This is a genomic window from Bradyrhizobium sp. HKCCYLS3070, from assembly GCF_051167575.1.
Lineage (GTDB): Bacteria > Pseudomonadota > Alphaproteobacteria > Rhizobiales > Xanthobacteraceae > Bradyrhizobium.
The window spans coordinates 1-57,671 of record NZ_JBNPTI010000022.1 but is presented as its reverse complement, the minus strand read 5'-3'; the positions used below and the strand labels follow the sequence as shown (position 1 = coordinate 57,671).

Sequence of the window (57,671 nt, the reverse complement as noted above, 5' to 3'; positions counted from 1 at the left end):
GTCACCTTCGAGAACGTGCAGGCCGGGCTGCGCACCGACTATCTGTTCCGCCTCGCCAACGACCGCGGCGGCCTCGTGCTCGGCACCGGCGATCTCTCCGAGCTGGCGCTGGGCTGGTGCACCTATGGCGTCGGCGATCAGATGGCGCACTACAACGTCAATGCCGGCGTGCCGAAGACCCTGATCCAGCATCTCATCCGCTGGGTCATCGCCTCGCATCAGTTCTCGGCCGATGTCGACCGCACGCTCGAGGCAGTGCTGTCGGCCGAGATTTCGCCGGAGCTGGTCCCGGTGAAGGAGGGCGAGACGCCGCAGAGCACCCAGGCCACGATCGGCCCCTATGAGCTGCAGGACTTCAATTTGTTCTACACGCTGCGCTACGGCATGCGCCCGTCGAAGATCGCCTTCATGGCGCATCACGCCTGGAAGAATGTCGGCGACGGCGCCTGGCCGCCGCATTTCCCTGCCGACAAGCGCCACGCCTATACACTTCCCGAGATCAGGAAGTGGCTGGAGGTGTTCCTCAAGCGCTTCTTCGCTTTCAGCCAGTTCAAGCGTTCGGCGATGCCGAACGGCCCGAAGGTGGTGGCCGGCGGCGCCCTGTCGCCGCGCGGCGACTGGCGCGCCCCGTCCGACGGCAACGCCACCGCGTGGCTGGAGGACCTGGAGCGCAACGTGCCGAAGTGACGACCATCTTGCTCCGCCGCCGCGCTTGCCATATCCGAGACGTGCGCGTCCGCCTTTGCGGCGTCGTCATCGACATCGTTGAACGGAGCAGATCATGAGCGTGACCGCCGCCGGCATTTCCTCGATGGCGACGAGGCAGATCCTCGCTGAGCTCGCCGCCGCCTATGAGGAGGCGACCGGCGAGGTGATCACGATCGAATCCGTCGGCGGCGTCGATGCCGCCAAGCGCATCCGCGCCGGCGAAGCGTTCGACTTCGCCGTGCTCGCCTCCGATGCGCTGCAGAAGCTTGAAAGCGACGGCCATCTCGTTCCCGGCAGCATCATCGAAATCGCGGAATCGCCGATGGCGATGGCGGTGCGCGCCGGCAGCCCCAAGCCCGATCCGCTCGACGAGGCCGCCGTGCGCAGGGCGATGGAGAACGCCAGGGCGATCGGCATCTCCACCGGCCCGAGCGGCACGTATGTGCAGAAGCTCGCCCGCGACTGGGGCCTGGAGAGCGAGGGCACTTCGCGCCTGGTCCAGGCCAAGCCCGGCATTCCCGTCGCTAGGCTGCTCGCCGACGGCGAGGTCGAGGTCGGCTTCCAGCAGCTCAGCGAAATGCTCGGCGCGCCCGGCATCGACATCGTCGGCCTGCTGCCGGACGCGCTGCAGCCGGGCACGGTGTTCGCTGCCGCCTTGTGCAAGGCCGGCGCGCACGCCGAGGCCGCGCGCGCCTTCATCGAATATCTGGTCTCGGAGGAGACCGCCGAAACCAAGCGCCAGCACGGCATGACGCCGGTGTGAGGCGCCGGCCCCACAGCCCGCGAAAAAATCCGATCGCCGCGTGTCGTCTCGGCCTTGTCCCGATCGTCTTCCAACCGAACAATCGGGAAGGAGACGGCGGATGAGCACATCGTACTATCGCTGGGTGATCGTGGCGGCCGGGGGCGTGCTCGGCTGCGTCGCCGTCGGCGGCCTGTTCTCGCTGCCCGTGTTCCTCAAGCCGATGGCCGCCGAGACCGGGTGGTCGGTCGCGGGGATCTCCACCGCGATGACGATCGGCTTCCTGGCGATGGCCGTCACCAGCATGGGCTGGGGCACGCTGTCCGACCGCATCGGCCCGCGTCCCGTGCTGCTGATCGGATCGATCCTGCTCGCCGTCAGCCTGCTGCTGGCAAGCCTGACATCCTCGCTGTTGGCGTTCCAACTGCTGTTCGGCCTGATCGCAGGCATCGCGACGGCGGCGATCTTCCCGCCGGTCATGGCGACCGTCACCGGCTGGTTCGACACCCATCGCAGCCTCGCGGTGTCGCTGGTCTCGGCCGGCATGGGCGTGGCGCCGATGACGATGTCGCCGCTCGCGGCCTGGCTCGTCTCCAGCTACGACTGGCGGACCGCGATGCAGTGCATCGCCGCGATCGTGGCCGCCATCATGATTCCCACGTCGCTGCTCGTGGGCCGTCCGCCATCGTCCGCGCCCGGCGACGCCGTCGCGTCGGGTCCCGCCGCCGGGCCGGCCGAGATGACGCGATCGGCGGCGCTGCGCTCGCCGCAGTTCCTGATCCTGCTCGCCACCAACTTCTTCTGCTGCGCCACGCATTCCGGCCCCATCATCCACACCGTGAGCTACGCCGTCACCTGCGGCATCCCGCTGATGGCGGCGGTGACGATCTACAGCATCGAGGGGCTCGCCGGGCTCGGCGGCCGCATCGCCTTCGGCCTGCTCGGCGACCGCTTCGGCGCCAAGCGCGTGCTCGTTCTCGGCCTGCTCGCGCAGGCGTTCGGCGCGCTCTCCTATGTGGTCGTGCGCGACCTCGCCGCGTTCTATGCGGTCGCGGCCACCTTCGGCTTCCTCTATGCCGGCACCATGCCGCTCTACGCCGCGATCGCGCGTGACAATTTTCCGCAAGGCATCATGGGCACGGTGATCGGCGGCACGGCGATGGCCGGCAGCCTCGGCATGGCGACCAGCCCCCTGGCCGGCGGCCTGATCTACGACAGCTTTGCGAGCTACACTTGGCTCTATGTCGGCTCGTGGGTGATGGGCCTCGGCGCTGTCATGATGATGATGACCTTCCGGCCGTTTCCCAAGCCGGTGTCGCAGCCTGGCGCCGTGCCCATGCAAGCGCCGGCCTGACGCTGCTGCATCGCACCTTCACGCGCGCCGTCGGAATCGAACAACAACGCTTGATCCCCCGGCAGGAACTGTGATGTCGCAGCCGGGTTGGGCGGCGTGGAGTTCAACCGGATGGAGATCGGATCCATGAAGAAGACCCAGCTTGCCATTGCCACCCTCGTCGCCGCCACCCTCGCCGCCGTCCCGCTCGCCGCGCAAGCGAAGCACCACAAGAAGCACAACGCCGCGACGTCGACCACCTCGTCGCAGACCACCGGCAGCAACATGAAGTCCGGCCGCGATTCCACCTCGTCGAGCCAGGGCAATGTCGGCCCGGGCACGAACCAGGCGGGAAGCATGGGGAAGTAACAAGCCGGGCACTTTCGTTCAGCGACGGGAAAGCAGCGCTGGCCTTCCCGTCGCCGCTGGACAGCATTCTTTTCCAGACGGCGTGTTGCAGACCTTGCTGCCATCGTTGGCGCTTGATGCTAAACGAACGTTCAGTGACGTCAGTGATCGCCGTGTTGCGAATTCGTGCGGTGGAGGTGCATCGTCGATGTTGGCGAGGGGGCGAGATTATTATCTCGGGCTGAGACGCCGCTATGAGCCGGACGTCGCCAAGCTTGTCATCGTCGCGGAATCGCCGCCGGCCTCAGGAAAATACTTCTATGACTCGGCCGGCTCGATCAGCGAGCCGTTGTTCACGGCCCTCATGCGCCAGATGGGAGCCACCCCTGCGACGAAAGAAGAGGGGCTGCGACAATTTCAGCGCAAGGGATGGGTGCTGGTCGATGCGACCTACCAGCAAGTGGACAAGCTGCCGAAAGACGCGAGTCAGGATAGGAATGCGTTGATCGAAGACGATTACCCGCTGCTCGTCGCGGACCTATCCAGCCTTGTGTCGGATCGCGGCGTTCCCCTGATCTTGATCAAGGCAAACGTCTGCCGGATTCTGGAGCCTCGACTGACAAAGGACGGCTTCAACGTGATCAACGCCGGCCGCCCGGTCTATTTTCCGAGCACGGGACAGCAGAAAAGGTTCGAGCAGCAGTTCGCCGACGTCCTGAGGTCGGCTGACTGAGGTTTGACGGTCAAGGGCGAGGCACTGGTCGGCGATGTGCCGTCAGTCTCGGTCAGCATCCCCCATCTTGCGTGGGTCCAGCAGGTGACGGCAACGTGCGATGCACGCTGCCGATCATTTCGACGCCTCCTTGATCTTGTGCTCCAGATGCCCGGTGCCGTGATCCCTACGCAGCTGGCTCAGCGAGGTCTCGTTGAGCTGAAGCAGCACGTCGCTGAGTTTGGTCGAATCCGGATAACCGGCCGCGAACGACTTTCCGTAGATCTTGCGCAACGTGCCGACCAGCGTGTTGCCATGCTTCCTGCTGATCTCGCCATCCTTGTCGCGGTGGCGGCCGTCGAGGCCCGGTTCCTTCATGCGTCTCTCCCCTGATGCGGCTGGTGCCGTAATGCGACTTGCGCGCTTAGGAAGGGGAGCCTGCGCTCAATCGATGAGATTGGCAATGCTGCGGCGTGATACGCGGGGTTCACGCGCGGTGCACCAAGAGAATCTGCGAATGAGTTGCTTGTCATACCGGGCTCCGTCCTTCCTGCGCGGCCGCAACCGCCTCGACTCGGCGAAGGCTCGGGCATGCACGTCGTTCAATCATGTTGGTCGAAGTGAATGGCCGGGACGGAGCCAGGCTATGACGGTGGAAAGATATCTGGGCGGAAACCCGGGTTCTTGGATGCGATCGCCGGGCCGCTCGACGCTGGCCAAAAATCCCTCGTTCTTTTTATCGGAAATCATGCTTTACTCCGTTCATCCCGCCTCATGCAGAGGGCGTACGCGTCGTCACGATACGTGGAGGTGGGCTGCGATGGACGTGGATGCTGCGCCAGACGAGCGCTTGCGTCGCGGACGGCGAAGTCGTGTGGTCCCGGCCTCCCGATGCTGAGGTCAAGCCTGCTGTTGATGCGCAAGCGTCACGCGGGCGATGGGGGCAAGAAAGCCCGGTCCCCAAGGAGAGCACGAAGGACACCGTTAAAACTGATCGCGCAGGGAGGGCCGGGTCGTCCGGCTGGACCTGTGGTACCTGCCGCCTGCATTTTTTTTCGCAGGCGGGCCACGGGCCTCAGTCGAGGTCCGGTTCTCCCTGCGCCTCTCGTGTTTCGAGACGCGCGCGACCAACGCATTCCTCGGACTCATCGAGCCGCGAGACCGCGCGCGCACGCCTGAACCGACCGCAAGTGGCTGTTTGACATCTGAGTGACGTGACGATGCCTGTCGGCGCCCGTGACAACGCCGAGCAGCGTCGGGCCGAACCCATGGATAGGAGACGCGGTCAGTCGCAGTGCGTCTCAAGAGGCGTGACGCGGTCAGAAACCGGGTCACGCATCGGTCTCGTACCCCGCGGGGACAGCGACGAACCCAGCGCCTTCCAATCGCTTCTCATCGGAAACCACGGAGCGTTCGTGTTCATCTGTGAACGATGACAACGAGATGGTCTACGCCGCCGGCATATGCAGCAGGATTGGCCCCAGTGATGGAGAGCTCCACTCGGCAAACGACGATTGCAGAAGGATATCGAAACAGTATCACGTTGAGGTTGTATTGAGAAGGCTTGGGTGTACAATCTTCGTGATGCCAGATTTCCGATGGGAACGACGGGCTTCCCAATAGTTCTGCTGGCTGAGAGGGTTGTGCCGGCATGCCTCTCATCGTCTATCCGCATTGCGACATGCACGTCGCGCTGAAGAAGCCCGCGACCAAGGTGCTGCCGTTCCGCGTGTTCGACCAGGATCTGCCGAACGGCTCGACGACCTACACGCTGACCGACGTCACCGCGGACTGCAATTTTCGAATCCTGGCGCCGTACAACCCGGTCGGGTCCCGGCTGACCAGCTTCGTGACGATCGATCCTGCGGCGCGCACCATCACCGGCGACGACGTCGGCACCAACCTCGTGGTGATCGAATACGGCCCCGGCTACATCGTCGCGCGTATCCAGGTGCACGACGATGTGCTCGGCTGGTGGTTCGGCAACTCCTCGATCACCACGGCGCTGCATCCGACGGTCGCCCACAGCCAGCCGACGCTGTGCGCGCTGTTCAGCGACGATCCGACCGGGACCGATCTCGTCGGCGACATCACCGGGCACGGCTTCGTCACGCTCAGCTCGGCAAGTCCCGGTACCTTCGTGGTGGCAAATACGAACAATGAGGGACGGTTGAGGGGCGTGAGCGAGGGGGCGGCCCAGCTCGACGGCAGCTTCCTCGGTGTCAACCAGAGCCTGCCGGTGAAGGTGGTCGACTACGCCAAGATCCGCGACAACATCTCAACGGTGCGCGCCGGCGACCTCGCCAATGCCGCCGAGATGCACAACATCCTGTTCCTCGCCGAAGGCTTTCGCGCGTCCGAGAAGGACAAGTTCGACAAGATCGTGCAGGAAGCGGCGGACGGTCTGTTCTCGCAGAAGCGCCACGAGCCCTACGGCACGCTCGCGGGCAGTTTCAACGTATTCAAGGCGTTCCAGGCGTCGGAAGAGCAGGCGGTGACCTGCGGCTGGCGCGTCAACGACGAGGAGACCTCGGAGCTTAGCAGGGGCGGACCGATTCCGTGGAATTACAGCGTTTCGGACGACAAGAGCATCTACGAGGTCGACGAGCTCGTGGCCCGCGTCGGCCTGCCGCTCCGCAACGAGACTGCGACGCCGGCGCAATTGAAGGCGCGCTGGGCGGGTCAGTCGCTGCCCAACTACGATGCGGCGAAGGTCAACGACACCCTGATCGAAGCGTGGAGGAAGCAGAAATCGCTCGGCATCCTGGAGGCACGTGACACTTTCTACGGCCTGATGCTCGGCTCCCGCTGGGGCGACCGGTCGGCGAAGTCCGGGGCCGCTTTGACGATGCCGGCGGCGGATGCGGCGGGCGATGCCAACCTCGCGCCACTGATCGCCCGCGCCTATCAGTTCTTCAAGCCGGCCAGCGTCACCCGGCACCTTGCCCCGGATCCGCGCCGGCATCCGCCGGAGCTCGCTCGGAACGGCCGCGCGAACGTTGCGGCGCCGATCATGGCCTACCTGTCCGGACTGCGGCTCGGGTCGTCGCCGCATACCGCGCTCGGCGCCGAGTGGATACCGGACGGCACCTTCAAGCGCAGCCGCGGCCTGATCGCCATGATCACCAACGAGGACATGATCGGCGGCACCAATTTCAACCAGTCGACCGTGACCGCCAATTCGTTGCAGAGCCTGAAGACGCTCGACTTCGAATATCCGGCGACCAACACGGCGACGAAGAAGGTGATGCGGCGCAAGCCTGCCAGCGACATCGACGCCGACCTCACCGATATCATCGACACGGTCGCGCACGAATTCGGCCATTCCTTCAATCTCGGCGACGAATACGAGACGAGCGCCGAAGACAATGCGACCGCTTCGAGCGAGCAGGACAACATCGTCGCGCTCGCCGACATCTTTCAGGATCCGAGCTACGCCGCCAATCACTCCCGTCTGGTCGATCCGTCCAAGGTGAAATGGTTCGAACTTCTCAGGGTCCAGCTTTCGGCCAGGCTGACCCAGGCTTCGACCCAGCAGGGTGGCTCGATCGAGGTCAGGATCGACCCGCGCCAGATCCCGCGCTGGGTGCAGGCGAAGGCGGCCGGCCGCCAGGCGTTTCTCCGCCGCATCCAGATCACGGCGATCGGCCGGCAACTGCCGCTCACGTTCACCGATTCCGATTATCTCGTCAGACTCGACATCGGCGACATCGACCAGAACCTCGGCTCGATCCGGCTCGGCGGGCTGGAATTGCCGCCGGCGCCGTTTCCCGTGTTTCCGAAAGGCTCGCTGCTGTTCGTGCCGCGCCGCGACGATGCGGACGCGCTGGTCTATGTGGTGGAAAAGAAGGTGCGCGACTTCATCGCAGGCAACCATCTGCCGCTCAACAAGGATCCCGACTTCGCTCATGTGAACGACGAGGGCGACGACCCGAAGGACATCCCGAATTTCAAGCCGCCATGCAAGGCGCAGCGGCTGGTCGGCCTGTACGAAGGCGCATACAACTTCACCGGGCTGGTCTATCGTCCGGCTGGCGACTGCAAGATGCGGAACAACAGCGGCACCTTTTGCCATGTCTGCAAATGGCTGATCACCAACCGCGTCGATCCCGCGCTGCACGACGTCGTCGACCGCGAATTCTATCCGGAGGCCAAGAAAAATGGCTGAACCGGGTGCCCTCGAAACGATCGTCGCCGAGATCGGCAAGCTGCTGCTGCCGCTGCGGGCGGCGGTGGAGTCGCCGGCCGCGTTCCAGGGCCTGCTGCTCAAGCTGGGCTGGGATTCCGACGTGATTCCGAAGCCGATCGCCGATCTCGCGGTCGACTTGCAGCTGCTGTTCGATCGGCTCCAGGCGCTGGTCGGCGGCGGGCTGTCGCTCGACGGCGAAGTGGCGTCCGACGGCGAGGCGACGGTCGTGTCCGGCTCGCTCGAAGACGCCTTCAAGACCATCGAGGCGATCGCCGGCGTCGTGCAGGCGATCGACGACCTCGTCTCGGCGCCCGGCGGTGCATTTTCGGCGACGCTGAACGCCGATAATTTCAAGGGCGAGTTTCCGGGGCAGCTCGTCGGCTATCTCTTCATCACCTATCTGCGCAACCATCATCCGGGCATCGGTTTCGCGCTGCAGGCGCTCGGCGTCATCCGCACCCGCTATACCGCGCCCGCCGGTAACCGCCCGGACTACATCGACTACAGGTTCAGCTTCCCGGACCTGCCGAAGATCGTCTCCGACCCGGTGACACTGTTCGAGAACGCCTTCGGCTGGGGCACCGACAGCTTCGACTTCTCCAGCTTCGCGCGGCAGATCGACAGCCTCGCGGCCGGGCTCGGGCTCGACGTCCGGATGGTGGAGGTGCCGGATCGGGTCGCGCGCGCGCTCGAAGGCGGCCCTCCGATCGGGCGTGCCGCCGTGCGCAAGCGGCTCCGCTTGGTGTTCTTCGAGCGGGCGCGCGACGCGGGACGGCTATCGGCCGAGCTCGGACTGTTCCCGCTGCCAAAGTCCGGGAGCAAGAAGCCGGGCTTCGCGCTGCTGCCGTCGTTCAGCGGGCTGCTGTCGGTGCGGATGCAGCTCGGGCCGACGATCGCGGTGACGATCTCGAGCGACCTCGATCTCACCGGCGGTGTCGGCCTGATGGTGCGGCCGGGCAGCGGCATCGACATGGTGATCGGCTTCGCAGGCAGCGGCGCGCCGACGTCGGCCAAGGGCACCGCGCGCGTCGAAGTGGAATACTCCGCCATCTCCGGCAGCCCGACCATCGTTCTTGGCACCGGCGAGGGCACGCGGCTCGAATACCAATCGGTGAGCGGTGCCGGCGGTTTCACACTGGTGGCGGGCAAGGACGTCGAGGTGTTCGCCGAGGCGGACCTCAAGGGCCTCGCTTTCGTCCTCGACGCGTCCGGCTCGGACGGCTTCATCTCGACCATCCTGTCGGGCATCTCGACGCGGTTCGAGTTCGATCTCGGCCTCGGCGTCGCCTATCCGCGCGGCGTGTATTTCCGCGGCACCTCGCATCTCGAGATCCAGATCCCAGCGCATATCGACCTCGGTCCGATCCAGGTGCAGGGACTCACGCTCGCGGTGACACCGTCGGCTGACGGCCTCCCGATCGATATCGGCGCGACGCTGAAGGCGGCGCTCGGTCCGCTGGTCGCGGTGGTGGAAAACATCGGGCTGCGGACCGATCTCGCTTTTCCGGGGAGCGGCGGCAACCTCGGCCCGATCGATCTATCCTTCGGCTTCAAGCCACCGAACGGCGTCGGGCTGTCGATCGATGCCGGGGCGGTGAAGGGCGGCGGCTATCTCTTCATCGATCCGGACCGCGGCGAATATGCCGGCGCGCTGGAACTGAAGATCCTCGACTTCCTCTCGGTGACGGCAATCGGCGTCATCACCACCAAGATGCCGGACGGGTCAAAGGGCTTTTCCTTCATCGCTATCATCGCGGTCGAGTTCAATCCCGGATTGCAGCTCGGTTTCGGCTTCACCCTGCTGGGAGTCGGCGGACTGGTCGGGCTCAACCGCTCGATGGACCTCGACGCGCTAGTCAACGGCGTGCGCGCCGGCTCGCTGGACTCGGTGCTGTTCCCGCACGACGTCGTCGCCAACGCGCACCGGATCATCTCCGATCTCCGCACCTTCTTCCCGCCAGAGCAGGGGACCTTCCTCATCGGCCCGATGGCGAAGTTGGGCTGGGGCACGCCGACGCTGATCAGCCTGTCGCTCGGGATCATCATCGAGATTCCCGGCAACATAGCCATCATCGGCAAGTTGACGGTGGCGATCCCGGACGAGCGGCTGCCGCTCATCATCATCCAGGTCGCCTTCATGGGCGCGATCGAGTTCGACAAGAAGCGCGGCTGGTTCTTCGCCATCCTGTACGAATCCCGCGTGATCTTCATGCCGCTCGACGGCGGCATGGGCGTGCTCGCGTCGTTCGGCGGCGACGCCACTTTCATCGTCTCCGTCGGCGGCTTCCACCCGGCCTACAATCCACCGGCGCTGCCGTTCCCGCCGATCCCCCGGATCGCGATCAACATTCTCAACACGCCAGTGGCCCGCATCCGGGTCGACGCCTATTTCGCGGTGACGTCGAACACCGTGCAGTTCGGCGCACATGCGGAGCTGTATTTCGGCGTCTCGATCGCCAACATCGAGGGCCATCTCGCCTTCGACGCGCTGTTCCAGTTCTCGCCGTTCTATTTCATCATCACGATCTCTGCCTCGCTGTCGGTGAAGCTGTTCGGCGCGGGGCTGTTCAGTATCCGCTTCCGCGGCTCGCTCGAAGGCACATCGCCCTGGCACGTCGAGGGCACCGGGAGCATCTCGCTGCTGTTCTGGGACGTCGACGTCGACTTCTCCCACACCTGGGGCGACAAGGAGGACACCAGCCTGCCGCCGGTCTCCGTGCTGCCCCTGCTGGTGGCGGAATACTCGAAGGCGGAGAATTGGACTGCCGCGCTGCAGAACAGCAGCAGGCTGTTGGTGACGCTCAAGACCGTGGACGCGGGCTCCGATCTTGTCCTGCATCCGGTCGGTTCGCTCAAGATCACCCAGCGTGCGATCCCGCTCGGCATCACCCTCGACAAGATCGGCGCGCAGCGCCCGGACGACGCCAATTACTTCTCGGTCGCGACCGCGACGTCGGGCATCGAGAAGCGCGCCACCATCCGGGAGTCGTTCGCGATCGCCCAGTTCAAGGACCTCAAGGACGGCGAGAAGCTCAGCGCTTCCGACTACGAGGCCGAGGAGGCGGGGCTGGAGCTGTCGGTCACTGGCAACCAGGCAAAGACCAGCTATGTCACCAAGCGCATCGCCCGCTACGAAGAGATCATCGTCGACAACAATTTCAAGCGGGCACGCCGGCGCTTCGTCACGCTCATCTCCGGGCTGTTCACGCACTTCCTGGCCAACAACGCCGTGGCGCGGTCCGAGATCTCGGCGAAGTCGCGCGATCTGAAGCACGTATTCGACGACAAGATCGCGGTCGATCAGGCGTCCTATGTGGTGGTGAGCCTGGCCGACAATTCGCCGATCGCCGGCGCGCCTGCGTCGTTCCAATCGCGCGCCAGCGCCGGCGAATTCATGGCGGCGGAGACGCGGCGCAATCCGAACTTCGCAAGCGAGGTCCATATCGTGCGCCCGCACGAGATGAAGCGCGCAGCGTAGCGGAGGCACGATGATGGCGGGCGATCCGGCGAGGCGGCGGGGAGGAGCGGGATGAGCGACACGATCGGCACCTATTCCTTCCTGCCCTGGCTGCGGCTCGGCGTGGCGAACAGCATCACGGCGTCCGACAACGACCACTCGGTGGCGCTGCGCGCGACGATCAAGGTCGACTTGTCGCTGGCCGGGCGACCGGTCCAGGGCGACACGGATCTGACGGCGACGATTTCGCGCGATGTCGCGCTCTATGGTCCCGGGGACATCGTCGGCATCGATCCGATGGCGGTGGTGAAGGTGGAGCCGCGCGACTGGATCACCAATTTCGAGCCGAACTACCTGCCCTTCGTTGAGTTCTACGACGAGGATTTTCCGTGGCGCTACACGCCAGCGGCGCCGGACGAGTCGCGCCACCGGCTGCGCCCGTGGCTCGCACTCCTGGTGCTCGAGGTGGAGGAGTTCAAGGAAGTCGCGGTGTCGTCGGCGCGGCCGCTGCCGGCGATCGAGGTGACGGGCGATCCGGTCTCGGTATTTCCGCCCGCCGACCAGCTTTGGGCCTGGGCGCACGTCCACGTCAACCGCGACCTGATCCAGCAGGACGGCGTGGTGGAATCGACCAATGCGGACCAGGCGAGGGCGCGACTGGAGAGCCTGCTGGCCAGCAATCCGGACTACGCCTATTCGCGCGTCCTGTCGCCACGTCAGTTGAAGCCGAATACGTCCTACCATGCGTTCGTGGTGCCGACCTTCGAGAGCGGCCGTCTCGCCGGCCTCGGAATCGCGCCGGCGGCGAATCCCGCACTCTTCGCCACCCTGTCGGCCTGGGTGGACTATACCGACCGGCCGTTCCCGACGCTGCATCCGGTGTACAAGCGGTGGTACTTCAAGACTGGGACGGTGGGCGATTTCGAGTACCTCGTCCGCCTGTTGAAGCCGCGTCCGCCGGACTCGCGGCTCGGCCGCCGCGACATGGACACGCAGACGCCCGGCTCCGGGATGCCCCCCATCGCGGTCGCCGGGCTCCACGGGGTGCTGCGGCTCGGCGGCGCGCTCAAGGTACCGGACGAGGCGCTGACCGGCGCGCAGGAGGCGGAAGCTTCGGCCTACGAGGGCTGGGACGAACCCTACGCGCACGAATTCGAGAAGGCGCTGGCGGGCTTCGTCAACCTGACCGACGACTATGCCCGCGAAGGCGCGCCCGACCCGGTGATCACGCCGCCGCTGTACGGCCGCTGGCACGCGCTCACCGAACGGCTGCTTGAGGAGGCGGACGGCAGCGACGCGCCGCAGCCGCGCAACTGGGTGCACGAGCTCAATCTGGACCCGCGGTTTCGCGTTCCCGCCGCGTTCGGCACGGCGGTCGTGCAGAAGAATCAGGAGGCCTATATGGACGCCGCCTGGGACCAGGTCGGCGACATCCTTGCGGCGAACCGGCGGATCAGGCTGGCGCAATTCGCCAAGGCCGCGGCCGCGATCTGGCATGCGCGCCATCTCGGGCCGCTGAAGGATCTCAGTGCGGAACGCGGGCTGACAATGATGGCGCCGGTGCAGCGCCGGGTGATCGCCGACGGCTTCACGCTGCGCCATCGGCTCAAGGAAAGCACGGTGCCCCGCGCGGCGCTGTCCGCGCCGTTCCGGCGCGCGGTCCGGCCGCGCGACCAGCTCGCGGCGACGCTCGGCTTCGACTCGCCGAAAGGCGCCGAAGAGCTGCTGGAGAAGATCAATCGCGGCGAGGTCAGCGCGGCGCCGCCGCGGGTCACCCCGGAAGCCTTGCCGGTGGTGGAGGATGTCGCCGCGCAGCTTCAGCCGAAGTCGCTGCCCGCGGAGCTGACCAACTGGCTCACCAAGCACCGCTGGGCGAAGTGGGTCCTACTGGTCGTTCTGCTGCTGCTCGCCGTGCTGCTGCTGGCCGTCGCCGTCCCGCTCGCGATCGTGGTCGCGGCAGCGGCGCTGGCGCTGTTCCGATGGCTGGTGCGGCTGGAGAAGCAGGCCGGCATCGCGACCGGCGTGTTGCCGCAAGGGGCTTCGCCCGAGATCATCGACGCGCTGCCGGGCTTTCCGTCGTTCACCATCCGCGATCCCGATCCCGCCGCGCCTGAGCCTGTCGGCGGCGCTTCGTCCGCCGACAGCCCGGAGGCGGCGCGCTTCAAACTGGCCCTCAAGGATCTCAACCGGCTGCTCACGGTCAGCGCCGATCTCGGCAAGCCGCCGTTGCGCAAGCCGATCGACATCGCCGCGCTCGGAGCGTCGACCTTCGCTGCGATTGATCCCGACAAGACGGTGCCCGCCTTCACCTTCTCCTCGATCACCATTCCGCCGCGAGTGCTGGCCATCAACGGGATCGCGACGCTGCTGCAGCCGGAAGTGTTCAAGCCTGTGATGGCATATCCGGAAATCGACCTGCCGATGTACAAGCCGCTTCTCGGCCTGTCCGACGAGCACTTCCTGCCGAACATCGACAAGATTCCGCAGAACACGATCACGCTGCTCGAGACCAATCAGCGTTTCATCGAGGCCTACATGGTCGGCCTCAACCATGAATTCGCCCGCGAGCTGCTGTGGCGCGAATATCCCACCGACCAGCGCGGCAGCTGCTTCCGCCAGTTCTGGGACCCGAGCGGCGTGATCGACCGGGAGGGCCTGTCGAAGGACGAACTGCGCGAAAAGCTCCGCGATATTCCGCCGCTCCACACCTGGTCGCTGTTCTCCAAGCTCGGCGATCACGACCATCGCGAGAAGCCGGGCGAGAACGAGGAGGAAGTCGTCCTCGTCATCCGCGGCGAGCTGCTGAAGAAATATCCCACCGCGGTGATCTACGCCCAGAAGGCGCGCTGGCAGCGCGACGACGGCGGCGCGATCAATCCCCGCGTCGAGCGGGTGCTGGAGACCGACGGTCCGGTGGAAGACCGCCTGCGCACGCCGCTCTACGAAGCCAAGGTCGATCCCGACATCACCTTCATTGGCTTCGACCTGACCTCGAAGGAGGCAAAGGGAGGTACCGGCCGCGGCAATTCGACGGCGCCGGGCTGGTTCTTCGTCATCAAGGAGCGGCCCGGCGAGCCGCGCTTCGGCCTCGATATTTCTCGCGACGGGCCGCTCAACGTCTGGAACGACCTCGCCTGGCCTGACGTGCTGTCCGACGCCGACAAGGGCTTTCTGCAGATCAGGCCGGGCGGGCCGACCCTCACCCTGGACGATCCGGTGGCGCCGGAGCTGCAGGAGAAGAAACAACAGTACGACGAGGACAAGGCGCTACGCTGGCATCCGGACAGCAACTCCGCGGAGCTCGCCTACATCCTCTACCAGGTTCCCGTGCTGGTCGCGGTGCACGGCAGCGAGATGCTGCCGAACTGATCGCGCAGCGGACACGACAGGGGGCGGCGGAGGCGAAATGTCCGAGTTCGATGATATCCGCAAGGAGCTGGAAGCGTCGCGCGCCGCGGCCGATGCGACGTCGCGCGAGATCGGCCGGCTTCGCCACACCCGCGCGCGGCTGATCCGCGACCGCGCACGGGCCGAGCGAATCAGCAAGGGCGCCGATGATCCGGCGCTGGCGGCGATCGACAAGGAGACCAAGGCGGCGGCCTCCGAGATCGAGCGGCTGGGCGGTGCGCTGAAGGCGGCGAAGGACGAAGTGGTCCGCAATAGCGGGCTGTTCGCGAACTTCACCGACCCACGCCGCAACATCGGCCTGCTGTCCGATCAGACGCCGATCCTGCTGATGCCGCTGCGGATCGAAACGCGCTTCAAGCAGGCGGCGGAATTCGGCGGCGACCGCGACGAGCTGTGGGTCCGGGTTTATCCGGACGACATGGCCGTCGACAGCTTCGAGGAGGCGTTGTCGGAAGACGAGGTGAAGCGCGCCCAGGCCTATTGGGCCGACGTCTGGCGGGCGAACCACGACCCCGCCGGGGAGCGGGCCGCCTGGCGAACGCTCGTGAGCGGACAGGGCTCGGGGCGGTCCTACTACGTGACCCAGACTCATCGCCCGCTCAACGAGGCGGCGCGACCGGCCAGGGTGGAAGGCGTGCCGACCGTGATCCTGACGGTGGTGACCAGCGCGCCGCTGGCCGATCCCGAGCGAGGTGCGGTCAGCGCATTCTGGACCGCGCTGTGGCGCGCCGGCACGGATGTGGCCGCGCAGACGGACGCGATCGCCGCGCTCGATAACGCGCTCGGGGCCGAGCGCGCCGCGGCGGTCCGTGAGGCGTACCGGCCGCGGAATCTCGCCGACGCGCCGCCCGAGGGCGCGGACCGCGCGACCACCGCAGTCATCGCCGCGTATCTGGAGTTTCCCGCCGCGGACGCCACGCCGATGCGCGAGACCGGTTGGTCGCAGCCCGCGACCGCGCGGACCTTGCCTGATCGCCTCGTCCTGCTCGGCTACAACGGCGGAACGCTCGAACTCGAGCAACTCGGAAAACCGATTCCGTCGCCGCTGCCGGTCACGCCGTCGCCGACCGGAACGGACGACGCGTCGGTCGCGCACGACGGCGACGACATCACGTTCGGTCCGGAGCTCGAATGGGTGCGCAACTTCGACCGCGCCGTCGAGATCGGCATGGGATTCCGGGTGCCGCTAACGCCGCCCGCCTTCCGCCGCGGCTTCGATCAGTTGATGGTGCTCGGTGTGCGGCTCGGGGCCGATGCAGACGCCGGCCGGGTCGCGCTGGAGCAGTTGTTCGCCCATCATCATCAGTCGAAGGCCGGGTTCTCGATCCTTCCGCAGGGCCAGCCGACCAACAACGTCGAGGGCGAGGGCGCCGCCTACAGCTGGCGCGAGGATTCCGACGTCAGCTTCGATCACTACTTCGGCACTCCGCCCCTGGAGCCCGACGGATGGTTCGAGCGGACAGACGGACGCTGCCTCGCCGCCACGCTCGGTCTCGATCCGGCCGCGCTGGCGGCGATCCCCTTCTACCATCGCCACGACGTCAACGACGCCCGCGCCATGAACACGGCACTGTGGCCGGCTACGCTCGGTTACTTCATGGAGAGCATGCTTCATCCGGTCTTCGACGATTCGACGGCGGAGCGGACCCGCGACTTCTTCGTCCGGCACGTGTCGGCACGCGGGCCGATGCCCACGATCCGCGTCGGTCGTCAGCCCTACGGCATCCTGCCGGCGACGCCGCGCTCGCGCATCCAGTGGATCTTCGCGGGGTCGAACGTCGCAGTCGGGGCCGCGCACGCGCCGGACGATCCGGAATTGCGGTTCCTGACGCGGTTGTATCAGTTGCTGCGCAAGGTCGAGGCCGACCTCGAGCCGCTGATGTCGCGGGTGTCCTACATCGGCAAGCCGGGCGGCGACCGTCATCAGATATTGCTCGATGTCCTCGGCCTCCACGCTGGATCGGTGGAATTCCAGCAGCGCTTCGCCGAAAGCTTCAAGGAACTGTACAACCGCCTCGCGATGCAGGGGGCGGGCGGCGCCTTGGTCGCGCTCCTGCTCGCCGCGGGCTATGTCGGAAGCGGGCTCGATCTGCTGAAGCAGCTCGGCTACACGCCGCCCGAGGGGATCGAGGTACCGGACATCCTCGAGAAACTCTTTCTCAAGGCGCCCAACCAGCTCAAGGGCCCGCTGATCGACGACCGTCCATTGTCGGAGACCGAGCAGATCCGCGCCTACACCGCCGGCGGCGACAACTACATCGGCTGGCTGATCAAGGCTGCGGCGACCTCCCACGACGCGCTGCGGCTGCAGCAGGGCTTCACCCAGCGCCCGAACGCGCTGCTGTATCTCATGCTGCATCACGCGCTCGACCTGAGCTTCGTCGAGACCAGCATCCGCCTGTTCTTCAATGCCGGGCTGATCGGCGAGACCGAGCTGAAGGCGGCGCGGCGCGAGCCGAAGTTCTTTCAGGTCGAGGAGGCGAGCCTCGCCGTGCCGGCTGCGGCCGGCGGCAGCCGCTGGCGCTACCTCCACCGCAGCGACGCCGCGGTCACCGGAACGGGACTGAGGACGGTCGGCGAGTTCATCCCGACGGTGCTGACCTCGATGGTCGCCACCGCGTATCTCAAGCGCCAGCTCGATGCGCTCGAATGGCTGAAGAGGTCCCCGACGGCGGTTCTTGAACGGGTGTTCGTCGAGCATCTCGACCTCTGCACCTACCGGTTCGACGCCTGGTACGGCGGCATCATGAGCCGCCAACTGGAACGGATGCGCTATCCGTACGGTGCCGGCCGGGGGACCGCCCAGCCGGGCGCACCGGCCGGCGAGGCGAAGACCGGAATCTATCTCGGCGCCTATGGCTGGCTCGAGAACGTCAAGCCGGAGTTCAAGAAGCTGACGGCGGTCGAACTGCCGGCAAACCTCGCGGCGATCTTCGCCGATCCGGATGCGCCGCCGCTGATGCGCGACCGCAGCAACCAGGGCTACATCCACGCGCCGTCGCTGAACCAAGCGGTGACCGCCGCGGTGCTGCGCAACGGCTATCTGTCCAACGCCACGCCCGACAATCCCGGCAGCCTCGCCGTCAATCTCAGCTCGGAACGAGTCCGCATCGCGCTGTCGATCATCGAGGGAATGAAGGGCGAGCAGAGCCTCGGCGCGCTGCTCGGCTACCAGTTCGAGCGCGGCCTGCACGACCGCCACGACGTCGAAGTGGACGGGTTCATCTACGACCTCCGCAAGGTGTTCCCGCTGGTCGGCGACCGGCTGACTCCGACGCGTACCGGCCGGCTCGACGCGTTCGGTCGGCGACTGCGGATCAACCGGGTGGAGGCACGCAACGTCATCGACGGCCTTGCTTTGGTCGAGCACATCAAGACCAGCGGCGTGAGCAGCTACCCGTTCGGCCACGATGCCGACCTCCCGGCGGCGAGCCCGCAGCAGGCCGCGGCGATCACCGCCGAGGCCGCGCGGATTGCCGACATCGCCGACGCGGTCGCCGACCTCGCGATGGCAGAGAGCGTGCATCAGGTGGTGCAGGGCAACTACGACCGCGCCGGCGCCGTGCTCGACACCTACTCCAAGGGAAAATTCCCGGCGACCCCCGACGTGGTGCGCACGCCGCGGTCGGGGGTGACGCTGACCCATCGGGTGGCGCTGCATCTCAAGGCCGGGCTCGACCCGAACGACGGCGCGCTGACATCGCCGCGGGCGAAGGCGGAGCCCGCGCTCAACGCCTGGCTCGCGGGCATTTTGCCGCCGCCGGCAGCAGTCGCCTGCTCGGTGACGGTCACCGACCCGCTCGATCTCTCCTCCGTCACCTACAACGTGACGCAGGCCGATCTCGGCCTGCTGCCGATCGACCTGCTGTATCTGCTCGATCCGGACAACGATCCAGCCGCCAAGGCGCTCGACGATCTGATCGAAGCGCATGTGATCGCCGTCCATGCACCGCGCCCGGACGCAATGCTGACGATCGCCTACCGCGAGAGGATTGCGGCGATCGCCGGGCATGTGCCGCTGTTCGAACTGTCGGCGTTGGTGCGGCATCTCAGAAGCCTGCTACTGCGTTCACGTCCGCTCAAGGCGAGCGACATGGCGATGGCCGGCGAGGCGAACGAGGCGGTCGATCTCGACGCGGCGCTCGCGCGCGAGCGGGCAACGCTGCCGCGCGATCTGCTCGCCGCGCGGCTTGCGGATCTCGACGCCTTCCGCACGGCGCTGCAGGCCCGCCTCGACGCCAAGCAGGAGGCTCAGATCGCCACGGAGATCGAGCAGACGATCACCGGCTTCGTATCGTTGATGCAGGGTCTCGGTCCATTCGCGGCGTTGCAGACCGGTACCGGTGCCGTCTACGCCGACCGGCGGCGGATCTTCTCCCAGTTGCACGCCGCACTCGCCGGCTACATCGCTCGATGGACCAGGCAACTCGCCGAGTTCGACGCACGCATACTCGCCTACGACGCTGATTCCGGCGCGCCGGACGCGGCGAAGTTCCTGGCGCTGCGGGTGGCCGAAAAGCTGATCGCGACCGCGGCGACCGACCCTCTACCGGCGCAGCCGGACGATTTCCGCGACGATCTCATGAGCGGCAAGCGCGCCGCCTTCGTTGGACAGCGCGCCGTTCTGATCATGCTCTACGACAATGCGTCCGATCTCGCCGCCCTGCATGACGGCATCGAGGCGTCGAAGGCTGCGAACGCCGCGTTCGACGCGGCGGCGATCGACATCGCGGCACAGCGCACGGCGATCGTCGCCCTCGCAGAGGACATGGCGAAGCGCACCGCCGCGCTCGCGCTCGAACTGACGACGCGGCTGCCGGCGATCCAGGCCCGGCTCGATCAATACGATGCCGCGGCGGAGGCGAAGAACAAGATCGAGGCATTGACCGCCGCGGCGAAGCTGCTGTTCGGCGAAGATTTCAAGATCGTTCCGGATTTCGGTCTGCCAGCGGCGCAGGCCGGCGAATGGAGCAACGCCTGGGGCGCGGGGGCGCAGGCGGACGAGACCATTCTCGGGTTCCTCAAGACGACGATCGGACGCCGCTTTCCGCTCGACGACTGGTTCACGGGTGTCGCGCGGGTGCGGTCGAAGCTGCACGATCTGGAAGCTTCGCAGCATCTCGCCGACGCGTTCACGGGGGCGGGCGTCGCGCTGCAGGCGCTGCAATTTCCGCATCGCCCCGAGTTGCCGTGGCTCGGACTCGAATTCCCGGAGACCGATGCCGACGGAAAGCCGTTCGTGATCGACGAGGACAAGCTGCTCTATACCGCGCATTTCGCCGAAAGCTTCGATCCGGCGCGGCGGCAACTCGGGCTGTTGCTCGACGAGTGGACCGAAGTGATCCCGCGTCCGACCGAGGATACCGGTCTGGCGTTCCACTTCGACCGGCCAAACGCCGAACCGCCGCAGACTCTGCTGCTGGCGCTGCCGCCGAAATTTGTCGGCTCGTGGCAGTGGCAGGATCTCGTCGACACGGTACGCGAGACGATGGACCTCGCCAAGAAGCGCGCGATCGAGCCCGACCACGTCGACACGACCGCCTATGCCCGCTTCCTGCCGGCGCTGGTGTCCGCCGTGGCCTTCCATCCGATCACGGCCTCGCTCAACTTCGCTTTCAACAACAACCTCGCCGCGGTGCTGGCCGAGACGGAGACGGGCAATGGCTGACTATGTCGCGGTTCAGAACCTCTCCGCCGTGTTCTCCGGCAAGGTGAAGCTGCCCACCATCACGTTGTGGAACAGGCTCGAGGGCCGTCCACGCACGCACGATTTCGACCGCGCGCTCAAGGCCGAGGTCCGTGATCCGCTGTGGCTGCTGACGAAGCAGTGGCAGATGGGCGAGTTTCAGGGCGACGACGCCGGCTCGCCCGTCGTCGCCAAGGTGCACATCGAGACCACCGAACTGACGAAATACCGCGCGGCCGGCAATCCGCCGGAAGCGTTTGCGGACGACGTACCGCTCGAAGCCAAGGTCGAGCGGCGGCCGATCCCGTTCCGTCTCGCCGGCCAGAAGATCGCGTTCGATCTCCGCATCGCCCTGGGCCGGCGCTGGCTGAAGCTCGTCGCCGGCATCGAGCCGGGGCTTGCCCAGCAATTCATAGCGGCGCTGCCGGTCGCCATGCCAGATCCGGCGCTCAAGGCCGATGCGCCGGTCGCCGCCCATCGCGAAGCCTGGCAGACGATGGCGGCGCTGGCCGGCCGGTCGATGGACGGCTACGACCTCGTCGAGCATCTGACGGCCGCGCCCGGCAATCACGCGCACGACCTCGTCGTGCTCGGCAATCCAGCCAGCACCGCTGCGATCGAGACGGCGGAGGCGGAATTCCTTGGCTGGTACCGGGAGGCGTTCTACCAGCCCGCCGCGGGTGCCGCCGATGCCTGGCTGCCCGATCGCCTCGAATACGCCTTTGCAGCGTCGGCGCCCAAGGCGGGCGGCGAGAAGCTCGTGGTCGCCGACGAATACTTCCAGGGGCATCTCGACTGGTACAACTTCGACGTCGACGCCTCCGGCGCAGGACTCGGTGACCTGGCGGACGCGCCGCCGCCGGCCGCCGTCGAGACGACCTTTACGGCATCGTTCATCCCGGCGCCGATCCAGTTCGACGGCATGCCGAACACACGCTGGTGGACCTTTGAGGAGGGACGAACGAATTTCGGCGACATCGATCCGGAGACGACGGACGTCAACAAGCTGCTGCTGATCGAATTCGGCCTCGTCTACGCCAACGATTGGTTCCTGATGCCGTTCACTGTGCCGGCCGGGGCGATTACCCGGGTCGCCGGCATGAGCGTGACCAACGTCTTCGGCGAGCGGATCTGGGTTGAAGCCGCGGGCAAGGGCACGGACGCCGATTGGCAACGCTGGTCGATGTTTACACTGGCGACGAAGGGGAGCAACGACATTCCCGCCGATCTCAGCCTGTTCATCGTGCCCAGCGTGCCGAAGATCCAGGAGAGCGAGCCGCTGGAGTCGGTGGAACTGTTCCGCGACGAGATGGCCAACATGGTGTGGGGTGTCGAGTCGCGGGTGATGTTGGCTTCGGGCGACAGCAAGAGCGGGCGCAGCGCCGCGCTCGACACCCGCCGCTATTTCCGTCGCCTGGTGGAGGAGAGCCTGCCGCCGGACCCAGCACCTGCGCCGCCGATCGAGAACGACGCCGCGATCCGCTATCGGCTGATGAGCGAGATGCCGGAGAACTGGATCCCATTCATCCCGGTGCACATCGACAACGACAGCCGCGAGATCCAGCTGCGTCGCGCCGCAATGCTGCGGGTCATCGACCGTGACCCGGATCCGCCGGTGCGCGTCGAACCTCGCACCGATCTGCTGCGCCACGGTCTCGACCTCCCGCAGCAGCAGGGCTACAATCTCCATGAGGAGGAGGTGCCGCGCGCGGGCATTCGTGTCACCCAGAGCTTCCAGCGCACGCGCTGGTACAACGGCCGCACTTTCGTCTGGCTCGGCATCCGCAAGGAGACCGATCGCGGCGAGCGGTCGAGCAAGCTCGCTTTCGACGCGATCCTTCCGAAGCGAAAGGCATGAACGCATGAAACGTCACCGCCGACATATAGCGGTGGCGCGGCCGCCGGCGATTGAGGGTTGAACGGGCGCGCGTCATTGCCAAGTCGGGAATTTCTCACGCGACGGCAGACGCCCGGCGCCACAAGATTACGTAGCGGCCAGCAAGTGTGAATATCCGAAGACCCGTTCTCAACCTCAGCGCTTCCTTCATGACATAGGAGCAACGGAGAGCGAGCACGAGGAACGCCGTTCAAGATTGAGCGCGGAGAAGTTCGCCTTGATTGTGCCGAATCGAGGGTTACTGCGTTATTGTACGTTGCGGCTTCAGCAGCTTCGGCAGAAGCCCTTAGCCATAAGGGCAGAGATCACGCGGGATCGCTTATAGCATGGGCAACCGCAGGCTCTGCTCAAACCTGGTGATGGGTAGTCCCACCGCAGGCCGTCTCAGCCGGGCTCGTGAATTCTGTGCAGCCCAGTCACCAAGGCGGTAATCACGCTTATCACGGCGCTCGTACCATGGTCATTCAAGAACGAATCTCTGCGTCATAGTTGTCATGGCACCCCAGTCTGCCACGTGGAGCGCGACGATGGTGCTGGTTGGTGACACCGTCGCACTTAAGGGGAGAACGGTGATCGACACTCCGAAGTTTGGATCCCTTGAAGCCGTCGAATCCGCTAAAGCTCGACAAAGATTCGCAGGCTTGCCTCGCATTCGTCAATTCAGCACGAGAATTCAGTGACCACTGCTCTTCGTACGCCCCGTGGCTCAACGCCGCGCAAGAACACATCAGCAAAGCGCTCCGCGTCACCAAAGGCCGCCCCGCGGAAGAAGACATCTGTTGCGGCAACAACGAAGGCTCCGATTCGGACTGGCATTTCCTCCTCGTCGCCGCTGGGCATGTTGGCGCTGTATCTTACGGCGCAATGGCGCGCTTCGGGCCGGGGCGGACTTGTGTTTCTCGCCGAAAATGAGAGCCGAGCCGAGCTGTTGGGTTCGATCATCCCAGTTATCGAGCCGGCCTGTGATGTGCTCGTCTATCCCCGTTTGAACACGCTTCCGTTCGATCAGCTTGAGCCTTCACGTGATATCGCGGGCCGGCGGAGCTCCGTCTTGAGACGCCTTGCCAGGGCAAAGAAGCCGATCCTGCTGATCGCGACGGCGGAGGCCATAATGGAGCTCCTGCCGTTGCCTGCGAACTGGTCTCGTATCGGATTTCCCCTTCGGACCGGGGCCGTCTTTTCCGAGGAAGACCTTGAGGCCCGTCTGAAAGCTCTCGGGTACGACCTGGACGACAGTCCGGATTATCCCGGTGGAGTTTTGTTTCACGGCAACACCTTCGAGATCTTCCCGGCCGGCGCGTTCGGACCTTTTAGGATAGAGCATTCCGGAGGGAGAATCCGGCGTATTGCAGCGATCAATCCGATAGACCAGGAGGTGATTTCCGAAACGAAGGAACTCCTGATTGACCCGATGTCCGAGCGGCTAGCGTTCACGGGCCGGGCTCGAAGAAGGTCCAGCCTATTGGACTATTGCGCACGCGCCAAATGGATCGCCGACAGCACCGTGCCCAGGCACGCCGACACCTGGTTGAGCACGATCGAGGATGCGGCCGCCCGCAGTGAGCGTGACCGTGCCTATCTCAGCCGACGCGAATGGGAGCTGGCGGCCAAGAAGATCACTGTGTTGCCGCCAACCACTCCGTATCGTGCGACGCCAGAGTTCTACAAGACAGCCTCTCCGCGGAAGGCGCTCCGTGCATTTATCGAGGAAGCCCAGCGCGGAAGCGCACGTGTGCTTTTCGTCGCTGCGGTCGAAGCTGATTTGCGTGTGATGGCCCGGATGAGCGCTATCAAGGCCGAATGTGTGCCCGATTGGACGCGCGCGACCGCAAGGGGCAGGCAGCAGGCCGCATTGTTGGCAGGCTTCGATGCGGGCTTTGTCGTTCCTGGAAAGAAGCCGCTCGTGGTCATCACTGCTGCCGACGTGCTCGGCAGCAGGGCACACCAACCGCAACCGATGAACTGGGCATGGACGCCCGGCTTCGATTCGGGAGATCTCCCCGAACTCGGATCCGTGGTCGTTCATCTGCAACGTGGACTCGCACGCCTTGGCGGCCTGAGATCCATGGGCACGGGAGATCTTTCGGCGCGCGAGATGGTCAGGTTGGTATTTGCCGGAAACGACGCCGTTCTCGTTCCTCTCGCAGAATTGGCGCTGATCTGGCCTTACGCCGCTGAGCTCGGAGACACCTCGCTGGACAAGGCCGACGGCAGCTCGTGGCGGCCGCGGCGAGCCGCTGCCGAGACGGAGATTCACGTGGTCGCAAAGGAGCTGGCCAAGCAGATGAGTCAGCGCCGGCGGCGCCCGGCTCCGAAGCTCGTGCCGCGCCCTGCTGTCTATGAGAAGTTCGTCGCGCGGTTTCCCTATTTCACCACCTCCGATCAGGCGAAGGCCATCCGCGACGTTCTGGATGATCTTGCATCGGGGCACCCGATGGACCGGATCGTCTGTGGAGACGTCGGCTTTGGCAAAACCGAGGTGGCGCTGCGCGCAGCGGCAGCCGCCGTGCTGGCCGGAAAGCAGGTCGCTATCGTCGTGCCGACGACAGTGCTGGCACGACAGCATGTCGAAACCTTCCGCAAGCGCTTTGCGCCTCTTGGCATCGATGTTGGAAACCTGTCGCGGGTTGCCTCGACCGCCGAAGCGCGAGAGGTAAGGGAGCGCCTCAAGAGCGGAGAACTCAGGGTCGTCGTCGGGACCCTCGCGCTCGCATCCAAGGAAGTGAGATTTGCCGAACTTGGCCTGATCATCATTGACGAGGAGCAGCATTTCGGCGCTGCCGAGAAAGCCATGCTGTCGGGCCTCAATAAGAACGGCCACCGGCTCTGGATGAGTGCGACGCCGATCCCCCGCACACTTGCGGCCGGCTTGACGGGCTTGAGGGATCTCAGCGTGATCGCAACCCCGCCGGTCCATCGTGTTCCGGTTGCCACCAAGGTGGCACCGCTTTCGGACATCGCTATCGCCGCTGCGCTGGTTCGTGAGCACAGACGTAACGGTCAGAGTTTTGTCGTTTGTCCGCGGATCCAGGATCTCGATCCCATGCTCGCCAGGATCCATGCGCTGGCGCCGGAACTACGTATCATTGCTATTCACGGCAAGATGCCAACGGACGAGATTGACGAGAGGTTGATGGGGTTCGTCGAAGGCCGTGCCGATGTACTACTTGCGACCAACATCGTGGAAAGTGGCCTCGATATCCCACGTGCGAACACCATCGTTGTGTGCTGGCCCGAAAAATTCGGCCTGGCACAATTGCATCAGCTCAGGGGGCGAGTAGGACGGGGCGGCATCCGGGCGTTTGCACATTTCCTGACGGAAGGTGGCTCCGAACGCTCGGAAAAGCGGCTTTCCGTTCTCGAGGAATTGAGCCGTCCGGGCGCTGGCTTCGCGATCAGCGCTCGCGACCTCGATCTCCGCGGCGGCGGCGACCTGCGCTCCGATCGACAATCCGGCCACATGCAGGTGTTCGGACCGACGCTCTACGGCCACCTTCTTACGCTTGCCCTGGAGGGAGACCGCGATGGAATGTCCGCCCTCTGGATCCCCGAGTTGAATCTTCCCATTCCTGAGCTGCTTCCTTCGAGCTATGTGCAATCGGAGGCGGTCAGGCTGGAGATCTACGCTCGAGCCGCTCGGTGCCGGAGTGATGACGAGCTGGAGGAGCTCGAGGATGAAACGCACCGCCGATTCGGTAAGCTGCCATCCGAGGCCAGCAATTTCTTTGCTGTCGCCAAGCTCAGGATAAGTTGCAGGCAACGGGGGATCATGCGTCTCGATGTCGGCCCGGATGCGATTGCTGCAACGATGCTCGCAGGGAGGATCGGTAAATTACGCTCGCGGTCATTGCAGCGCGAGGGCGATCGCGTCGTCTATCCCGGGCGCAGCGATGAACCTGCTTTACGACGGGTCGAACAGTTCTTGGATCTGCTGGACGAATGACGAGGGATGCGCCACTCAAGTCGAAACGGTCCTGTGTGCCCTCCTCGGGCCCCGAAATGAAAGCGAGGCGCTTGAAACGAGGCTATTTGGGTTTTGATCCAATCAGCCCCATCTGAGCGGATGTCGCCGGCTCATCTGTTCGAGATCCTGTTGCTGAACGGGTGCACGCGTCGACTCGCGCCTTAGCGCGTCCGCGGCGAAACCGGAGCCGTGCGCCGGGCGGATAGGCTCGCGCCAACTGATTGTGCTCGATCCGGTGTTGCATCATGTCCCGTCGGGTCTGGCGCTCGTCGAGCATCAGGACCAGATCCGAGCAGGGCTTGGTCGAACACAGCAGCAGAAAGCCGGCTTCAGCGTCCTGAGGGTAGACCGTCAGCGCATCGGAGCGGTCGACGTTGCCCGACACCAAGCGCGCGGCGCATGCGAGGCACCAGCCCTGCTCGCAGATGTAGGGCGTCTCGATGCCGGCGTCGATCATGCTGTACAGCAGATATTCGTCAGATATGGCGTCGAATGTGAACGTCCCCTCCGGACGTTCCAGCCGTATGCGAAACCGCCTGATGTCGCCTTCATTGGTCATGGCCGAGAGCTCCGTCATCGCTCACCACCGGCTGTCGGGCAATGCGACGTCGCCGATGCGGCCGCTCGCGTAGCAGTGCGCGGCCGCGATGATCCGCGCAGCAACCGCCAGCTCGCTTTGATCGCGCGGCGCGTAGACCACGAGGCTCTGCGGCGGCACGGCGCCGGCCATGTAGCGTGCGAACGGATGCACCGTGCCCCAGCCCTTGGCCGCCACCTTCTGCGCCCATTCCGGCCGCAAGGTCAGGTGCAGCGACCCGTCGGGGCGAACGATGAGCCACACCGGCGCGAACACGAAGGCCTCCGGCTGGCCCATGGCATGGATGTCATCGAGCACGAAGGCGCGGCCTGCGGCGTTCATCGGCGCACGCACCTCTTCGACGCCAGCCAGCGCGCAGGCGCAGGACACGAGCTGTGCGGCGTATCCGGCGGGCGACGTGTCGCCGAGCTGGTGGCAAGGCCATGTCGGTGCGAGCCGCGGCGCGCTGCCGGGACGTGTGGCGAGGCGGCGCAGTCCAGGCGCCATCGCCCAGACGGGTGCAGCACTACGCAAGCCTGCCCTAGCCGAAGCTGTCATAATGAACCTGCGTGATCGGAACATCGGCGGCGCGCAGCAGCGACCTGACCGCGTTCACCATGACCGGCGGGCCGGCGACGTAGAACTCGGCCGTCGCGGGATCCAGGACTGCGCCCTGGATTACATCGGTGACGAAGCCGGCCGCATGCGGCCAGCCGGACGGCGCGTGCTCGACCACGGGCAGGTAGCGCGCCCGGGGCGTTTGCGCGATCGCCGCCGCCAGCATGTCATCAGCGGCGAGATCCGCCGGTGTACGGGCGCCGTAGATGACGTCCGCGGGCGATCCGAAATCGAGGCGCGCAGCCGCAGCCTCGCGCAGCATCGCCAGGATCGGCGCGATGCCGGTGCCTCCCGCCACGAACACCTTGCGGCCCGGCTGTCGACGCAGCGTGCAGGCGCCGAACGGCGCCTCGATGGTGATCTGCGCGCCTGGGATCAACGCGGCGAGCGCGTTGCTGCCCGTGCCGCCATCGTAGCGCTTGGCAATGAACTGCAGGACGTTGCTGCCCGGCAGGTTGCACATCGAGTAGCAGCGCCGCAGCCCTTCGCCGAGATGCAGGATCGCATACTGACCCGGCCGGAAGTCGATCGGCTCGGCCGTCTCGAAGCTGAATTGGCGGATCTCCGGCGCGAGATCGTCGATGCCGCGCAGGATCGCCTGTTGCTCGACGCATCGCGGCGTCGGCGCGGACCAGTCGCCGGGACCGCGGGCGATCGTGACGTCCGAGATCGCGCGGGACTGACAGGCCAGGATGCGGTTGCGTCGTGCGTCGCGCGGATTGACCGCCGGCGCGCCGGGAAAGATCAGATCGACCTGGCCGTCGATGAGCGTCACCTTGCAGGCGCCGCAACTGCCCCAGCCGCATTCGTAAGGCAGCGCGACGCCCCCGCGTCGCGCTGCCTGCAGGATGGTGTCATGGCCGGCCGCGTCGATCGCGACACCGTCGGGCTCGATGCGGAGTTGCCGGGTCATCCACGCCATCCTTTCGGCTTGGGCGGTCGGCGCAGCACGCCGACCGCGTCTGCCAGACTACAAGCCGCAATCCGCGATCAGCCTCGCCTGGGCCGTCATGGTCCGCTCCAGGATCGCCCGTGCATCGTCGGCGCCGGGCGCGGTCGAAAGTGCCTCGCTGAGGCCGCGCGCGGCGCGTTCGCCGAGCGGCATCCACTTCGCGACCCACTCCCGCAGCAGAACCGCGTGCTCCGGGACCTTGCCGGTGGCGTAGCGCACCAGGGTCTTGGTGGTCTCGACCGCATAGGCTTCGTCGTAGTTGCGGAAGTCGTCGTGCAGCAGCGCCAGCAGGTCGTCGTCGTTCGTGCGCGCCAGATCGGCGATCTCGCGGTTGAAGGCGTGATCGAAGATCGGCCGCAGCACCAGATTGCGGGAGACGAACGCTTCGCCCCAATCGTAGGCGATCAGCTGCTTCTCGATCAGCTCGCGCAGGCCCTGCCATTGCGGCGCCTGCGTCCAGACGGTACGGGCAATGTTGCTGTCGGCGAGCTCCGGGCGGCCGGTGTCGAGCGCGAGCGCCTTGGCCAGATAGGCCTGGCGCTGCACCCGCCGCATCTCGTTGCCCATCTGGAAGTAGAGGGTGTTGGTCACGAACGCCGACGGCGCCATCTGCGCGACATAGGCCGCGCTCATCTGCATCGCGTGTCCCGGGAAACGCACCGGCAGATAGGCCTGGCCGAGGAAGTCGAGCCACGGCGCAGACAGCTTGCGATAGCTGTCCTGGCGCTCGAACTCGTCGATCAGGTTGTCGCAATAGACCTCGCGATCCTTCTGGTCAGTGACATAGCGGCGATAGGTGTAGGTGAGGGGATCGCGATAGCCCTCCCAATCGTCCAGCGTGAGCCTCGAGCCTTCGCGATTCCTGAGATAGAACTGGTTGATCGACCAGTTCTCGGACAGCTCGAACGGTGCCGGCGCGCGGCGGAAGTGGCTGTGGAACTTGTAGGTGACGGCCTCGTATTCCGACGGCAGCCGGCGCTCGGTCCACAGGCTCCAGGTCTTCTTCTGCTTGCGCGCAGCCGACTTCGCGGTCATCGCGGTCATGACGTATCCTCCCGGAATTTGTTATGTGTGGATGGTCCAGACCCATTCGTCGTCCATCGACTCGAGCCGTCCGCCGAACGACACCAGGCTCGGCTCGATCTCGGCGAGCCGGAATGGCCGCCCCAGCGCCGCCTGCATGCTCTTCTGCGTCAGGCGGAAATTCCGGTCGGCCTGGACGCGGACATAGCCGCCGCGGTCCTCGATTACGATCTCGACGTCCGGATTGTCCTGCTCGCTCGCCGCGATCACGGCGTCGATGATGTCCTCGTCGACGCCCCTGATGACGGGGCCGACCAGTTTCGGTGCTGCTGTCGTGGTCATGGGCTTGTCCTATGCGTCCTGCTCGGTCTTGTGGCGGAGGCGGCGCAGCCGTCCGTCGTTGGGCACGCCGACCAGAATCGCTTCGCCGTCCTTCTTCACCGCGTAGCGGAAGAGGCGGCAGTCGCGCGGGTTGAGGCCGCGGCCGTCATCCATGCTGAACTCCCACTCATGGGCCGAGCAGGTGATGGTGCCGGCTTCGAAATCGACCTTGCCGTCCGCCAGCAGGATCTCCTGGTGCGGGCACATGCCCTGGAAGCAACGCAACTCGCCGCCAGGAAGGTGCATCACGATCACTTCCTCGCCGTCGACCTCGACGCCGATGAAATCACCTTCCCAAAGGTCGTCCAAGGTCGCGACCTGCCTCCACGTCACGTCGGCATCGTCAGACATAGGCCACCTCGATCCAATCCATCGGCTGGATTCCGGACTGCGCCACCGTCATCGCGGACGGCAGCTCGCGACCGTTGTAGTAGACGCATTTCGAGGCGTTCTTCTCGGCGACGCGCAGTCCGACCGCGTGCTGGGCGACCTTGTCGGCCACGATGCTCATGCTATCGCCGTCGTCGACGGGGATCAGCAGGACGACGAAGTCACCGCGGAAGTTGGCTTGGAGCGGGAACAGGGCCACGCTTACCTCCCAGATTTGTTGTTATATCTGTGGTCGTGTCGGGTGGGGGCGTCGCTCGTAAGCGGCGCCTGTCAATTCATGCTGGGCGGATCATTCGGCCGCGAGGCGAGACGCGCCATTCCAGGCGTAGCTCTGCGCGTCATTGCCGGCGACATCGGGCGTGATGCCCATATATTGCAGCGCGCCTTCCAGGGTCGGCGGCTGGATGTGTCCGGCCAGGAAGCGGTCGACGATCGAGAGGTGGGTGTCGTAGCGCTCGGGCTGGCTCTTCCACACCCATTCGCAGACTTCGCAGCAGAAGTTCAGCTTGCGACCATTGTGCGTGGTGATCCGCGGCGCCTGGCCGATGCTCGGGCTGCAGATCGGAATGTGGCAGCAGTTGCAGACGACGGGTAGCGTCGCCGGATAGGTCTTCTCGATCTGGCCGGTGCGGACATTGTCGCCGATCACGTCCCACAGCTTGCCGAAGCGATCGTTCCAGCCGGGATATTTCTGCTCGAGCCAGTCGCGCTCGGCCGCGGACACGCCCGCGTCGGGATTCCACCACACCGTCGGCCGCCAGAACCAGACGCCCATGTGATAGGCGTGATGGACCCAGTCGAGCTCGGGCAGGAAGTGCTTTTCCCAGTACCATGGCACGTTCATGCCGAGGTCCTTGAACTGGTCCATGAACTGCCGGCAGATCCAGTCCTGCATGAACTCCTTGAACGACATCGTCCGGCTTTCCAGTGGCGTGTAGTAGTCCATGGAGATGCCGGTCAGCAGCGCGAACAGCTTCCACGATCGCCAGAACATCTGGTCGACCATGTTCTGTGCCTCGGCCTTCTTGCCGTTGTTGATCATGATCTTCAAGGTCGGCTCGCCCTGCTGCGAATGCCGCGCCTCGTCGGTCTGGATCGAGGAAATCAGCGCACCGAACTCGATGTCGCCGACATGCAGCGCATCCGAGGCCATGCCGAGGAACTGCAGGTTGGTGAAGCCGGTCTCGAAGGTGAAGGTCAGCTGGATCGCCGTCGACACCGCATCATTGGCGGTGAACATGTCGTCGAACAGGCTGCGCGCCGCGATCACGCCCCACTCGTTGGTGTGCATCGCCTTGTGGGCCCAGTCGAATTGCGGGTCCTTTCCGAGCAGGCAATAGGGGAAGTAGATCTGCGCCTGGCCGTGGCGGCATTCGTCGAGGGTGCCGAAGGTGGCCATGTTGCGCCAGGCAGCAGCGCGGCCGAACCGGGCCATGCGCGCCTCGCCGATCGAGGCGAAATATTCCGGAACCGGAATGGCGCCGTAATGCGCCTTGATCGCCGACTTCCAGCCGGCATCGAGATTGTCGTACAGATTGGAGCGCGCGATCGTCGAGCGGATCGAGTAGATGCCGTCGTCCTTGCCGGCCTGGTTGTGGACGTACTCGCGATAGGTCAGCTTGTACGGCTCGTCCCAGTCCCACCACTGCTCGCCGTGGATGCCGAAGCTCTTGGACAGCTCCTCGGGAAAGACCTCCTCCTCGCTGACATAGGAGAAGGCCCAGTTCATGTCGCGGGCCGTGTCGTAATAGTCCCGCCGCTGCAGCTTCGGCATGCGTTGCTCCTCCCGAGCTCTGTGATCGCGTTCGTTGCTCTTCGTTGCGGTCCGCTGCCGCCCTTGAACGGGCGAACGTTGTGCGGCGCGTGGCGATGGCGTACGAGTCAGGCGGTTAGACCTGATAGATCGTCGCGCGATGTTGTAGGATCCAGTGTAGGCCGCATTCTTTGGTTTTTCTTTAGGCCGCGGGTGCGCATGAACATCGGGCGTATTCGGGCGCGATTGTGAGCGTAGTCGACCGCATTCCTGCTGCTGCGCAAGCGACGAGATGATGCGATGCGAAGGGAAAGCGGCGGCGAGGATCGGCGCGGCCGTATCGACCAAGCGGGTCGATCTGTTCAAGCGAGCAGCTCGATGCCCGTCATCGTCCCACCGCCGATGATGCGTGCGGCGTGATCAAAGACCGGTGCAACCCTCCGGCCGTTCAGCGGCTGAGGCCGACGACCTGCAGCACCAGACCGTCGAGCGCGTCGGTGATCGAGATCTGGCACGCGAGGCGGCTCTCCGGGCGCACGTCGGTGGCCTCGAATTCGAGCAGGTCGACCTCGATGTCGCCGGCGGAGCCGACGCGCTCCAGCCATGCCTTGTCAACGTGGCAATGGCACGTGGCGCAGATGCAGGACCCGCCGCATTCGCCGATGATGCCATCGACACCATTGCGCTTCGCCGCCTGCATGGCGCTCTCGCCGGGCTCGGCCTCGACAAGGCGCACGGTGCCGTCGGGCTCGATGAAGGTGATTCTGGGCATGGGTCGTTGCGTGTCCCTAGATGAACTGCCGGCCGCCGTCGATGATCAGGGTCTGACCGGTGATGAAGGTCGCGGCCGGCGACGCGAAGAACAGCGCGCCGCCGACCATGTCGTCGACGTCGGCCGCGCGCTTCAGGGCACCGCGGGACACGCCATATTCGGCGGCGTTCTCCATCAGGCCGAGGCTGGCCTCGGTGAGCGTGAAGCCGGGCGCGATGACGTTGACCGTGATCTTGTCGTCGCCGAGCTCGCGCGCCAGCGCACGCGTCATCGCAATGACGGCGCCTTTCGACGAGACGTAGTGCAGCCACATCGGCGAGCCGCTCATGACGGTGGCCGACGAGACGTTGACGATCGCGCCACCGCCGGCGCGTCGCAGCAGTGGCGCGGCCGCCTTGCTCATCATCCATACGCCCTTGATGTTGACGCGCATCACCCGGTCCCACTCGGCCTCCGGGATTGCCTCGAAGCCGCGGCGTTCGAGCCCGGCATAGATCGCGGCATTGTTGACCAGCACGTCGAGGCCGCTCATGCGCGCCAGCGCGAATTGCGCCAGCGCCGCGGTGGACGTCTCGTTCGCGACGTCGACCTCCGCCGCGTGCGCCTTGCCGCCGCGGTCGCGGATCAGCCGCGCGGTGTCGTCGGCGCCGCCGAGACGGATGTCGGCGGCGACGACCTCGGCGCCGGCCGCAGCAAAGGCGAGCGCGAATCCGCGGCCCAGCCCGCCGGCCGCGCCGGTGACGATGACGCGCTTGCCTTGCAGTTGGATCGGACTCATGTGGCAACCTCGATGTGCAGCAGATCCGCCATGAACGCAGACGCCGTGCCCTCGGCGATCAGCGCCCGGGCCATGGTGGTGCCGGCCTCGGTCAGCATCGACGGCAGCACGAAGCTTTCCAGCATCGCGAGCGTCTCCTTCGGCGGCGTATCGAACCAGCCGCCGATCGTCGCGACCCCATGGCCGGTGAAGCGCCACAGCTTGTCGGCGTCTTTCATCAGCGCATCTTCATGCGAGATCGCCGTCTTTCGGGTGTCGTGGCCGTCGATGATCGCCAGGATGGTCTCGACTCTTAGCCCGGGGATCGCCAGCCGTGCGAACGCCTCGGCTGCGATCTTCACGCCTTCGATTTCGTGGGCACGTTGCAGCTCGGGATATCTGGGATTGGGGCCGACGGCGGCGGCGAGCTGCTCGGGCGGGAATTTCTTCCAGCCGACGTCGTGCATGAGGATCGCCGGCAGCACCACGGCGGCGTCCGCGTCGGGATGGATCCGCAGCAGCGCCTGGCCGAGACGATAGGAGATCAGCGTATGCTCGTCGTTGGAGCGCACGTCCAGCCACGGCCGCGCCGCGAGCCAGATCGGCAGATCCTGGTCGCGCAGAAAATGCATCAGCGCAGCTCCGCGTCGTAGCTGAGATAGATCGTCTTGTATTCGAGATAGTCCTCGATGCCGTAGCGGCCCTTCTCGCGGCCGATTCCGCTCTGCTTCATGCCGCCGAACGGCGCGCGCTGGCTCGAGCGCTGGATGTCGTTGACCCACACGGAGCCGGCTTCGAGGCGCTCGGCCAGCGTCAGTCCTGTCGCCAGGTTGCGCGAGAACACGAAGGCGGCCAGTCCATAGACCGTCGCATTCGCGAGCCGCAGCGCCTCGCTACGTTCGTCGAACGGGGCGACACCAAGCACGGGGCCGAACGTTTCCTCGGTCATGACGAGCGCGGAGGGGGGCGCATCGGCGATCACGGTCGGCGGCAGGAACCAGCCCTTGTCGTAGAGTCCGCCCGTCAACCGGACGCCGCCGGTCAGCACGGTTGCGCCATTGGCACGGGCATCGGCGATCTGCCGCTCGCTGTTGCGGTAGATCTTCTCGTTGATGAGCGGTCCCAGCGCGCAACTCGAGGTCAGGCCGTTGCCGACGTCGAGCTGCGCGACCTTGTCGGCGAGCGCAGCGAGAAAGGCCGCGTAGATGGGGCGCTCGACATAGACGCGATTGACGCGGTAGCAGAACTGGCCGGAATTGGCGAAGGCGTGACGGGCGATCGCAGCCGCGGCGGCGCCGATATCGGCGTCGGCGCAGACGATGGCCGGGCACTGGCCGCCGAGCTCGAGCGTGACCCGCTTCATCGTTCCCGCGGCTGCGGCGGCAATCGCCTTTCCGGCCCGGGTGCCGCCGGTGAACGCAATCTTGCGTGGCGTCGGATGCGCGATCATCTGCATGCCGAGGTCGGGGCCGCGGCCGGTGACGACATTGAAGCAGCCCTGGGCAAAGCCGGCGGCATGGAAGATCTCGGCGAGCCGCAGTGTCGACAGCGGCGTGTCCTCGGCGGGCTTGGCGACGACGGTGCAACCGGCCATCAGCGCGGCGCCGAGCTTGAAGCAGAGCAGCGTCACGGGATAGTTGAAGGGCGTGATCGCGACGACGACGCCGACCGGCTCGCGGGTGATGACGATCTTTTCGCCGGCCACACCCGTCAGCGGCATCTCGGCGTGCAGGCGCAGGCCTTCCTCGGCATAGACGTCGAGCAGTTCGGCCGAGCGCTGAATTTCGCTGACGGCTCCCGCCAGCGGACGGCCAAGCTCCCTGGTCAGCAGGCGACCGAGCTCACCGGCACTCTCGCGCATCAGCCGCGCCGCGTTCCTCTGCAGGCGGGCGCGCTCTGCCACGGGCGTCGTTTTCCACGATTGGAATGCGATGTCGGCCGCGTTGATGGCGGCATCGACATCCGCGCGCCCGGCCTCCGGAACGCTGTCGACCGTCTCGCCCGTTGCCGGATCGACAACGTCGAAGGTCGCTCCGCTTTGGGCTGCAACCCAGCGGCCATCGATGAACATGTCCATGTCCGCGACCTCTCGTTCAGATCAGGTCGAGCATCAGCGCGGCCCGGGTCTCGCCCAGCGCCTCCTCAGCCATGAGTCGTCCGGCTTCAGTCTCGAGCACGGCGAGCTGGGTCGTCAGGCGCGACGCATATTGGCGCGGCGTCATCTTGAACCAGTCGCAGGCCACCGCAACGCCGGTGGTCGTGTAGCGCCACAGCTTGTCGGCGTCGCGCACGATCCGGTCGTTCAGTGAGCGCGGGTAGGGGCGAGTGTCGTGGCCGTCGATGATCTCGCCGACCGCGACGATGATGTCTTCCGGCCAATCCGCCTGTTCGAGGACGTCGCGTGACATGCGGACGCCTTCGCTTTCGTGGAGAAAGCGCACATCGGACTGCATCATGTTGGGACCGAATCCCTTCTCGATGATGTCCTTCATGTCGATCGTGTACCAGCCGATGTCGTGCAGGATGATTGCGAGCGAAACGATGTCCTCGTCTGCGTCCGGATATTGAGCGAGCAGCTTGCGCGCATACGCATAGGACAGGGGAATGTGGACGTCGTTCTTGCGCGCGCGCATGTACGGCTCGCTGATGCGCCAGACTTCGTCATAGCGGTTGCCGACATCGGACCTATCGAGCATTGCAATGTTCCATATGCGGAGAGAGGCCGGCGCCGCCGGCCTCTCTCGATTGGGTCAGGACAGGATGGTCACTTCGCCGGTCGAGCCGTTGACGCGCAGCATCTGTCCGTTCTTGATCGAGGAGCTGGCGCGTCCCGTGCCGGTGACGGCGGGCAGACCGTATTCGCGGCACACGATCGCGGCGTGGGACATCATGCCGCCGATGTCGGTGACGATCGCGTTGATCTTGCCGAAGATCGGCGCCCAGCTCGGCGCTGTGACCGGCGCGACCAGGATTTCGCCCTGCTGGATCTGGCCGAGCTCATCGGCGGAGCGCACCACGCGGGCGCGGCCCTCGACGAGGCCGGGGGAAGCGGCCATGCCGGACAGCTTGGTGGTGTTGGCGGCGCCATCGAGCCAGCGGCCGATGCTCTCCGTGGTGATGCCCCACAGCATGATCGTGAACGGCTCGGTGATGACATCGGGCGGATTGTTGAGCGCGGGCTGCGGCGGCGTCGTCGCGAGCGCAGCCAGGATCGTTTTCCGCCGCTCGATCTCGGGCGGCCAATAGGTCGGACCGATCGCCGGTGCGCCGACGGCCCAGCCATTGCCGTAGTCGAACAGCGCGTCGCGGACTTCCTGACGGTTCAGATAGAACAGGTCGTCGGCGTCCTTCCAGAAGCCGGCATCGCGGAAGATGGCGCCGAGTTCACGCATCTTGCGCCAGAATACGCTCATCGACCAATGCTCGATGTAGAAATTGTGGTTCTCGACATAGGGGAACACGGTCCGGGCGAGCCCGAGCTTGCCCTCGAAGGCGGCGCGAGCGTCGGCATCGAGCATCTCGGCATATTCGGACGTGATGCGGTCGCGCTCTTTGGCAATGGCGTCCGTCGGCCGGTCGATCTCCTCTCCCCGCTGCACGCGGACGACGTAGTCCCTGACATAGCCGAGCGGGATGTCGAGATGCTCGATCCAGTACTTGTCGGTCGAGTAGAAGCCGTTGCCGGAGGTGAAGTTGAACCAGGGATTCTGCGCCTCGTTCCAGGCCGTCAGCCATTCGGCGCCGTTCGGCGCACGGCCGACCGCGGCCAGCGCCTCGTCGACCGATCCGCTCTTCAGGGCATCGGCGACACCGAGCTTCACGGCGAGCTTGGCGAGCTTCTTCAACTCGTCGTCCGGACGGAACAGGTCGACTTCCACGCCCTGCACCATCTTGGCGATCGCCTGATCGGGAATGGTGGGGAATTGCCCCTTCATGAAGCTGAAGAAGTCGAGATAGGCGGCGTAGCCGAGATTCAAGAACTCGAAATGGTACTGCCAGGTCTTGTAGAGCAGCTGGATCGCCCGGTCGTAGGTCTCCATCAGCGCGTAGGTGTTGTCGAGGCCGACACCCGCCGTGATCCACTCCAGCGGCACGGCTTCGGGCAGCGGCTCGAAATTGAGCGCCTCGAGATCGGCGATGTTGGCGCGGACCTTCTTGTCCCAGTTCGCCAGCAGGCGGTCCCAATTCTGGAAGTAGTAGCCGGCGCGCTCCATGAAATGCGGTACGCGACCAGCGATCAGCTCGGGCGCCACCGCCACCGGGCTCATGTAGCAATAGCCGTTGTGAATGCGGTACTCGACGCCGTTCGCCGGGGGGATCAGATAATGCCGGGTGTTGTACTGGCCGAGGCATTTGACGGCGAACTCGACGGTGACGGCGTCGAACGGCTTGAACGGGCTCGGCCAGTGCTGCGAGTCGCAGAACCAGAACTTGCCGTCCTCCTTGTCGCGCAGGCTGTTCTGGAACTGGAGATAATAGGGATAGAGCTTCTCCCAGCCCTCGGCGCCGACCGGCGTCTTCAGGTCATAGGGACTTGGGAATTTCGCATGCGCCGTCATTGTCGTTTCCCCTCGGTTTCTCTGTTGCTTGTTGTCGTGATGCTCACCGCTTGGCCTGGACCGGGGCCAGCAGCGTTCCAAGTACACCCGCAATCCCGGTCTCGTAGATCGCGGTCGACTGCTTCTTCTTCTGGCTCCAGACGGTCTCCGGCCGGCTCTGCAGCGCCACGAGGTTCTCGTCTTCAGGGAGATCGGCGTCGATCGCCCATTCGACGTCCTGCGGACAGCCCATGCTGCGCTCGAGCGACTTGGCGAGCCTGGCGACGGCGAGCACCTGGGCATTGGTCAGGGAGGGCAGGGTGCGGCGCTCCGGCGCGATCACGCGCTCGACGGTCCGGCGCTCGGCGCGATCGGCGACGAGTTCGAAATCCTTCTCGGCGATGCGGTGCTTGATGACCTGCAGAAGCACCTTCTCCACGACGAAATTGTCGGGCGTGATTTCGCCGGAGACCACCGGCTCGCCGAGCCCGAAGGCGGAATCGATCACGATCTTGGTGCGGTCGCCGTTGATCGGATCCAGCGTCATCGCCACGCCCGCGGCGGCGGCGTTGACCATCTTCTGGACGCCGACCGACATCAGCACGTCGATCTGGCCGAGCCCGTTCTCGGCACGGTAGGAGATCGCGCGCGCGTTGAAGAGGCTGGCCCAGCACGCCTTGACCTTCTCGACCACGGCGTCCTCGCCGACCACCCAGAGATAGGTATCCTGCTGGCCGGCGAAGCTGGCGTCGGGCAGGTCCTCGGCGGTCGCCGACGAGCGCACCGCCACCGGCAACTGACCGTCGGGCGACATCCGGCGATACGCCTCGCGGATCGCCTGCTCGACCGCGCCCGGCATCGGCTGTGCCATGATTGCGTCGCGGATCTCGTGCGACAACTTCTCTTCGTCATCGACATCGTCGAGCACGATCCGCGAGAGGCGCTCGCTGATCGTCGCCTCGAGTCCGTTGCTTCGAAGATGAAGGGCGTAGGCGTCGGTCGCGACCGCAAATCCCGCGGGAACGCGCACGCCCTGTGCGATCATGCGCGCCAGGCTCGCGCATTTGCCGCCGATGCGCGGGAAGTCGTCCTCGCGTGCGGCTTCGAATGGCACGATGAAGGATGCGGCTGCGTTGGCGCCCATGCGTCTGTTCCCCACCTTATGGCCCGGATCGGCTCCGGACTTGTTGTTGCTTGTGAAACGCGGCCCAATGACGATCGTCGTGTCAGGCCACGTCCCACTCGATCCGAAGCGCCGTCGGCACGCGGAACGAGATGTTGTGAACGAAGTCGATGGTCTGGTCGGCAGCGAGCCGGAGACCAGGAAGCCTGCGGGTCAGCTCGCCGAGCGCGATCGCGAACTCGATGCGGGCCAGCTGCTGGCCGACGCAGGTGTGAATGCCGTAGCCGAAGGCCAGATGGCTTCTCGCGTCGGTGCGCCGGACGTCGAAACGGGTCGGCGCGGAGAACACCGCCTCGTCGCGATTGGCGGAGCCGATGAGCAGCAGGATATTGGAATCCTTCGGCACCGGCACGCCGCCGATCTGGGTGTCCTTCAGGGCGCGCCGGCGCCAGGCCACGATCGACGGGCTGAAGCGCAAGCACTCCTCGACCGCATTCGGAATGAGCTGCGGCTCGGCGATGATGGCTTCCCAGTTGTCGCGCCGCTGCAGCAGCTCGCGCATGCCGTTGGCCATCAAGGTCGTCGTGGTCTCGTGGCCGGCGAACAGTGCGCTGTAGAGCACGCCGGCGATCTCCTCGTCGCTGATCTCGGCGCCGTCCTTCTGCAGTCGGACCAGATCGCCGGGCAGATCGTCGGTCGGATCATCGTGGCGCTGACGCACCAGCGCGCGGCAGTAGGTCCAGTATTCGACCATGTTGCGCGCATGCACGATCTGCTCGTCGTCGCTGAGGTCGCCCCAGGTCAGCAGCGCGCGGCTCACCGCCCAGGACTTCACGCGCGGCACGTCCATATTGGGAATGCCGACCAGCTTGAACAGCACCAGCGCCGGCACATCATAGGCGAACTCGCGGAAGAAGTCGGCATGTCCGCGATCGGCGAAGGCATCGATCGCCTGGTTGACGATCGCCTTGATCTCCGGCTCGATCGCCCTGAACCGACGCGGCCCGAAGCAGCCCTGGACCAGCTTGCGGATGCGGGTGTGATCGGGCGGTACCCGCGCCGACAGGCCGGAATAGGCGGTGAAGCCGCCCTCGCGCATGATGCGCTTGCCTTCCTCGCACATCGCGCGAAGCGGGGCCTGGGCGTTCTCCGAGGAGAATGTGCGCCAGTCGTCGAACACGGCCTTGATGTCGGCGTGGCGCGCGACGACGTAGTATTTCAGCTCGTCGGAGAAGAAGACCGGCGCCTCGGCGCGGGCCCATTCATAGAACGGGAACGGATCGCGCATCTCGAAGGGATCGAAGTCTTTGGCGGCGTCGCTATAGGGGCACCGCGCCAGCTGAGCTGCCGAACCTGGCATGTCGTCCTCCCATTCGCCGCCTTTGCCGGCGACGTTGTCATGGGCTCACTCTAAGCGGCGGCCTTTGGGTTTTCTTTAGCCCCTAACTCTATGGCAAATTGAGATAAATCGTCAATTCTGCTGGCGGCGGCACCCCCCATGGCGCATGGCTTGGCCGGCAAAGGTCGTGTGACCGAGCCGGTCGCGAACGAGCGGCCTCACGCCGTGAGCTTGCGGTGCAGCTCCTGAAGCGAGGCGCTCTTCGGCCGGTTGTCGAAATGCTTGAGCGAGTCGAGGTACAGCTTGAACTGGCGGTCGATCGCCTCGCGTCGGCCTTGCGCCTTGAACACCTGCATTGCCTCGGCATGCGCCATCTCGCACAAGGGGTCGATCGCCAGCGCCTTCTGGCAATGCGCGAGCGCGGCCGAGTGGTCGTTGCGTTCGAGATAGATCCGTGCCGCGTCGCGTTGCACCTTGAAGAACATGTCGCGCAGCCAATAGCGCTTGCTCCAGCACCAGTCGCGCTCGCCATCGTCGGCGTACTCGACCGGAATGTCCTCGAACAGGTCTCCGGTGTACAGACGGTCCGCCGCCTGCAGACAGATCAGCGCCTCGTCGCTCGCGCCGGCCTTGATGTGACCCTGGGACTGACGGCAGAGCTGTTCGAAGGTCGAGATGTCGAGCCAGCTGCGCTCCGGGGGCACCAGCACGTAGCGCGATCCCTCGCGCCGGACATAGTTGCGCGTCTCGTCGCGTCCGTTGGGCTGGCCGAGCGCCAGCCGCAGATAGCGCACGGTGTGATAGAGGCGGTTGCGCGCAGCCTCAATGTCCTCGGCGTTGGGCCAGAGCAGATCCGCAAGCTCGTCGGTGGCTGCGCCATGGCCGCCCTTCTGCAGCAGATAGGCGAACAGGGTCTTAGTCTTGCGGGTCGCTCCGCCGGGCGGGTCCCAGTTCACCTGGCTGCCGTCGTTGCGATAGATCCGCAAGCGTCCGAAGCAGCGGATCTTCCAGCGGTCGCGGCTGTCGAGATGAACTGTACTGGGCTCTTCCGCCGATCGCCGCAACAGCCACATGGGGTCGGCGCCTTCGGCTGCGTGCAGCGCGGCCACCGATGTCCCGATCCGCAACTCCGGCGCGATCGCGCCGAGCCAGAAATCGACCTGCTCGCGCAATGCGCCGCGCGTCTGCAGCCGCGACGGCAGCCAATGCGGATTGTCCACGAGTCCGGCGCTGGTGAGGATCTGCGGATGGCCGCGCAGCGCGACGAGCAACTGCTCGTCGATCAGCACCCGGCGGTTATAGAGAGAGGCGATCGAGACCTCGGACTGCTGGGTGAGCGTTTCCGCAAGTGCGGGCCAACCCTCGAAATTGGCCGTCGCCGAGTTGGTCTCGAGGCCCCAGCTCATGTCGACGACGAGCAGGGCAGGACCTTGTTTGCGGGTTGGTGCCACCCACCTCTCGATTCGGCCTGCGACATCTCGAAACGAGATCGGCACCCGCAGCAGCGCCATCTCGACAAAGCTCTTGCCCTCGACGAATCCGGTCTTGTTGATGCGCTTTGCGAGCTTCTCGACCCGCGCGACCGCGTTGACGTCCGCCGCGATCACGAAGATCCGGCAGGGCTGTGCGACAGTCTGGTAAAGCTTGAAGAAGTCCGCAAAAAGAAGCTTTTGCTGCGTCGCGAATAGCGCGAGGTTGACACAACTATTCTTGGTCATGGGTACTCACCCGCGGCAACCCCATTGCAGTTAGCCAGACTGGAGGTAGTCTAAGAGCGGCCGACGGAAGGTTTCAAGGCCCTGTTTCGCGAGCATTCCTGCAAGCTGGCGAGATCCAGAAGCCGTGAAATGCGGCAGCGAAATGAATCGCTTCCAGCGACGATGCATGTTCGGGTTTGCGGGAACGACATGCGGATTGAGCACGCCAGCGGAGCTGATTGCCTCAACGCGAGGCTCTTCTAGACCGTCAGGCGCTCGTGGATCGCCGCTCCATGGTCTCTCGGATGAAGTGTGACGCCGCTAGAACTGTCGGGCTGGCAGCGAGTTGATGATTGACGTTCGATGCAGGCCAGCCGCGGGGTAGGCTTTATCCCTCAGCTTGTCATATGAGAAGTCCGGCTCCGTTGTCTGCAGCTTGCGAACCATCTCGAAAGAAAGCTCACGGTGCCCATTATGGGCATAGAGAGCTGACAAATATCGCAAGGGTGGAGCAAAGGTCGGAGCAAGAGCATGGCTGGCTTCTGCAAGATGGACGGCCTTGTCGAGTTCTCCCGCCATGGTCCCCGCAATGCAGCTCAGGGCATCGAGCTGAAAACGGAAAGGTGCCGCACCAGCGATCGTACGGGCAAGCAATGTGTGCTGGAAGCCGTCCTCTGGTTTGCCGAGATAGCTCTTTGCGATTCCCAGGCAGGCCCAGGCGATCGGGTTGGCGTGGTTCAGTTGAATGGCTCGCTCGGCCAGCTCATAGGCGGCAACATACGAGCGTCGCATCATGGAATGGACATGCGCGCTCAGGCCAGCAACATAGGAGTTGTAGGGTTCGAGCTCCAGCGCCCGGTACATCAGATCGAAAGCCTCCGCCTCAAGCGTCTGGCGGCAGTTGAATTGGCGCTCGGCGAGCATGAAGGTGCGCAAATAGGCGCGCCACGCGAGATAGATGCCGCGTGGCTCGGCCGCGAAAGCAGCCGCGAACAGCTTGTCGGCGGACTCGAAGTTGGCTCTGCCAAGTCGAAACAGGCGCAGGATACCAGCATAGCATAGATGGGAGGCAGACCTCGGAGCGCCATCCTTGATATGAGCGAGTTGATCGACGGCGAAGTTGACCACCAGGTTGATGGTTCTCATCACATTGGTGTCGTTCAGGTCGAGCGTACCCTCGCCGTTGATCTGCAATGTCGACGACCATGCCAGCGTGTTGGCAGGGCGCTGCAACAGCGCGAGCCGAACGATCTTGCTCGTGTCAGATCCGAACACATCAGAACGCAGGGAGAGCGTGCCGGCCGAGGAGCCATCGTCACCAATCGGGCCATCGCCAGGCAAAATGTCCGCCGGCCAGGCCGCCGACGCGCTCATGTCGCGCCGGTCTTGGATCGTGGCTACGCCCAGTTCCTTGATCGTCTTGGCGATGGAATCGACGAGGCTGTCCGTCACGACCGCAGTATCCGACGGGCCTGTCCGGCAGCCGGGGATCAGGACGATTCGGTTTCGCGAGGGCCGCTCATCGGCGGGCTGCAGGTGCGCTGCAAGATCGGTCGCGAGATTGGCAGCGTGGCGGAGGTCAGGCGACGGCGCGACGTGCATCTGGAATCGCGCACGCTCCTCGCGCAGCCAATCCTCGAACTCCTCCTCTGCAATGTCAAAGCCTTCAAGAAGCTCACCTTGGGGAGGCGCCATCTCCTGCAGTGGTGACGCGGTAGCGTAACGGGCGATGTCGGTCTCAAATAGCTTTGGATCGAGCGAAATGACGAAGCTGTCGGCGCACAGCAGAGAGCGGCAGTCGGCCAGCGCCTTGCGGATTTCGGTCAGGCTTTGGCGAAGGCTGGCCGCGCCTTGCTCCTTGCCGCGGCTCCCCCAGAGCCTGTCCTGGATCCAGACCCGCGACCGCTTGTGCTCACGCGCCAGCGCCAACATCGCAATGAGGGCGCAAGCCTTGCGTCCTCTAGGCGTGCAATCCTCGCCAGAAGCCTTGACCACGCGGAACGGACCAAGAAGCTTGATCAGCAATTTTGGATCGGAGCTCACATTCGTCGCCCACAACCATGATGTAATCAGTCGTGAAAATACGGAAACCAATGATTGAGTAGTGAAGTCTCCAACACCCTTGCTGTCAACGTGAAAAATCCGTGAAACGCCGTCATTTCGAAGGCCCGCGGCTTGACCGCGCGTGCCGTCAAAACGACCATTCAGTGGTAACGGGCGGAGCAAGTCCGCCGGGCCAGGCAGGGAGGCGGCAGATGGCATGGCTAAGCGGTGAGAGCGGAGAAAGCGGCGAAAGTGGTGAGAGCGGCGAAAGCGGCGAAAGCGGTGAGAGCGGCGAGGGCCGCCGTGTCCGCGCCTCATCGCGCGCACGCGCGCTGATTACCAGCCGGGAGGGCGTCGTCGGCTACTGGAACCAGCCGTCACACACGCCTGATCACTATACTGCCGGGCCAGAGGCGCTCGATCGCTGGTCGCGCGACGTGCGACTGCGCATCTTCGCTGGCGAGCTGTTGTCGGGCCTTGTCTATGACGAAGGCGAGACCTCGATCTCGCTTCAGTACCGTGGCCGCAGCGATGAGACGTTCACGCCGATCGTGCACATGATCCGTCCCAATGCCTCGGACTTCGCCGAACAAGCGGCTTGGGTGTTCAACTATGCCGCGCTCCGGATGGAACGCAGTAGCGAGATCCTGGCCGAGCTGCACGATTTCACCAGCTTCTTGGGCCTGGTCGGATACTGGAATCCGAGCCGCAGCCCGCACACCGCCGAGCTGCTGGCGCTGATCCTGCAGGTGACGACCACGATCGAAATGCGGGTCAAGCATGCGCTTACCTGCCGGCGCCCAATCGAATACTCACCGCAGATACAGCCGATGATCCAGACGCCGGGGCATGGGTCGCTGCCGAGCGGCCATGCCACGGAATCCTTTGCTGCGGCCTTCGTGATCAATGCGCTCATGCGCAAGGCTAGGACCGGGCGAGACGATGTCGATGCGACCGATCCAGTGTTCGTGCAGCTGATGCGCCACGCCGAGCGCATTGCCATCAACCGGACGGTCGCCGGCGTGCATTTTCCGGTCGACAGCGTGGCCGGTATGGTGCTGGGCTGGACCTTGGCGGAGCTGTTCATTGCGCGCTGCTCTGGCTGCGGCCAGGTCACGATGCGCAAGTTCGACGGGCGGGGGTTCAACGACGATTTCCGCTACGACGATGTGCTGGCGATGTCCTACAGGCGAACGGCTGCTGCGAACGTCGCCAGCGAGCAGGGTGGCGGCGGCGCGATCATCGAGGCCGGCACGCCATCGACCGTTCCAGCCTCGCCGATCTTGCAGCATCTCTGGACGCAGGCGCTCGCCGAGTGCCGCCTGATCGTCGGCTGACACGAAAGGACAGGCGCATGAGAGACTGGCGAGGAGATCGGGCCGAACGAGCCAATCCCTATCTGGACTGGGAGTTGCGCAACAGGCCACTCGGCAAGAGGCTGGACTGGTGCAGCGTGCAGATCCAACTGCTGCCGGAGGCCAACGGCAGCTATGTGGCCCATCTCGGCCAGTTGGCCGCCATCGTGGCCGCCGGCCGCGAGCCGGACGAGCCTGCTGACGCGCTGACCATCCGCATGTCGGCCGACGAATTCGATCTGCTGACGAAGCTGATCGACGACATCCGCATCGGTCGCGTCCCGCCGCCGGACGATCCGCGCGATGTGCAGTTCTTCATCTACCGGCCCGAAGACATCGCCAATCGCACTGCCGCCAACGGTCTCTTCACGGCGATCCATGTCGGCCCGCCGATTCCAGGCCTGCGCTTCGACTCTGGCATCGCCGCGCCGACCGATCTCGGCAAGCCGTTGACGGATTTGACGCGGCAGGTCGCTATCGGCGTCATCGATGACGGCATCGCCTTTGCCAACCGCCGTTTTCGCAGCAGGAGCGGCAGATCGCGCATCCGAGCGATCTGGCTGCAGGATGTCGAGCGCCGGACCAAGGATTTCGGCGTTGCCGCCGGGCAGCGGCTCACCGGCGAGGAGCTCGACGCGCTGTTTGCGGCGAATGCGAGCGAGGCCGACATCTATCGCGCGTTCGGCATGACCGATTTCGGCAATGAACAACGCAAGCCGCTGGCGCAACGCGTCTCGCACGGCACACACATCCTCGATCTCTCCGGCGGCTACGATCCGACCGCGGAGGATATCGGCAGCAAGCGGCCTCTGTTGGCGGTGCAGCTGCCGTCGCCGGTGTCCAGCGATACGACCGGCGTTACCATGGCGAGCTACGTGCTGCAGGGGGCGCGCCAGATCATGCTGTGGGCCGACCGGATCAACCCGAAGCTGCCGCTCGTCATCAATTTCAGCTATGGCATCGCGGCCGGCCCCAAGAACGGCAGCCACGAGATCGAGCAGGCTCTGTCGCGGATGATCGAGCGTCGCAACCAACGCGGCGGCCCGACCTATCTGGTGCTGCCGGCCGGCAACAGCTATCGCGAGCGGACGACGGGCCGGATGGTTGTGCAGCCCGGCGCCTCCGATCAGATCGATTGGATCATGCTGCCGGATGACGGTACGTCCAATCATCTCGAGATCTGGCTCGACGGCGAAGCGATCGCGCAGCAATGGCCGCGCGTCGGCGTCAGCCTGACGCCGCCCGGCGATGTGCCGCGCATGATCGATGGATTCGGTGATGGCGATGTGCAGGTGCTGGAGGATGACGGCAAGCCGATCGCCGCCATCAATGGCCACCTGGCCAAGGTGGCCGGCCAGCCCGATCGCGTCCGCTTTCATCTGTCGGTCAATCCGACCACCGCGCGCTGGAGCGTGAGGCATCCAGCGCCGGCCGGACGCTGGCGGCTTTCCGTCACCAACGGATCGGAGGCGCCGCTGACCGCACATCTCTACATCCAGCGCGACGATACCCCGCTGGGCTACGTGCAGCATGGACGTCAGTCCTATTTCGATCATGCAGGGGGCTATCAGCGTGCGGCGCTGGATGGCAGCTACAGCGATCCGGACAGCAGCGGCTGCCCCATGACTCGCGAGGACACACTGTCGGCGCTCGCGACCGGTGCGGGCGCGCTCGTGGTCGGCGCCGTCGATGCCGCGGGCCAGCCGACGGATTATACGGCGAGCGGTCCGACGCCGGGGCGCGCCGAGCCCGATTGTGCTGCCATCGCCGACCAGGGGCCCGCGCATTGGGGCGTGCTCGCGGCCGGTACCCGGAGCGGTTCGGTGGTGGCGATGCGCGGCACCAGCGTGGCAGCGCCGCAACTCGTGCGTCGGCTCGCAGATTATCTCGCATCGCTGCAACCGGGCCCGGTGCTTGCGTCGCTTGCGGTGACCGACGGTCCCGTGGCCAGCTCCGACGTCCCGCCGCCGGGCGCCGCCGTGCTCGAGCCGATCAAGCAGGACGCGGTGGCCGCTTCGCCGTGTGACCATGCCCGTATCGGCAGTTTCATCCTGCGTGCGAGCGGCCACCCCGGCCTGCCGCCGCGGACCTATCCGCGCAGCCCAAACTTGCGCTGAGCCCGACTCCCTGGTTCGCCGCCGCGCAATTGCAGCATGCTGGCAGACAGTGAGCCAGCACAGGCGCGCGCCTCGACTCCCAGCCCGGATCCGATGCCTCTTGCGCTGCGCCCTTGCCGACGCGCGCGATAGCGCAAGTGCGTGAGTGCAGATGGCGTCGTTCCGATGCATTTTTGACGATGCTCTTGCGATGTCCTGACGATCGTCTCACACCACCTCGGCATAGTTCCTCCCGTGCAAACGAGACACAGGAGGATTCAATGCGCAGATCCAATATCCGTATCGTGATGGGCTTGATCATCTCGCCCTTGCTGATGTCCCAGGCCTCCGGTCAGAACCTCAAGGACCTGGTGCCGACCTATCAGCCGCATCAACAGACCGACAGCGAGCGGTTGCAGAACTTCCGCGCTCCAGCCCCGCCTCCGACCAACTATCCGAACATCAGCCGTGATCCTTCCACCAACGAGCCGCGGCTCAACGTCAACCGCGATGTCTCGCTCGGCGGCAACGTGACCCGGAACAGCGCCGAGGGAAACGTCCGCTTCCCGATTCCGGGATCTCGCTAGGCGCTGTTCGGCGACATGGATGACTGCTCGCCGTCCAGGCGCGGCGTCTCGAAAGCGGGACGCTGCTTCAAACAATCATGATGACGTGAGGAGATTGCAGATGAAGAGTCTTCGACTGATGGCCTGCTCCGCCATGCTGTTGCCCAGCGTCGCTCTGGCGCAACAGCAGATTCCGACAGGCTCACTGCCGCCCGACATCGCGGCCGCGATCAAGGCGGCTCCGCTGACGCAGACGCTGATTCCGATCAGCGGCGAGGAGAAATTCGCGCAGCAGATCATCAAGGCGGATGAGATTTCCTTCGCGGCGGGGGCAAAGCTGACGCTGACCGGATTGAACTATCCCTACATCGTGGTGGCCGCGCAACGCATCAAGTTCGCCAACCCGGACACCTACAGCATCATCCAGCGCGATCCGCAGGCCGTGGCCGCCGTCGGCAGTGACGGCCCCGCAGGTCCCAATGGCGCCGACAATCCCGGCGAGACCAACCGGACTGGCAATCCCGGTTACCCCGGCGGCCCTGGCGGGCCTGCCGTGGCCGGACAGACCCGGCAACTGCCCGACGTCTATCTGGTCGCCGGAGAACTCTCCGATCCGAAAGGGCCGATCCCGGCTGGTCTTCTCAACCTCGTCCTTCTCTTCCGCGGCATTGACGGCGGCGATGGTGGGACCGGGGGGAAAGGCGGCAACGGCGGCCGGGCCGGAAACGGCAAGGAGGGCGCTACGAGCCTGTTCGACTGCAAGGAGGGTGGCGGCCCCGGCGGGACGGGAGGCGCTGCCGGTCCCGGAGGACGCGGCGGTGACGCCGGCGCTGGGGGACAAGGTGCCGATCTCATCTTCGTCACGACCAGACCTGCCTACGAAGTCCTGAGCTATTCGCGGATCAACAATGTCGGCGGGAGGGCCGGACTCCCAGGTCGGGGCGGCAGCCCGGGCAATCCGGGCCCCGGAGGCCAGGGCGCGCCGGCCAATGGCTGGTGCAAGGGCACAGGCGGAGGGTCGCCAGGCAATTTCCCGTCGCCTGCAAACCTCGGCTTCGGCAAGCCGTCTGCGGACGGCGCGAAGGGAACGGTCACGGCGGTCATTCTTCCGTCCGTCGGTCCTCTGTTCGGCAAGTGATGCGGCGAGCGGCAGATGAAACCTGCAGGCCGCGTCCTGCAGGTTTCGTCCGTCAGCGCGCGGTCCCAATCCCTCAATCCCGGAGGAAGCCATGACGACGACGCGCGACAGAGTGGAGCAATACGTCCTCGACTATTTCCATCGCCAGTGGCCCTCGGCGACCGAGGCCACCTCGCTCGCCGGCGATCTCGGCCTGGATGCCTACGAGATCTACCTTGACCCACTGCACCTCGTTCTTGCGCATAAGTCGAACCTCGCCGGGGCGACACAACGTATAGGTGATGAACTGTAGAGCGGGGCCGACCACGGCCCGGCCCTTGTACTGTTCGACCGAACGCATGAGGCCTCCGAGCTGTAGCTCGTCGGTGATTACCGCGCGGTGCTGTACCTGGGGTTGTAGCAGTGCGCCCCGTGGGAATAGGTAGGATCTGTCTCGGCCTTTAGGTTCGCTATAGCGAAGCGAAAGACGCTTCCGATAGTCCCCCTAAGCCGGTGGGCCGTTTCGCGCTTGCCATCGCGTTCTAAGGCCTTTAGGAGCGTTAGTATCTCGGCAGGCTTGATCTCCGTGAGAGGACGCTTCGTAAGAGGGGAGGCCAAGTCCTCAAGCAGCCACTTGTTCTTCTTAACCGTGGCCGGTGACTTGCCTTCTTGTTCGAGTTTATCGAGGTAATCTTGTGCGGCCGCAGCAAACGTATTGTTCGCGGCGATTTCAGCAGCCAACTTGTCGGCTTTGCGCTGTTCTGACGGATCGATTCCCTTCGCTATCAGCGTGCGTGCGCCGGCACGCTTGTCACGCGCGGAAGCGAGCGAGACTTCAAGATTGGTGCCAAACGAAAGCATCTTCTCCTTGCGGTCGAACTGGTAGCGGAAGCGCCACCACTTGCTGCCGTCGGGTTGCACGAAAAGATACAAGCCGTCGCCGTCAGAGTTTGTAGGCTTTCTGTTTTGGCTTGGCGCGGTCGATTGCAAATGGCGAGAGGGCCATCAGGTAGCCTCCTCCGGGTGTGAAAGAACCTACCTTGAATCTTACCCAGAGTTACCCATTCTGTCACAGGTCACCATGTGCAGCGGCGATTAGAACCGACCCAGCTCGTACGGAGTGCCCCGCTCAAACGGCGCTTAGGCTCATATCAAGAAGCACTAAGGGAATTAATCCATCACTTCGGGACGCCTGATGTGATCGGCGGCTAAATTAGTGCAGCGCGATGGATTTCAGCCTGCACGAAGATAGAGTGCTAAGCTAGCATGCCTCCTTGCGTTCCGAAAAGGCCCTTGCCCCGCGCAGGTAATTGAGTATCATTTCTGCAACTACAGGGGGGGCGACGATGCGCAGGCAGGCGTTGGTGGTTGCGGCGCTACTTATTGTATCTCACATGGGCTCTTCTTCTCGCGCATCGGAGAATTCTGAGCGCAACGCCCGGATGAATCAGTGTATTAAGCTTCTCCAAGCCGAGGACAAGTCGCTACGCAATTACTGGCGCGGCAGCTGTGGTGAAACTGCCCTCGAAGCCGAGTTGAATAGTTCGGGGCTGTTGCCAGCGTCGTCCAGCGGGATTGAACCGGAGGAGAGCGCAACTCTCATCCTAGAATCGGATAGCGATAGTTGCAACGGGAGCCTTGGCTATAAACCAATCGCCGAGACTTCAGCTTGCGGACTTGCGTCGAAGACGCTCAAGCAGAACCTATCACCAAGTGCTGTGATCCGGCTGCAGTTGCCAGGACACCGGTGCGCGCGGTTCATTCCTTTGCTTCTGACCAACAAGACCGATTTTGCTTGTAACGCTGTGCAAACAAGAATTGCATGTGTTGATGCCAAATACGATCAAGGATCCGATACCACCGAGATCAGGTTTTCAACGCGGCGCGATAAAACCGCATACTGGTCGTCCGTTATCATCCGACCCGGTGACATTGAGAGTCGCAAGGCGCGGATCTCCGATTTGGTAACAGATCCTCAGTTCGCTTTGTTGCCGGTCGCTGTATCCGGAAAGAATGTTCTCGGCGAAGTTCTTTCGGAGCTGGACTCTCAAAAAGAGGCGTGCATGGCGTCGGGACGAACTGAGAGCTATTGCGTAACTAGAAATATCGCGAAATCAGATCAATTTATGCAGGAATGGCTTCGGCGCTTTCGAAACCCAAGAAAGGATAGTCCAGCTGACAAGCGCCTTGCCGACGCGAAATCCCTTGTGGCGGAACTACGATCCCGTGGCATAGATAAGCAGTTAGAGAGCTGGCTTCTGTTTAAGTCGGTTGCCAAGAATGAAGTGGGTCTCGAAATAGAGGGCGGCAGCATTCGCGTTTCCGATCCCATTTACGGGGTTAGCGATGCCGTTTTCGGTTCGAGTGGGTTAAGCTTCGGAGCCCACCAGATAGACATTGGCGCGAACAGTCCAGCGGAAGTAGGCATCTTCTGGGAAGTGCTGTCCGCTTATCTATCCAAACACGAAGATTCTGCGCTGGATACGGCCCGAAAGATGCAGGCCTGTGTCAATCTTCCTATGAAGCTCGAAACGCTACGGGCGCTTGATATAACCTACAAAGCTAGCCCTGGCATGACGCTTGGCTTAAGGAGCAAAGAGGGGACGACTGAATATAACAATCGCCTTATCAAATATCTCCAAGAGCAGGTTGCGAAGACGAATGCTTTGCCGGGTCTATTTCAAAAGAGCATGCTCGCGCGAATACTCTATGCTGACTACGAAAATCAAAATGGCAGTGGAGGCAGCGTTCAAGTCAAAGCCAAGGAATCCGAGAGCGGAAAGAATCTATCTAATTGTGGCGATGTAGTCAAAGCCGAGGACGCGCTCTTGGATAAAATGATGTGGCAGACCTTCGACGGCAAGAGAACTCATGCAGACTATTACAAGCGATATGAGACTGTCCGGGATATCGTGCGGAGCAACGCGCCGCAAGGCGGTGTAGCTCGCTGCGAATGATAAATTGGTTCTGTCACAGGGGCTGGCGTGTATGGAGTGTCTCTGGGCGGAGCGCGCATTTCTTCTCATGGGTGCAAGCGAGCGGTCGAAAAAGACGCAAATCAAAGACGAGGTACGACAAAGCCTCATTGCGCTGAAATAATTTCTTGAACAACAAGCCTTCCTTTGATGAAGACCTTCGTCTCGCAAGCGCTGGTCCGAGCATAGACAGTGGCACAAATTTTTGTCGGAGTATTCTTGTCTGGGCTAGTGAACCAGCCAATATTGGACGTTCCGATAGGGTCGCTGTTAGCAGGGTTGCCGTCGACATACACGCGGCCACCGCGCTCGACGACATCGAAGCGCGCCGATCCAGGAATTATCCCGTTACTGCTCGAGCTGGGCGACACACATACTTCCGTTTGATGCGGCTTGCACGCATCACTGCGGTTATCGGATGTGCCTCCAGATTCCAAATAGACCGTTTCGCTGTTGACAAAGCGAGGTTGGGTACCCGGATCGACACCGCACGACGCCGAACGCGCTAGTTTATAGATAGGGTTGGCTTTTTCAGTGCCCTTGCAAAAATAGCGATACTGGACATGCTGAAATATGTCCCTGTTGGATTCTTCGCCCATCGAAGTGACTTGGATGCTGTGACCGGGATGCGCTTGCATCCAAGCTGCTGCAAGCCCATCACAGACACTGGATTGATTATTGCCGCCGCCGAGCCAAGCCGATTGCGCGGCCCATGGTTGGTCGATGCCCCAACTCTCAATTCCATTCTCCGGAATACGGCAGGCAAGATAAGATGGACTCGACGGCTTCGGCGCCTGCTTTTCGTTTGAAGGGGGAGACGACGCTCGTCCTATAATCATATCGCCGCCCCCAGACGGAGGAATGGAGAAGTAGGACGGGTCTAAAGGAAAATCTTTAGTGTATCGCGGAGCGTTTTTGGACACGTAGGAAATGACATCCGATGTATAAAGATATCCATCACCGGTGCGAGCGCCTTCGTCAAACGCTCCCAGGAGAAGCGATGTGAACGTGCCAGACGGAACATCTTCATTCTCATTACCGGCCGTCAAAAACTGCCTGACATGTTTCTTCACAGTAGGGCCAAATAGGTAGCCATTTGGGTTAGGTGCCGGCGGCGCAGCAAGCGTTGAGAGAATTCCCCCTGCACGGCAAGCTTCCAAAGCAAAGAATGCGTGCTTGAGCGTCATGTCGCCGGCCATTCCTCGGAGGCGGGAAATGGGGACAGCGGTGCGGTAAAAACCCGGCAGGTCAACGTTCTGATCAGGGGCATCGGTGGGGACAAGAAATGTGCGAGGCCCTTCGGTATCATCGGGCGTCCCGACTGAGGTCCCATGGCCGAAATAGTAGAAGAAAAGTCGCGCATCGTTCTGATATCCGATGTTCGCAACTATTTCGTTGAGATTTGTTTGTAGCTGCGCGCCAGTCAGATTCTTCCAGAGGAAAACATGAAAGCCTCGCTTTTCGAGCGCATCCCTTAGAAGCGCCGAACTGCGCTCGGCTTCCTTCTCCGGGGAAGTCCAGCCTTTCGTGTAGCGCCCCTCAACAATCATCACGGCGTAGCTCTGATCGTATATTCTTCTCTTCTGACCAGAACTATCAACAATTTCAAAAGATGAATCATCGTCGCCGTTGGTTTCGTAAGCGGGCGGCGTTGTCCAGGCCATGCTGCTCTTTGCAACGGCTGGTGAGCTTCCGCAGACAAGAGACGCAGCCAAGAAGCCAGCGAGTCTGCGCCTCGTTGCTTTAAACATTACGCAAACCCTCTGCTGTTCGAATCGATGCAAGTTCTAAGCCTGCATGAATGTTGAGCGACTTAACACTAAAGGTATGAAGACCGGCCTTATTGAACTGATTGCCACCTAACACATCGATGTGGTCAGGTTGCCCCGGCGTAGGCCCATCAAAGAACGCAACATGCCCATGAGCGGGATCGGACTTTTCAGTAAATACGGCTACATCTCCGCGTCCAGCATTCTTGGGTGGCCATATATCCCCGCGGTGCCACACTTCTTCGCCCCAATTGTTTTGGATGAAGGACTGCGAGCCAGCGTCCTTTGTCCCATCGAAGCTAGGCGAAGCATGCTGGAGGCACCAATTTAGGAATGCTGAACACCAAGGGGTAGTATCGCCGGCTGGTTTCAGTCCCGTCGAAAGGAAGAAGAGAACGATAAGAGGGTTCGCGACGGTCGGATGCGCTTTGTCTGGCTCGGGCCATGCCGTCTGAAACTGCGCAGGCAGAGATGTTACGAAATACTTTGCAATCCGATACGGAACCTTCTGCTTGGCCGCGGCGTCAAGCTGATCCTGAGCTTGTTGCCAAAGCGGCGAATCCTTTGGAAGCATGATCCTTCCGAGCGTAACAGGATTGCTCGTGGTAATCGCATCCGTCAGCAGCGCTTCCCACGTATCATTGAGCGCCTTCACACTTGTTGCCAAGCAAGCCCCTGACAATCCCAAGACAAGGCTTCGTCGATTGAGCATTGTTCATACTCCTTCTTGCCAACGAGCAATTCTGCGTATGGGAGCGGACGCATGCCTCGTGGTTGTTAAACAATCAGTTTGCAATTCCGAAGAAGATACCTTCATGCGTTCGGATCGCAAGTCCCCAATGCAGCGATCAGCAACCAAGTCCATTCCCAGTTATTGCAGACGCGAAGGACACTTTCGCCAGGCTTTCCACCCAGTGAGTCGTCGCTCGGCCGTGTCCCGTTCCCAAGCCCAAAGGAGGCAGAGTAGCGCCGTAACGATTTTGAACCTGTCAGAAGCTACCGCAGCGAACTCGACGCGGGGTACCAATTGCGCGCTGAGTCTATGCCGGCCCGTCGGTCATTTGCGCTTTTCGCAAGCCTTGATAGCCCGATCCGGAGGTCTTTCGCACGCTCGTAATCGGGTGGAGTGGACGCCGAGGCGCCCGGATACTCAATTTCGTCTGTTCGAGTAGGGGTTGTCAGATTGAGACAAATCGATTGTCGCGAGCAAGAAAAGTTAGTAGCTTATGGCCGTTTGGCTGATGGTGGGGGGAGAGTGATGGTTCTTTCGTCTCGGCGAGTGCTGGGGATTGCTTTTTCTTCTTTCATTTTTGTAATTTTTGCGACTTCCGCCAATGCAGGGTTCCTTTGCTCGATAAATCCTTGGTGCAAAGAGGAGGTGCCCAGCGGATCCGACCTCCGGTCACCTGAAGACCTCGCGAGCGATGACACGATCGCGGATCAGTCCGTAGCAGACAAAGTAGCAAACACGAGCTTCCGCTTTTTCAAGTTGACCGGCCAGAACGTGGGGACCGGATACGTTCGGGTCGAATACGATTTTGTGGGTCGAAAAATAGCAGGTAGTCCGAACGAGACCTACTACGGAGATGCCGACGGAAATTCGATCGATCTCTTTAAGCAATCGATATTGGACTGGGCGAGAACTTTGTTCGTTAAAGACAAGCGCACCTACGTGGTCACCCTGTCGGCACGGTCCAAAGCAAGCGGCGAACTCTTCTGGACCGAGCCGATCGTATCGTTCGAGTATGAGAATGGCTTCAATATAAAGAAGATCAGCGACTCGTTCCGATTTAACGGCAGCTCCACTTTCTACCGACCATTCGACGACGAAATCGAAGTGGGGTTGGATATTTTGCACGCGAAGACGTCGGACATAGACGTCAAACTAATAGGTGAACTTTTCGATGTTGCCGGGAAGCTTTCGTCCCTGTTGGGCGGCCCTGCGTTCTCCGTCGTGGACGTTATGGCAAGTGCGACGTACAGGAACACGATCGACGACTTAAAAGCTAAGCTAGCGCAGTTTCAGGTCTCAAAAGCGCTGTCGAGAAAGGCAGTTCTAAAATATGAGAACGACCGATGGATTGGCTTCCAATACTATTTTCGGGCACCAAATGTCCCGTCCTATCCGTTTAAGCTCAACGTCACGTTAGCCTATAAGAATTCGCTTCTCGATCAGCGCGTTGTTCGTCAACCCAACGGAGGTGCAGTCCTCGAGAGCGCTCAAATTCTTACGTTGCCGGTCAAACCAAAAGCGTCAACTTCCGTCCAAAGCTTGCGTGAATATTTCGCGTCCAATCCCATCTCCAGCGACGTGCAGGCCATTTTGGCGTCCCCGGCAGGATTGGGGGTTTCCGCATGCAGTAAGCTGACGCAAGCCGCCTCTGATATTCTGCAGCCCAATGATGTTTCGTTGGCAAAGCTCGCCTATGTACTGGACAGTTTGGATAAATTCGCAACCAAGAAGAGTCCAGACTGCTTCCAAGAAAGTGAGAAGGTGCATCTTGCCGATTACCACCTCAAGCTACCACCGGGATTCGATCAGGGGGGTGGAAGTTCGGGCGGTCAGCTTTTGAAGCTTCGGCCAATAGAGAAATACTTTAATCGGTATCTTGTCGCTCTTAGTATCCTCATAAAGTATGGGGAGGATCAGCGCGATGCAATTCAATCATCCATTACAGAGTTCGTAGGCCAAGCTAAGGATGGAGATGATGAACGGCCATTCAGGGTGAATGATCAGAGTAGTCTCTTTGTTTCGGGCGGACCGCGCCAAATCTTCCCGACGGACATGGTCAACGCGTTGCTGCTAAAGAAGTTTGATCAAGCGGGGTGTTTCGAACGATCGATCTACTCGGATAACGATGCTGATCCAAACGTCGTGGGGGTGCTCTTTGCGAAAGGTCCCGATGCCTACGAGGCTGTAGTACATTTCGATAAACAGCCAGTTGCGGATCCACAACCCAATCAGATCAAGGTCGATCTTATGGAAATTCGGCCCCTCACAGATGACGTGCGCCGCTTGTACGAGAAGGCCTATAATTCGAAGGCGTGTAGGTCCGGATGGAATCCTTGGAAGAAAGGTACGTAGTTGGGCGGACGCAATCTGCGGTTCTGCGTCTGCAGATTTCCTGCTCATAAGAGCTTCCTACGTCTTGGAGGGATAACCTTTACATCGGCAACAATCGTAGCAGCGGTTACGGCGGACTTGCGCTGGAAGCGACGAGTTACATTCGCGCTACGTCGTTCCGGGTGACCTTGCCCCCAAGTTTTATCCAGATCTGAGTTCGTTCGGGCGGTTTGATGTGCCCATCTGGGCGGTCGTAGCGGCGGGAGCTGGCGCGGAGCTCTCGGCATAGCGCAGCGCCAGATCCCGACGCGGATTGCAGGTG

The 57,671-nt window shown here is 63.7% G+C and carries 40 protein-coding genes (1 of these 40 running past the window's edge); 18 read left to right on the top strand and 22 right to left on the bottom strand.

What is annotated here, in order from left to right:
* From ACQR03_RS32580 to ACQR03_RS32560, 5 genes are all read left to right on the top strand, one after another.
* On the top strand, nucleotides 1-687 hold the final stretch of the coding sequence (locus ACQR03_RS32580; protein WP_315751448.1) for an NAD(+) synthase. Its footprint begins 1,353 nt before the window's first position; only the last 687 of its 2,040 coding nucleotides appear in the window; the start codon falls outside the window, past its left edge; it ends in the stop codon at nucleotides 685-687.
* A gap of 94 nt (nucleotides 688-781) precedes the next feature.
* The gene (locus tag ACQR03_RS32575; protein WP_316165525.1) at nucleotides 782-1,471 is read left to right on the top strand and encodes a substrate-binding domain-containing protein; all 690 of its coding nucleotides are present in this window, start codon (nucleotides 782-784) and stop codon (nucleotides 1,469-1,471) included.
* Between the two features lie 100 nt (nucleotides 1,472-1,571).
* Nucleotides 1,572-2,804, top strand: coding sequence for an MFS transporter (locus ACQR03_RS32570; RefSeq protein WP_434842327.1), 1,233 nt, complete (start codon nucleotides 1,572-1,574; stop codon nucleotides 2,802-2,804).
* A gap of 126 nt (nucleotides 2,805-2,930) precedes the next feature.
* Complete coding sequence (locus tag ACQR03_RS32565; RefSeq protein WP_315716269.1) at nucleotides 2,931-3,152, top strand: hypothetical protein; 222 nt, start codon at nucleotides 2,931-2,933, stop codon at nucleotides 3,150-3,152.
* 85 nt (nucleotides 3,153-3,237) lie between these two features.
* Nucleotides 3,238-3,864: a hypothetical protein gene (locus ACQR03_RS32560; RefSeq protein ID WP_315716268.1), complete on the top strand. Its 627-nt coding sequence runs from the start codon at nucleotides 3,238-3,240 to the stop codon at nucleotides 3,862-3,864.
* A 114-nt stretch (nucleotides 3,865-3,978) separates the two neighbouring features.
* On the opposite strand, the gene ACQR03_RS32555 is transcribed toward ACQR03_RS32560, so the two are convergent.
* Complete coding sequence (locus tag ACQR03_RS32555; protein ID WP_315716267.1) at nucleotides 3,979-4,221, bottom strand: hypothetical protein; 243 nt, start codon at nucleotides 4,219-4,221, stop codon at nucleotides 3,979-3,981.
* Nucleotides 4,222-5,494: 1,273 nt separating this feature from the next.
* Here ACQR03_RS32555 and ACQR03_RS32550 point away from each other — a divergent pair.
* The 6 genes from ACQR03_RS32550 to ACQR03_RS32525 all read left to right on the top strand — a co-directional run bounded on the left by ACQR03_RS32550 (nucleotide 5,495) and on the right by ACQR03_RS32525 (nucleotide 26,423).
* Complete coding sequence (locus tag ACQR03_RS32550; protein WP_315716266.1) at nucleotides 5,495-8,011, top strand: M64 family metallopeptidase; 2,517 nt, start codon at nucleotides 5,495-5,497, stop codon at nucleotides 8,009-8,011.
* Nucleotides 8,004-11,510 carry a DUF6603 domain-containing protein gene (locus ACQR03_RS32545; RefSeq protein WP_316165520.1) on the top strand — a complete coding sequence of 1,169 codons (3,507 nt, stop codon included), beginning with the start codon at nucleotides 8,004-8,006 and terminating at the stop codon, nucleotides 11,508-11,510. Before ACQR03_RS32550 ends, ACQR03_RS32545 begins: the two co-directional genes overlap by 8 nt.
* 51 nt (nucleotides 11,511-11,561) lie before the next feature.
* Nucleotides 11,562-14,858 carry a hypothetical protein gene (locus tag ACQR03_RS32540; protein WP_434842328.1) on the top strand — a complete coding sequence of 1,099 codons (3,297 nt, stop codon included), beginning with the start codon at nucleotides 11,562-11,564 and terminating at the stop codon, nucleotides 14,856-14,858.
* A 37-nt stretch (nucleotides 14,859-14,895) separates the two neighbouring features.
* On the top strand, nucleotides 14,896-20,565 hold the full coding sequence (locus ACQR03_RS32535; RefSeq protein ID WP_434842329.1) for a hypothetical protein: 5,670 nt from the start codon (nucleotides 14,896-14,898) through the stop codon (nucleotides 20,563-20,565).
* Complete coding sequence (locus ACQR03_RS32530; protein WP_316226895.1) at nucleotides 20,558-22,441, top strand: hypothetical protein; 1,884 nt, start codon at nucleotides 20,558-20,560, stop codon at nucleotides 22,439-22,441. The genes ACQR03_RS32535 and ACQR03_RS32530 overlap by 8 nt, the downstream gene beginning before the upstream one ends.
* 877 nt (nucleotides 22,442-23,318) lie before the next feature.
* Nucleotides 23,319-26,423, top strand: coding sequence for a DEAD/DEAH box helicase (locus ACQR03_RS32525; RefSeq protein ID WP_434842330.1), 3,105 nt, complete (start codon nucleotides 23,319-23,321; stop codon nucleotides 26,421-26,423).
* Nucleotides 26,424-26,505: 82 nt separating this feature from the next.
* Here the strand turns inward: ACQR03_RS32525 and ACQR03_RS32520 are convergent, their stop codons facing one another.
* The 18 genes from ACQR03_RS32520 to ACQR03_RS32435 all read right to left on the bottom strand — a co-directional run bounded on the left by ACQR03_RS32520 (nucleotide 26,506) and on the right by ACQR03_RS32435 (nucleotide 44,389).
* On the bottom strand, nucleotides 26,506-27,003 hold the full coding sequence (locus ACQR03_RS32520; RefSeq protein WP_434842331.1) for a 2Fe-2S iron-sulfur cluster binding domain-containing protein: 498 nt from the start codon (nucleotides 27,001-27,003) through the stop codon (nucleotides 26,506-26,508).
* Nucleotides 27,004-27,024: 21 nt separating this feature from the next.
* On the bottom strand, nucleotides 27,025-27,555 hold the full coding sequence (locus ACQR03_RS32515; protein WP_434842332.1) for a hypothetical protein: 531 nt from the start codon (nucleotides 27,553-27,555) through the stop codon (nucleotides 27,025-27,027).
* A gap of 7 nt (nucleotides 27,556-27,562) precedes the next feature.
* Nucleotides 27,563-28,552: a 2Fe-2S iron-sulfur cluster-binding protein gene (locus tag ACQR03_RS32510; RefSeq protein WP_434842333.1), complete on the bottom strand. Its 990-nt coding sequence runs from the start codon at nucleotides 28,550-28,552 to the stop codon at nucleotides 27,563-27,565.
* A gap of 57 nt (nucleotides 28,553-28,609) precedes the next feature.
* Nucleotides 28,610-29,635: a toluene hydroxylase gene (locus ACQR03_RS32505; RefSeq protein ID WP_316175726.1), complete on the bottom strand. Its 1,026-nt coding sequence runs from the start codon at nucleotides 29,633-29,635 to the stop codon at nucleotides 28,610-28,612.
* A 21-nt stretch (nucleotides 29,636-29,656) separates the two neighbouring features.
* Nucleotides 29,657-29,956, bottom strand: coding sequence for an MmoB/DmpM family protein (locus tag ACQR03_RS32500; protein ID WP_315716254.1), 300 nt, complete (start codon nucleotides 29,954-29,956; stop codon nucleotides 29,657-29,659).
* 9 nt (nucleotides 29,957-29,965) lie between these two features.
* On the bottom strand, nucleotides 29,966-30,346 hold the full coding sequence (locus tag ACQR03_RS32495; RefSeq protein ID WP_315826578.1) for a Rieske 2Fe-2S domain-containing protein: 381 nt from the start codon (nucleotides 30,344-30,346) through the stop codon (nucleotides 29,966-29,968).
* Nucleotides 30,339-30,584 carry a toluene-4-monooxygenase system B family protein gene (locus ACQR03_RS32490; RefSeq protein WP_315716251.1) on the bottom strand — a complete coding sequence of 82 codons (246 nt, stop codon included), beginning with the start codon at nucleotides 30,582-30,584 and terminating at the stop codon, nucleotides 30,339-30,341. The genes ACQR03_RS32495 and ACQR03_RS32490 overlap by 8 nt, the downstream gene beginning before the upstream one ends.
* Before the next feature lie 90 nt (nucleotides 30,585-30,674).
* Complete coding sequence (locus ACQR03_RS32485; protein ID WP_434842334.1) at nucleotides 30,675-32,159, bottom strand: aromatic/alkene/methane monooxygenase hydroxylase/oxygenase subunit alpha; 1,485 nt, start codon at nucleotides 32,157-32,159, stop codon at nucleotides 30,675-30,677.
* Between the two features lie 427 nt (nucleotides 32,160-32,586).
* Entirely contained in the window at nucleotides 32,587-32,910 is a 324-nt protein-coding gene (locus ACQR03_RS32480) for a 2Fe-2S iron-sulfur cluster-binding protein (protein WP_315751474.1), read from the bottom strand.
* Nucleotides 32,911-32,926: 16 nt separating this feature from the next.
* A complete protein-coding gene (locus ACQR03_RS32475; protein WP_315751476.1) occupies nucleotides 32,927-33,688 on the bottom strand; it encodes an SDR family NAD(P)-dependent oxidoreductase in 762 nt (253 codons plus the stop codon).
* Nucleotides 33,685-34,299: an HD domain-containing protein gene (locus ACQR03_RS32470; protein WP_434842335.1), complete on the bottom strand. Its 615-nt coding sequence runs from the start codon at nucleotides 34,297-34,299 to the stop codon at nucleotides 33,685-33,687. The genes ACQR03_RS32475 and ACQR03_RS32470 overlap by 4 nt, the downstream gene beginning before the upstream one ends.
* On the bottom strand, nucleotides 34,299-35,744 hold the full coding sequence (locus tag ACQR03_RS32465; protein WP_434842336.1) for an aldehyde dehydrogenase family protein: 1,446 nt from the start codon (nucleotides 35,742-35,744) through the stop codon (nucleotides 34,299-34,301). The genes ACQR03_RS32470 and ACQR03_RS32465 overlap by 1 nt, the downstream gene beginning before the upstream one ends.
* A 16-nt stretch (nucleotides 35,745-35,760) precedes the next feature.
* Nucleotides 35,761-36,363, bottom strand: coding sequence for an HD domain-containing protein (locus tag ACQR03_RS32460; protein ID WP_316165503.1), 603 nt, complete (start codon nucleotides 36,361-36,363; stop codon nucleotides 35,761-35,763).
* Nucleotides 36,364-36,417: 54 nt separating this feature from the next.
* Nucleotides 36,418-38,226 carry a PEP-utilizing enzyme gene (locus tag ACQR03_RS32455; protein ID WP_434842337.1) on the bottom strand — a complete coding sequence of 603 codons (1,809 nt, stop codon included), beginning with the start codon at nucleotides 38,224-38,226 and terminating at the stop codon, nucleotides 36,418-36,420.
* 43 nt (nucleotides 38,227-38,269) lie between these two features.
* Nucleotides 38,270-39,349, bottom strand: coding sequence for a PEP/pyruvate-binding domain-containing protein (locus ACQR03_RS32450; RefSeq protein WP_434842338.1), 1,080 nt, complete (start codon nucleotides 39,347-39,349; stop codon nucleotides 38,270-38,272).
* A gap of 82 nt (nucleotides 39,350-39,431) precedes the next feature.
* Nucleotides 39,432-40,688, bottom strand: a complete 1,257-nt coding sequence (locus ACQR03_RS32445; RefSeq protein WP_316175730.1) for a cytochrome P450 — start codon at nucleotides 40,686-40,688, stop codon at nucleotides 39,432-39,434.
* A 197-nt stretch (nucleotides 40,689-40,885) separates the two neighbouring features.
* A complete protein-coding gene (locus ACQR03_RS32440) occupies nucleotides 40,886-42,385 on the bottom strand; it encodes an AfsR/SARP family transcriptional regulator (protein ID WP_315751492.1) in 1,500 nt (499 codons plus the stop codon).
* 300 nt (nucleotides 42,386-42,685) lie between these two features.
* Nucleotides 42,686-44,389, bottom strand: a complete 1,704-nt coding sequence (locus tag ACQR03_RS32435; protein WP_434842339.1) for a hypothetical protein — start codon at nucleotides 44,387-44,389, stop codon at nucleotides 42,686-42,688.
* Between the two features lie 119 nt (nucleotides 44,390-44,508).
* Here ACQR03_RS32435 and ACQR03_RS32430 point away from each other — a divergent pair, with 119 nt between their 5' ends.
* The 5 genes from ACQR03_RS32430 (at nucleotide 44,509) to ACQR03_RS32410 (ending at nucleotide 49,854) form a co-directional block, all read left to right on the top strand.
* The gene (locus tag ACQR03_RS32430; protein ID WP_434842340.1) at nucleotides 44,509-45,744 is read left to right on the top strand and encodes a phosphatase PAP2 family protein; all 1,236 of its coding nucleotides are present in this window, start codon (nucleotides 44,509-44,511) and stop codon (nucleotides 45,742-45,744) included.
* A 17-nt stretch (nucleotides 45,745-45,761) separates the two neighbouring features.
* Nucleotides 45,762-47,879, top strand: coding sequence for a S8 family serine peptidase (locus ACQR03_RS32425; RefSeq protein WP_434842341.1), 2,118 nt, complete (start codon nucleotides 45,762-45,764; stop codon nucleotides 47,877-47,879).
* 260 nt (nucleotides 47,880-48,139) lie between these two features.
* A complete protein-coding gene (locus ACQR03_RS32420; protein WP_315716237.1) occupies nucleotides 48,140-48,445 on the top strand; it encodes a hypothetical protein in 306 nt (101 codons plus the stop codon).
* Nucleotides 48,446-48,545: 100 nt separating this feature from the next.
* Entirely contained in the window at nucleotides 48,546-49,562 is a 1,017-nt protein-coding gene (locus tag ACQR03_RS32415) for a hypothetical protein (protein ID WP_315716236.1), read from the top strand.
* A 91-nt stretch (nucleotides 49,563-49,653) separates the two neighbouring features.
* Nucleotides 49,654-49,854: a hypothetical protein gene (locus ACQR03_RS32410; protein WP_434842342.1), complete on the top strand. Its 201-nt coding sequence runs from the start codon at nucleotides 49,654-49,656 to the stop codon at nucleotides 49,852-49,854.
* Nucleotides 49,855-49,931: 77 nt separating this feature from the next.
* Here ACQR03_RS32410 and ACQR03_RS32405 read toward each other — a convergent pair whose 3' ends face one another.
* Complete coding sequence (locus ACQR03_RS32405) at nucleotides 49,932-50,531, bottom strand: tyrosine-type recombinase/integrase (RefSeq protein WP_434842343.1); 600 nt, start codon at nucleotides 50,529-50,531, stop codon at nucleotides 49,932-49,934.
* Between the two features lie 356 nt (nucleotides 50,532-50,887).
* On the opposite strand from ACQR03_RS32405, the gene ACQR03_RS32400 reads away from it, so the two are divergent.
* Complete coding sequence (locus ACQR03_RS32400) at nucleotides 50,888-52,498, top strand: hypothetical protein (RefSeq protein ID WP_434842344.1); 1,611 nt, start codon at nucleotides 50,888-50,890, stop codon at nucleotides 52,496-52,498.
* Between the two features lie 125 nt (nucleotides 52,499-52,623).
* Here ACQR03_RS32400 and ACQR03_RS32395 read toward each other — a convergent pair whose 3' ends face one another.
* The gene (locus ACQR03_RS32395; RefSeq protein ID WP_434842345.1) at nucleotides 52,624-54,180 is read right to left on the bottom strand and encodes a caspase family protein; all 1,557 of its coding nucleotides are present in this window, start codon (nucleotides 54,178-54,180) and stop codon (nucleotides 52,624-52,626) included.
* A gap of 79 nt (nucleotides 54,181-54,259) precedes the next feature.
* Nucleotides 54,260-54,997 (bottom strand): CHAP domain-containing protein, encoded by a 738-nt coding sequence (locus tag ACQR03_RS32390; protein ID WP_434842346.1) that lies wholly within the window; start codon nucleotides 54,995-54,997, stop codon nucleotides 54,260-54,262.
* A 471-nt stretch (nucleotides 54,998-55,468) separates the two neighbouring features.
* Here ACQR03_RS32390 and ACQR03_RS32385 point away from each other — a divergent pair, with 471 nt between their 5' ends.
* Entirely contained in the window at nucleotides 55,469-57,370 is a 1,902-nt protein-coding gene (locus tag ACQR03_RS32385) for a hypothetical protein (protein WP_434842347.1), read from the top strand.
* The last annotated feature ends 301 nt before the right edge of the window (nucleotides 57,371-57,671 follow it).

Coding starts and splice junctions, on each gene's coding strand:
- ACQR03_RS32575 (WP_316165525.1), top strand. CDS start 782: ATGAGCGTGACCGCCGCCGGCATTTCCTCGATGGCGACGAGGCAGATC.
- ACQR03_RS32570 (WP_434842327.1), top strand. CDS start 1,572: ATGAGCACATCGTACTATCGCTGGGTGATCGTGGCGGCCGGGGGCGTG.
- ACQR03_RS32565 (WP_315716269.1), top strand. CDS start 2,931: ATGAAGAAGACCCAGCTTGCCATTGCCACCCTCGTCGCCGCCACCCTC.
- ACQR03_RS32555 (WP_315716267.1), bottom strand. CDS start 4,221: ATGAAGGAACCGGGCCTCGACGGCCGCCACCGCGACAAGGATGGCGAG.
- ACQR03_RS32550 (WP_315716266.1), top strand. CDS start 5,495: ATGCCTCTCATCGTCTATCCGCATTGCGACATGCACGTCGCGCTGAAG.
- ACQR03_RS32545 (WP_316165520.1), top strand. CDS start 8,004: ATGGCTGAACCGGGTGCCCTCGAAACGATCGTCGCCGAGATCGGCAAG.
- ACQR03_RS32540 (WP_434842328.1), top strand. CDS start 11,562: ATGAGCGACACGATCGGCACCTATTCCTTCCTGCCCTGGCTGCGGCTC.
- ACQR03_RS32535 (WP_434842329.1), top strand. CDS start 14,896: ATGTCCGAGTTCGATGATATCCGCAAGGAGCTGGAAGCGTCGCGCGCC.
- ACQR03_RS32530 (WP_316226895.1), top strand. CDS start 20,558: ATGGCTGACTATGTCGCGGTTCAGAACCTCTCCGCCGTGTTCTCCGGC.
- ACQR03_RS32525 (WP_434842330.1), top strand. CDS start 23,319: ATGTTGGCGCTGTATCTTACGGCGCAATGGCGCGCTTCGGGCCGGGGC.
- ACQR03_RS32520 (WP_434842331.1), bottom strand. CDS start 27,003: ATGACCAATGAAGGCGACATCAGGCGGTTTCGCATACGGCTGGAACGT.
- ACQR03_RS32510 (WP_434842333.1), bottom strand. CDS start 28,552: ATGACCCGGCAACTCCGCATCGAGCCCGACGGTGTCGCGATCGACGCG.
- ACQR03_RS32505 (WP_316175726.1), bottom strand. CDS start 29,635: ATGACCGCGATGACCGCGAAGTCGGCTGCGCGCAAGCAGAAGAAGACC.
- ACQR03_RS32500 (WP_315716254.1), bottom strand. CDS start 29,956: ATGACCACGACAGCAGCACCGAAACTGGTCGGCCCCGTCATCAGGGGC.
- ACQR03_RS32495 (WP_315826578.1), bottom strand. CDS start 30,346: ATGTCTGACGATGCCGACGTGACGTGGAGGCAGGTCGCGACCTTGGAC.
- ACQR03_RS32485 (WP_434842334.1), bottom strand. CDS start 32,159: ATGCCGAAGCTGCAGCGGCGGGACTATTACGACACGGCCCGCGACATG.
- ACQR03_RS32480 (WP_315751474.1), bottom strand. CDS start 32,910: ATGCCCAGAATCACCTTCATCGAGCCCGACGGCACCGTGCGCCTTGTC.
- ACQR03_RS32475 (WP_315751476.1), bottom strand. CDS start 33,688: ATGAGTCCGATCCAACTGCAAGGCAAGCGCGTCATCGTCACCGGCGCG.
- ACQR03_RS32470 (WP_434842335.1), bottom strand. CDS start 34,299: ATGCATTTTCTGCGCGACCAGGATCTGCCGATCTGGCTCGCGGCGCGG.
- ACQR03_RS32465 (WP_434842336.1), bottom strand. CDS start 35,744: ATGGACATGTTCATCGATGGCCGCTGGGTTGCAGCCCAAAGCGGAGCG.
- ACQR03_RS32460 (WP_316165503.1), bottom strand. CDS start 36,363: ATGCTCGATAGGTCCGATGTCGGCAACCGCTATGACGAAGTCTGGCGC.
- ACQR03_RS32455 (WP_434842337.1), bottom strand. CDS start 38,226: ATGACGGCGCATGCGAAATTCCCAAGTCCCTATGACCTGAAGACGCCG.
- ACQR03_RS32450 (WP_434842338.1), bottom strand. CDS start 39,349: ATGGGCGCCAACGCAGCCGCATCCTTCATCGTGCCATTCGAAGCCGCA.
- ACQR03_RS32445 (WP_316175730.1), bottom strand. CDS start 40,688: ATGCCAGGTTCGGCAGCTCAGCTGGCGCGGTGCCCCTATAGCGACGCC.
- ACQR03_RS32440 (WP_315751492.1), bottom strand. CDS start 42,385: ATGACCAAGAATAGTTGTGTCAACCTCGCGCTATTCGCGACGCAGCAA.
- ACQR03_RS32425 (WP_434842341.1), top strand. CDS start 45,762: ATGAGAGACTGGCGAGGAGATCGGGCCGAACGAGCCAATCCCTATCTG.
- ACQR03_RS32420 (WP_315716237.1), top strand. CDS start 48,140: ATGCGCAGATCCAATATCCGTATCGTGATGGGCTTGATCATCTCGCCC.
- ACQR03_RS32415 (WP_315716236.1), top strand. CDS start 48,546: ATGAAGAGTCTTCGACTGATGGCCTGCTCCGCCATGCTGTTGCCCAGC.
- ACQR03_RS32410 (WP_434842342.1), top strand. CDS start 49,654: ATGACGACGACGCGCGACAGAGTGGAGCAATACGTCCTCGACTATTTC.
- ACQR03_RS32400 (WP_434842344.1), top strand. CDS start 50,888: ATGCGCAGGCAGGCGTTGGTGGTTGCGGCGCTACTTATTGTATCTCAC.
- ACQR03_RS32395 (WP_434842345.1), bottom strand. CDS start 54,180: ATGGCCTGGACAACGCCGCCCGCTTACGAAACCAACGGCGACGATGAT.
- ACQR03_RS32390 (WP_434842346.1), bottom strand. CDS start 54,997: ATGCTCAATCGACGAAGCCTTGTCTTGGGATTGTCAGGGGCTTGCTTG.